Raw genomic sequence first — 56,686 nt, 5'->3', positions numbered from 1 at the left:
GGGTTCCAGCATGACGTCGGTCCCGACCAACGCGAAATTCGCGCTACTCGATTTATAGGCATCCAGCTCCTCGAGGATCAGCGTCTTCAACGAAACGGCTTCCCACCGGCTTTTCGTGAGCAGGCTGTGCGCGCGCGACATTGATCGGATACGGCGGTCAAGCCCTTCGGTGAAGCCTTCCAGCGAGGTGGCGCTGCGACTGGTTTGCGACACGATGGCCTGAATGTTGGCCAGCGTGTTCTTCACGCGATGGTCCAGTTCGGCCATCAGCAATTGTTCCTGCTGCCAGGCCCGCAGCCGTTCGCGCGCTGCTGCATCGATCCGGCGCAACACGATTTCGAGCAGTGACACCCGTAGATCGAAGGCTGCATCATTGTCAGACAGGGACCAGGGGCTTGATCGTCCGGCCACTGTTTCGGTCCAGGCCTCGAACGATTTGCGCGGGGTCAACCTGATGCCGTTCGGGCCGACGGTGACCGGCTTGTCCGGGTCCCCGCCCCAGCGCACGGTCTGGACGACCTCGGGTCGGAACCACAAGATGAAATCGCGCGGTTCGCGTGACACGGACACGGCAAGCAGCCCCGCCGCGACATTGGTATAGGCCTTGGCCGGCGGGAAAATCTCGCTCAGCCGGTCTGTTGCAAAAACGCCTTCGAAATTTTCCATCTTCTGCGTCAACCAGTCGGTCAGCGCGCTGATCTGATCGTCGTCCGGCGTGTCGCCCAGCATGGTGACGCCATGGTTCACGCGGATCGCGATCCCGCCGCGCGATTCCCCGGCTCGCAGCGCCAGGCCGCCCGCCGCGATATAATCGACCAGTGCCTGTCGCTGGGAAATCAACCCGGCTGCGTAATCATCCTCCTGAGCCAGCGATTGCATGATCTTCGCCAGCGCTTCGCGCGACAACAGCCGCATTTCCAGTTGCTCGGCCCGCAGCCGCGCCTCGAGCTGCAACGAGAACATCGATCCGAACAGCTCGCACACCGCCCGCAGATGCCGCGGCAGCCGGCGCGGCGTGCAATGATGGCAGGAAATCAAACCCCACAATTCGCCCGCCACGATGATCGAGATCGACATCGACGCATCGACACCCATGTTGCGCAGATACTCGCGGTGGACCGCAGAAACGTCGCGCAGCGTGGCGAAGCTCATGTCGAGCGGCGATCCCGTGCGGGGATTGACCGGCGGTTGCAACGGTGCCGGCGTATAATCGACTTCGGTGATCAGGCGCAGCCAGCTGTTCAGATAGAGCGCGCGGGCCTGCTTGGGGATATCCGAAGCCGGATAATGCAAATCCAGAAACGGCGTGAGGCGGTCCTGACGGCATTCCGCATATACCCAGCCCGAACCATCCGGCATGAAGCGATAGACCATCACCCGGTCATAGCCGGTCACCGAACGCACCCGTTCGGCGGCAAATTGGCAACAGGCCTGAAGATCGGGGGTATCGCCCAGCCCGTCGATCATGTCCTGCACGCAGGCCAGCGGATCGACGGCATGGCGATTGGCCAGATCGGCATCCTCGACTTCGATCACCAGCACGTCGCCGCTCAGGTGAACGCTGGCATCGATCGGCCGTTCGGCCATCACCCGCATCATGGGATCGAGCAGATGCCGCGGGCGCGACAGGCTGTAATTCTGCATCGACAACTGCAGCCGATTTATCTGCGCGGCGCTGAACAGCGCCGAAAGATGCGCCCCGGCAAGCGCCGCTGCATCCCGGCCCAGCAACCCGGCCGTATCGCCGGCAAGCTGTTCGATCAGCAACGTCGCCGGATTGACCGCGAGCATGGCGCCATGCGGCAGGATCGCGCCGGGAATATGGATCGCCTCGCGGTCGCAATTGGTCGTGTCGATCGCCGCTGCCGATTGCCTACGCATGCCACGCCATCCAATTTTCATAGACGGCAAATATTGCCGCTGCCGCCACGGCCGCGCGGTTTCGCGACGCGGCATCGGGCAAATTTTCGTCGAGACTGGCGGTGAATTGCGCCCAATCATTCTGGCTCAATGCGGTCAGGAACCGCACCGGCAACGCAGGGCCACCATCGCGGCGCGCGGCCAGAGCGCGCGCCATCACCTTGCCGCCCATCGACGCCCCGATCAGCACATAACGTCCGCCAATCACGGCCGGCGCGTCGGCAATGGCCAGGGGCGCGCAGCGCGGCAGATCAGCGATCATGGCCGGACTGAAGCCAAGTTCAGCCAGATCCACGGCCAGGCAGTCGGTCAAGCGGCCAGCCAGGCCCAGGACCGGTTCGGCAATCGCATAAAAGCCAAGACTGCGCGCCAGCACTGCGCGATATTCGGCAGCGGTGATGGTTCCGGCCGCCAGACGCGCCAGTGCCGGGTGCAGATGCATCCGGGTGTGAATTTCGTGCGTGGCATCGCGCAGCGCGATGCGCGCCGCTGGTCTGGCGGGCGACATGGCCGGCGCCAATGGCCGTATGGCGCCAATAATGCCGATCGACTGGACAGTGTCTGCCATGCCGCCGGTAACCGGTGCAACCGGGTACGCCACACGCTCGCCCTTCTCAGGAAGGATGGGCTGGTATCGATTGATGATCTGATGCCGTCCTTCGTGAGAAGACTGGTCATAGTTTCGATGCGCATCCAAAGGAATAATGCTGCCCCGCTCAACTTCGTCACGCGATGAGCGGCGGGCGGATTCGGAACCTTCTTTGCCGCCGTCGGACGATCCTGCCGATCCAACTTCGCATGTTGTCGGCAAGCAGCCGGATTCCTTGTCAAATCCACCATTTCTATCGAGATGGCGGGTGATCAGCCTTGCATGGCCGCCGTCATGCGCCCGAAAAACAGCTCGTCGTCCAGCGTGTCACTCATGGCGATCCAGGCTTCGTCGCTCATGCCGCGGCGCATGGCCAGAAACATGTCGGCATCCTGGCCGCACCGCGTCCGGAAGGCCGTGTTGCGGCCACTGACGATATCGAGCACCGCACCCGCCACCACCGCGGGCGAAGTGGCATTTTTCGCGTCGGCATTCAGCGCGGCCATGCGCCGGCCATGCGGGTAGGCACTGTCGGTGCGCGGCTGCGGCAGATTGGCGACGGCCATATCGGTGGCGATGATCCCCGGTTCGACCAAAGCGACCCGCACGCCGAACGGCGCCACTTCCTGCGCCAGCACCTCGCTTGCCGCTTCCAGCGCAAATTTCGATGGGCCGTAGGCACTGTGCGAAAAGATCGCCAATTGCCCCGCGATCGAGGAAATGTTGATGATCAGGCCGTGACCGCGCGCGCGCATCGCCGGCACCACGGCCTTCATGCACCGGACAGGGCCAAAGAAATTGGTGTTCATCACCGCCTGCATCATGGCGATGCTTTCGTCCTCCATGGCATTGATCGACAGGATACCGGCGTTGTTGATCAACACATCGACTGCGGCCATGCCGGGCTGGGCAAACAGATTGGCAACAGATGCGTCGTCATCGACATCCAGCGTCGCCAGGCTGATCGACAGATGTTCCCGCGCGGCGATGTCGGCAAGGTCGCTGCCGCTGGCGTCGCGCATGGTGGCCACCACGTCATGGCCAGCGCGGGCCAGTGTCAGCGTGATCTCGCGGCCAATGCCGCGCCGCGCGCCAGTCACCACGATGCGTGCCATACCGCTCTCCCTGTCTGCGCCTTGGTAACATGGATCCGGGCGGCTGGCAGCCGAAAGCGCCGTTCAGGTGAATCGGCCGGCCGCCTGCCCAATCGCCAGATAAAGCTTCCCGTATGTGGAAGACAGCAACGTCGCCCCCAGCGCCTCGCCGCCGCGATCCGGCACGATCTCGCTGACCAGCGCTTCGAATTCGTTCAGGAAACGGCTGGCTTCGTTGCGGAATTCGCTGTCGTGACTGAAATGGCGGACGAACTGCCGGCCGGCGCCGTGATCGAGGCCGGCGGCGAGGCGGCGGGCGATGGCGCTGCGGTCACCGGCGGCGTAATCGGTCCACGCCTTGTCGTCGATATCGAAATCCAGAAGCTGCGCCAGATCGACGGCGCTGGCCTGCAGATTGTCGATCAGGCCATTGGCTCTGCGGCCCAGCGCATTGCGAGCGCGGACATCGGCGCGGGTTTCCACCGCGTCCACATGCGCCTCCACCTCGCTGATGGTGCGGGTGAGCGCGGCCAGCCGCTGCGCGACGCGTTCAGCGGCAGCCTGCGCAGCCTCCCCGGCGCGGCCCTGGGCGGCGACCAGTTCATCGATGCGCAGCCGGATCGGCTGCGCAAACGCGGTTTCGGCCTTGTCGATGGCAGCGCGCTCCAGCGCCTGTTCGGCCTCTGCCACCACGCCCTGCAGCGCAGATTTCATGGCGCCGGCGGCGGCCTGGGCGACTTCGCGGACGCGGCCGAAGCTTTCGATCAGGTCGCCCGAGGTGGTCAACGCGAGGCGGCTGGTGCTCTCCTCCATGGCAACCAGCTGGTCCTGCGCGGCGGCAATGGCAGCGGCAAGATCGGCGCTGCTGGCGGCCAGCGTTTCACTGGCCAGGCCAAGGCGGTCGGTGGCGGCATCCATGCTGTTGCCGCTGGCCTCGATCGGCGCGGCCAGCGCCAGCGCTTCGGTTTTCAGCGTGGCCAGGCGTTCGCCGAGCGCGGCCAGCATCGGCGTGCTGGCCGGCAGGCGTTCATCGAGCATCGCCAAGGTCTGGCCGGCCTCAAGGCCCATCGCCTCAAGCTGCGCCTGCACGGCGGCGAGCGCGGCGGCGGCGCTGCCGATCGGGCTGGCCAACCCATCGGCGGTGGCAGCGGCGCGGCCCATGCCATCGTCAAGCGTGCCAAGCGCGGCGCTGTTGCTGGCGATGGCGGCGCCGAGCCGCTGTTCAAGCGCCTCCACGCGGCCGCCCAGATCGGTGACCAGCGCCGTGGCATTCTGCCCGGCGGCAGCGATTTCGCCGGCGACGCGGGTGGCCAGCGCCTGCAATTGGCCGAGCCGCTCATCGAGCGCGCGGGCCGCTTCACCGCCGATATGATCGAGGGTAGTGCGCGCCTGATCGAGGCTGGCAAGCATCGCGCTGGTGTGGGTGTGCACGGCGTCGCGCGCCAGATCGACGGCGCCGGTGGTGCGGGTGAAGGCGCTGTCCAGCGCGGTGTTCAGTTCGGCGAGCGGCGCGGCGACGGCAGCCTGGGCGCGGGTGGCAGCTTCGGCCATCGCATCCAGGCTGTTGCGGCTGGCTTCGGCGGCGTTGCGCGCTTCGACTTCGGCTTCGCTGGCACGGGTGTAGAGGCTGGCGAGCAGGGTTTCGGTTTCGGCAAGTTGCTTGCGCAACTGGTTGTCGGCGCGGGACAGCAGATCGATCAACGCTTCGCCCTGTGCGGTGGCCGCGGGCACGGCGCCGGCAACATCGCTGCTGGCGGCGACCGCGGCGGCGACGGTGGTGGCCAGCCGGCTGTTGGCGCCGTCCAGGCCGGCCGCAGCGGTTTCAATCATGTTGCTGTGGCCGGCGATGGGCGAGGCGAGGCCGGCGAGGCGGGTGGCGGCGGTGTCGAGCTGCGCCTCCAGCGCGGCCAGGGCGGCGGCGCTGCGCTCCACGTCGATGGCGGCCAGGCGGCTGCGGGTTTCGGCGGCTTCGGCACGAATCGCGGCGATGGCGCCAGCGTCGCGCAAATGCAGCATGGCCAGCCAGATCACGGCGAGCGGCGCCAGCAGCGCGAGGCCAGCAATGATCAGCGGAGTGGCGGCGGCATCAAGCACGACCTGCCCGGTGTAGACAGCCCAGCCCATGCCGATACCAGCCGCCCACGCCAGGCTGGCGATGATCGCGATGATCCACGGCCAGCGGCGCGGCGGTGGCGATGTGAAAACCTCGTCCATCCATCAATCCAAACAGGAAAAGGGGCCGCCGTTCAAGCCGGCAGCCCCTTCTTAACGGACCATCTGCAAAGATTCGGCAAATGGCTCAGCCCGCCGTGTCACCCGCGGGCGCTGAGCGGCACATATTCGCGGCGATCGTGGCCGGTGTAGAGCTGGCGCGGGCGGCCGATCTTCTGCTCCGGGTCCTCCATCATTTCCGTCCACTGCGCGATCCAGCCGACGCTGCGCGAAATCGCGAACAGCACGGTGAACATCGAAGTGGGGAAACCAATCGCCGACATCACGACGCCAGAATAGAAATCAACGTTGGGATAGAGTTTCTTGTCGATGAAATAGGGGTCGTTCAGCGCGATCTGTTCGAGTTCGCGGGCGACATCGAAGATCGGATCGCTGATACCCATCCGGTCCAGCACATTCTTGGCGACCTTGGCCATCACCTTGGCACGCGGATCGTAATTCTTGTACACGCGGTGGCCAAAGCCCATCAGGCGGAACGGATCATCCTTGTTCTTGGCGCGGGCAATATACTCCGGAATCCGCTCCGGCCGGCCGATTTCGCGCAGCATGTTCAGGGCGGCTTCGTTGGCGCCGCCGTGCGCCGGGCCCCACAGGCAGGCGATGCCGGCCGAAATGCAGGCAAACGGGTTGGCCCCCGACGAACCGGCCAGACGCACCGTGGAGGTGGAAGCATTCTGTTCGTGATCGGCCTGCAGGATCAGCAACTTCTCCATCGCGTCTTCGACGATCGGATCGATTACATAGGGTTCGGCCGGCACGCCAAAGGTCATGCGCAGGAAATTGCCGGCGAACGACAGGCTGTTGTCCGGATAGAGGAACGGCTGCCCGATCGAATATTTATAGGCCATGGCGGCCAGGGTCGGCATCTTGGCGATGATCCGGTGCGAAGCGATCACGCGCTGCTGGGGATCGTGAATGTCGGTGCTGTCGTGATAGAATGCTGCCATCGCACCGACGATGCCGCACATGATCGCCATCGGGTGGGCATCGCGCCGGAACCCGCGATAAAATTGGGCGAGCTGTTCGTGGATCATCGTGTGGCGGGTGATGTTGCGGGTGAACTCGACGTTTTGCGCGGCATTGGGCAGATCGCCATTCAGCAGGAGATGCGCGACCTCCAGGAAGCTGGATTGTTCAGCCAATTGCTCGATCGGATAGCCGCGATAGAGCAGCACGCCTTCGTCGCCGTCGATATAGGTGATCTTGGATTCGCAACTCGCCGTGCTGGTGAAGCCGGGATCGTAGGTGAAGCGGCCAGTGTTGGCGTACAGCTTGCGGATATCGATGACTTCCGGCCCGATGCTGCCGGTGTGCACCGGATAATCGCCGCTGATGCCTTCGATGCTGATGTTGGCCGTGCTCATCCCAGGATCCTCTTTGGTTGTTCCAGCGCGCCAGAATTTAGCGCATCATCAATCCGCCCCAGCACCTCGTCACGGCCCAGCACCTCCAGGACCTCGAACAGTCCGGGGGATTGGGCCGATCCGGTTACGGCAGCGCGCAACGGCTGGGCGATCTGGCCGAGCTTCAGGCCCTCGCTGTCTGCCATTGCCCGAGCTGCCTGTTCCAGCGCGGCTGCCGTCCAGTCAGGCTGAGCGGCGAATCGTGTCCGGGCACGGTCAAGCAGCCCAGACGCCGCAGAGGCTAGCAGCTTGGCTGCGCTTTCGTCCATGGGAATTGGGCGGCTGCGAAGATAGAAAAGGCTGCCTGCTGCCAAATCATTGAGGTTGCTGGCGCGCTTCTTCAGTTCCGGCATTGTGCGCTGCAACAGATTTATGTCACTTTCGTGAAGGTCGCGGCCCAATGCCGCAGTCATCCGCGGGGTGATCAGCGCAACCAGCCGGGCATCGTCGGCGGCACGCAGATAATGCCCGTTCAGATTTTCCAGCTTCTTCTGATCGAAGCGCGACGGCGAGCGGCCGACGCCAGCCAGATCGAACCATGACACCGCCTGTTCGCGGCTGATGGTCTCGGCATCGCCATGGCCCCAGCCCAGCCGCAGCAGATAATTTTCAACCGCTTCGGGCAGCATGCCCAGTTCGTCGCGATAGGCATCGACGCCGAGCGCGCCATGGCGTTTGGAAAGCTTGGCGCCATCGGTGCCGTGGATCAGCGGAATATGCGCATAAATCGGCTCAGGCCAACCAAGCGCGCGGATCAGCGCCAGTTGGCGGAAGGCGTTGTTGAGATGATCGTCACCACGGATCACGTGGGTGACGCCCATGTCGTGATCATCCACGACCACGGCGAGCATGTAGGTCGGCGTGCCATCGGAACGCAGCAGCACGAAATCATCAAGCTCGGCGTTGTTGACCGTGACGTCGCCTTGCACGAGATCTGCGATGGTAACGGCGCCTTCACGCGGCGCCTTCAGGCGGATCACATAGGGTTGGTCGTTCGGGAAATCGCTGCGGTCCCGCCAGCGGCCATCATATCGCATCGGCTGCTTTGCAGCGCGCTGGGCCGCGCGAAGCGCCTCCAGCTCGGCCGGGGTGGCGTAGCAGCGATAGGCGAGGCCGGCGCTGAGCAATTGGTGCGCGACCGCGGCGTGGCGGGCGGCACGGCTGAATTGATAGACGATCTCGCCATCATGGCTCAGGTTCAGCCAGGCCATGCCGTCCAGGATTGCGGCAATCGCCGGTTCGGTCGAGCGGGCGCGATCCGTATCCTCGATGCGCAGGCGGAATTCCCCGCCATGGTGCCGCGCGAACAACCAGTTGAACAGCGCGGTGCGGGCGCCGCCGATGTGCAGGAAGCCGGTGGGCGATGGCGCGAATCTGGTAACCACCTTGCCCATATCAATGTCGGTTGCGCTCATGCGCGTTTCGTCCAATCTGTGATCCAAGGGTCGTGGCCGGGGAGGGGCACACGGAACGATAAGGTGGTTAGCAGAAGGGCACAGGCCACACAAATCGCCGCCAGGCTTGCCGGGCAGTTGCAGCATGCCTGGAACGACTGGCTGAGCGCGGAACGCGACCGGCTGGCGCTGTGGCTGCCGGTGGCGCTGGCCGCCGGCATCTTGCTGTGGTTCGCGCTGCCCTGGGCGGCGTGGCGGGCAGCAGCAGCCCTGGGCTTGCTGGCGGTGCTGGCGGGCAGCGCTATTTCTGGGCTGCGGCCGCTGGCGCTGGCGGCGGGCTTTGCACTGGCCGGGATGGCGGCGGTGGAGGCGCGGGTGGCCGGCACTGCGCATGCCGTGCTTGCCGAACGCGTCGTGGCGACCTTCGACGCGCAGGTCGCAGCGGTGGAGCCGCTGGCTGGCGGTGGCCAGCGGCTGGTACTGGCGGCCGTGGACGGCGCCTTGCCCGGCGGCGTCGCGCGGGCGCGGCTGACCCTGCGCGGCGCCGCAGCCCCGGTGCCGGTGGGCGCGCGGGTGCGGGTGCGTGGGCTGTTGTCACCACCGGCCGGTGCAGCGGTGCCCGGCGGCCTCGATCTGGCGCGGCGGGCGTGGTTCGATGGCATCGGGGCCACTGGCGTGGTGCTGGGGCCGGTCACGCTGCTCGCGCTGCCGCCGCCGGGTCCCCGGCTGTGGCTGGATGGGGTGCGCGCGCGCTTGCAGGCGATGATCGTGGCGCGGGTGCCTGGCGAGGCCGGCGCAATGGCGGCGGCGTTCGTCACCGGGCAGCAACGCGCCATCCCGATGCCGGCAACCCAGGCGATGCGCGATTCGGGCCTCGCGCATCTGCTCTCCATTTCGGGCCTGCACATCGCAGTGGTGGTGGGCGGCGTGGCGCTGCTGGCGCGGATGTTGCTGGCGCTGTGGCCGTGGCTCGCACTGCGGGTGCCGGTGCCGACCATCGCGCTCGGCATCGGCGCACTGGCGGGTGTCGCTTATACGTTGTTGGCCGGCGCGCAGGTGCCAACCGTGCGCTCCGCGATTGCGGCAAGCATCGTTGTGCTCGGCATGATGCTCGGCCGGCAGGCGATTTCATTGCGACTGCTCGGCGCAGCGGCGCTGGCGATCCTGCTGGTGCGGCCCGAAGTGCTGCTCGGCGCGAGTTTTCAGCTCAGCTTTGCCGCGGTGATCGGCATTGTCGCGCTCTATGAAAGCAATCTGGGCCGCTGGCTGGCAGCGGCGCGTGAAGATGAACCATGGTGGCGTGCCCTGGTGCGCGGGGCCGCGGCGTTGTTGGCCAGCGGACTGGTGGCGGAACTGGCGCTGTCGGGGATCGGGCTTTATCATTTCGGGCGCGGCGGGCTGTACGGCATCGGCGCCAATCTGATCGCGATCCCATTCACCAGTTTTGTGGTGCTGCCGTCGCTGATGCTGGCCTTGTTCGCCGAGGCGCTGGGTTTGGGGCTGCTGTGGCCGCTGGCCGGCTGGGCGATGCAGCAATTGATCAATCTGGCCGATTTCACCGCTGCCCTGCCCGGCGCCGTCATCACCGGGGTCGTGCCGGCGCCGGCCTTTGCCCTGGGCGCCGCCGGCGGGCTGTGGTTGGCGCTGTGGCAGACGCGGATGCGCTGGTGGGGGCTGGTGCCGATCGTGGCGGCGGTGCTGATCGCGCGGACGGCGCCGCTGCCCGACATGCTGGTCAGCGGCGATGGCCGGCATATGGCGCTGCGGATGAGCGATGGCCGGTTGGCGCACAGCCGCGAACGGGTGGGCGATTATCTGCTGAGCATATGGAGCGAGAGCATCGGCGCCGATGCCGATGCGGCGCTATGGCTGGGCCAGACGGGTGTCGCGCGCTGCTCGCCCGATAGCTGTATGGTGGATATCGTTCGGGGGCTGCGGCGCTGGCGGGTGCTGGCCACCACCAGCGCGGCGCTGATCCCGCGCGAAACCATGGCCCCGGCCTGCGCAGCGGCCGATATCGTCGTGTCGGACCGACGCCTGCCGATCTGGTGCCAGCCGCGCTGGCTGAAGCTGGACCGCGCCGGCTTGGGGGCCACGGGCGCAGTGGCAATCCGGCTGAGCGCTGGCGAAGTGGTAACAGCGCGTGACGCGGTGGGTGATCGTGCGTGGCAGGCTGGGCGGCGGCCGCCCGATCAGGCGTTCTGAAGCGCACGTGCCCGGCGCATCGCTGCGCCGGTCAGGCCAAAGCCAGCCAGCAGCATCGCCCAGCTCGCCGGTTCCGGGATGGGATCGTCATAAAGATACTCGATGGTGAAATTGCCCGATACCGTTCCGGATGCCGTACCGGACAGGCTGCCAGACCCGCCGCTTGTCAGGAACACGCTCGACAGGAAATTGCTGATCGAATGTGTGACAGAAATCGTGCCAGTGCCGACATAGGGCGTGAAGCTTGACGGTGTGAAGACGTTGGATGCCGCCGTGTTGACATCGGCGAGGCCAAGACCGCCCTGGGATTGTCGTGGGATGTTGATATCGATCGCGGCATTGCCGGCCTGATCGGTCAGGGTGAACAGCGAACCCGCACTCAGCGTGCTGTCGACTTCGAACTGCAGGGTGCCTGTGCGGGCGTTGCCGGAGCCATTGTCTAAAGTGATGGAGCCGGTCAGGGCGCGATCAACCGAGATGCGAATCCCAGTGAGGGTCAGCGCCTGGCCCTGGCTGCCAACGGCATTGAACCTGTTGAAATTGATGATCGGCGACGGGCCGAGCAGGATCGTGTTGCTGGTGTTCCCCGTATATTGCGACGTGGTGGAAAAGCTCTGGCTGAAGGAAATCGTCTGAGACAGGACCTTGGAATAAACCGTAGCCGAGGCCGGCTGGAGCCAGGCACACGCGATAGCGACCGCGCAAGCGGCTGAACGGATTGACATTCTGGGGACCCTGTTTCGAATGGAGACGCAGGCATGTCGCCTACGACGCTATGGTTTACAATTGTATAAGAAGCATAGCGCTCGGGTCCAAAAGGATAGGGTGCGACTCTTTGGTACTGTTTGGCGGCGCCAGCCCGCAAATGCGCCAGTCGCGATTTCCGCAGTTCCGGTCATCATCGGGACCCGAATGGGGGATCACATGGCCGACATCATCGAACCGCAATTGCCGATCATCGATCCGCACCACCATCTGTGGGATCTGCGCCAGCGGCTGCCGCACATCCCGGCAAGCCATGATTTCGTGCGCGCCATCGCGCTTTCACCGCTCTATCTGCTGCCCGAACTGCTCGGCGATTTCGGCAGCGGTCACAATGTCGTGGCCAGCGTGTTCGTGGAATGCGGCGCCTATTATCGCGCCGATGCACCCGATGCCCTGCGCCCGGTTGGTGAGACGGAGTTCGTCAATGGCGTCGCGGCGATGAGCGCTTCGGGGATGTACGGCCCGGCGCGCGCCTGTGCCGGCATTGTCGCGCACGCCGATCTCACCCTGGGCGCCGGGGTGGCGCCGGTGCTGGTGGCGCACCGGGCAGCGGCACCGGATCGCTTGCGCGGCATCCGCCATTCGGTGTCGTGGGATGCGGATCCAGACGTGCTGGGTTTCTTGCAGGGACCCCGGCTAGGATTGCTCGGCGATGCGCAGTTCCGCGCTGGCCTTGCCGAAGTGGCAGCGGCGGGCCTGAGCTATGATTGCTGGCTGCTGGCGCCGCAATTGCCGGAGCTGGTCGAAATGGCGCAGGCCATGCCGCAGTTGCAGATCGTGTGCGATCATCTCGGCACGCCCCTGGGCATCGCCAGCCATGCCGGGCGGCGCGATGCCGATTTCGCGGCCTGGGAAGCCAATATTCGCGCGCTGGCGGCCTGCCCCAATGTGGTGATGAAGCTGGGCGGGCTGGCGATGCCGTTCGGCGGCTTTGCCAGCTTCATGGCCGAACCGATGGCGACGGCGGCGACGCTGGCCGAGGACTGGCGGCCGTGGATCGAGACAGCCGTGACGGCGTTCGGGGCGGAACGTTGCATGTTCGAAAGCAATTTCCCGGTCGATCGCGGCACCTGCGATTATGCGACGTTGTGGAATGCGCTCAAATTGTTGGCCGCTGGTGCCAGCCCCGATGAAAAAACCGCGCTGTTCAGCGGCACCGCAGCGCGCGTGTACCGATTGGCCGCATGACCGCCTTCACTCTTCCGCCGGCACCGGGCAGACACAGGCCGGCTTGGGCGTGCGCTTGACGGCGGTGGCGGCAAATTCCTGCGGGCTCAGCCGACCATCGCCATTGCGATCGGCGGTTGCGAATTTCTTGGCCGTCGCTGCGGCAAATTCCTCGAAATCCAGCCGGCCATCCCGGTTGCGATCCGCCTTGTCGAACGCCTTGCGCCGGTTGACCAGAAATTCGGCGCGGCTGACCTGGCCATCGGCATCCTTGTCATAGCGCGCCAGGCGCCTGGCCTCGCGATCCAGCGGCGCATCGGGCGCGTCGGGCGCGGCAGGCGGCGGCGCGGATGTGGCCGCCACACCGGCGGCATCGGCAGCCGGCACCGCCAGTGCCACCGCAGGTGCCGTCACCGGCGGCGCGCGCCACAGGATCAGCCCGGCGCCGAGCAGGCCCAATAACGCGACCATAAAGCCCAGGATGCGGCGCATAACGCCTCCTTCATCGCCAGACCCTGTATCGTTCGGATAAGCCGGTTCAGCGCCCGAATGCAACGGCCTTCAACAGCAACCATTGCCGGGCCAGGCTGCCGCGCGCCTCCCGCGGCAATCCCGCCCGGCTGCGCGCCGCATCGCGCGCCGACAGCGCCACCAGCCCAGAGAGCGGCCGCAGCGGGGCCGCGACCCGAACCGCGGGTTCACCGAGCACCCACGCCCGGCCCAAGGCGCGCGCGCCACCCTCATTCCCGCCCTCATCCGCGCTCTCTTCCCCGGCCAGCAACCGTGCCGCCAGGGCAAACAGCAACCCGCCGCCCTCGACATGCGCCGCCGGCACCGCGTCACTGCCGATCAACGCCAGCCAGCGATCTTCCAGCCCGGCCAGTTCGGCACCGCGCAGCACCGGCAGCGCATGATCGCGCAGCGCCAGCAGCAGCGGCTGCGCCGGCGCGCGGCCTTCATCCAGTTCCTCCAGCCGCTCCCGCCACCAGGCTAGGCGGATCTCGCCCAGCATCGGCTCGGTGGTGCTCGCCACCAATTGCGCCAGTTCGCAATCGAGCGCGAACAGCGCGATCAACCCCGCGCGGGCGCTGGCCGGCGCATAAAGGCACGCCAACCAGCGATCACGATCGCGAGCCTGCAATTCGGCGGTAATAATCTCCAGGTCAGTCAAGGTTGCGCAAGTTCGGCCATGATGATGTCTTCCGGGGCAGAGAAAGCGGATTTCAGCTTGGGCGCCTTGAACGGATCGTCGGCACTGCCGGTCAGGGCATAAGCCATGACCCGGCCGCCCTTCGGGTCCACCCACAGGCCGGCCAGCAAGCCATAGGCCTCCCCCAGATGCCCCCACCAGGCCGCGCCTGCAACCGGCTGATCACTGGCGCCAGCCCGGCCCGACAGGCATTGCGGCCCGGCACCGTAACACAGCATCTGGCCCTGATAATCATCGCCGGGCACCGCGCCCCCGGCCTGCCACACCGGCGTGAACATCGCCTTCACCGTCGCCGGCTTCAGCAAGCGCACGCCGCCAATTTCGCCGCCACGCAGCAGCAATTGCCCGATACGCGCCAGATCATTCAGGCTGATGCGCAGCCCGCCTTGCGGCGAAAACATCGTGCCATTCGCCCCCAGCCGATAGGCCGCCAGATCGCAGCCCGCCCCGCCGCTTATCCGGCTGCTGACCGGACACGCGCTGCGCTGGCCATGCAGATCATCGACCTGCGCCACCCATGGCCCGGCCGTGTCCCACGCCTTTTCATCTTGGCCCTTGCGATACAGCACCGCTGCACGCCGCACTGCGTCATCCGATGCGCCCTGCCAGTTATAGCCGGCATCGATCTTCAGCGGCGCCAGCACCAGCCGGGTCATCAGGCGATCAAAGCGCTCGCCGGTGGCCTTTTCCATCACGCTGGCGATGATGCCATAATTCAGATTGGCATATTCGAACCGCCCACCCGGCGCGCCTGGCCCCCAGTGCGCCGCCGTCACCCGGTCCTGCAGCCGGTCCTCCAGCGGGAAACTATACCCCGGCCCGTCGACAATGCCGCTGGTGTGGCTGAGCAGCTGGCGCAGCGTCACCTTGGTGTCAGGGTGCGCCGGATGCCGCAACCGCCAGCCCAGCACGGCCGACACATCGGCATCGGGATCAAGCCTGCCCTGCTCCACCAGCCGCCACACTGCGATGGCGACCACCAGCTTGGAAATCGACGCGACCCGCACGACACTGTCCGGCGTCAACGGCCGGTCGGCGCCGATCTCGGCCATGCCATGGGCCTCGGCGCGCACGATCTTGTCCCTGGTGGCCACCACCGCGATCACGCCCGACAATTGCGGCGAGCGCGCATCGCGGCCCGCCACCAGATCGGCCAGCGGGTTGGCAGCGGCCGGACTGGCCAGCAACAAGGCAGCAAGGATCATGCGCATGGCCGCAACATAAGCCGGTGATACCGCCATGGCCAGCCGCCGCGCAGCACGCTAGGCTAGGTCCATGACGACGAGACTTGCCATCGGCCTGATGTCCGGCACCTCCATGGACGGCATCGATGCCGCACTGATCGAAACCGACGGGGAAGGCGCCGTCACCCCGCGCGCCTTCATGTTCTTCCCCTACGAGCCTGATTTTCGCCACCGCCTGCGCAGCGCCGTCGCCCGCGCGCTGGAATTTCATGCGCCGGGCCGCGATCCGCTGATCGATGCGGTCGAACAGGAATCGACCGGCCTGCATGCAATGGCCGTGCACCGCCTGCTTGCCGCCACCCACACCAGCCGCAATGACGTGGCGGTGATCGGATTCCACGGCCAGACCGTGGCGCACCGGCCCGATCGCAAATGGACCTGGCAGATCGGCGACGGTGCCACGCTGAAAATCGCGACGCATATCCCCGTCGCCTATGATTTCCGCACCGCCGATGTCGCTGCCGGCGGCCAGGGCGCGCCGCTGGCACCGGGCTATCACCGCGCCCGCTCCGAAGACCTGGGTCGGCCACTGGCTGTGCTCAATCTCGGCGGCGTCGGCAATCTCACCTGGTTTGCGCACGATGGCCGTTGGGGCAGCTTCGACACCGGTCCCGGCAACGCCCTGATCGACGATTGGGTGCGCACCCACACCGGCCGCAATTACGATGCAGACGGCGACGTCGCGGCGAGCGGCAGCGTCCACGACAATGTGCTGCACAGCCTTGCCGACAATCCCTGGTTCGACGCCCCGCCGCCCAAATCGCTGGACCGCAATGCCTGGGACATCGGCGCGTGCCGGGGGCTCTCACCCGGCGACGGTGCCGCCACGCTCACCGCTTTCACTGCCGAAACCGTGCGGCTGGCCTTGGGGCATGTGCCGCCGATTGGCCGCCTGCTGATCACCGGCGGCGGGCGGCTCAACCCGGTGCTGATGGCCGAAATCGCCGCCCGCTGCGGCGTCGCCTGCGATCCGGTGGAAGCTGTCGGCTGGAACGGCGACGCGCTGGAGGCCGAAGCCTTCGCCTGGCTGGCCGTGCGGGTGCTGGACGGCAAACCGCTCAGTTGGCCGGAGACGACGGGCGTGCCGGAGCCAACGGTGGGTGGGCGGCTGGCCTGACGCGACCCCTCCGCCTCGCTGCGCTCGGCACCTCCCCTTGAAGGGGAGGATCAATCAGTTCCTCCCCTTCAAGGGGAGGTGGCGCCCGTAGGGCGACGGAGGGGTGCCGCCCGCCGTCACAAATGCCTTTACCGCCCGCCGTTCGCCAGCCGCATGTCCAGATACGCATCCACCTCACCCATCAGCAGGTCCATCTCGTTCTGGAAGAAATGGTTCGCCCCCGGGATCGTCCTGTGATCGATGGTGATGTGGCGCTGGGTCTTCAATTTATCGACCAGCTTCTGCACCGCTGATGTCGGCACCACTTCATCGGCCTCACCGTCCACGATGATCCCGCTCGATGGGCACGGCGCCAGGAAGGTGAAATCATACATGTTCGCCGGCGGCGCGATCGAGATGAAGCCCTTGATTTCCGGGCGGCGCATCAGCAATTGCATGCCGATCCACGCGCCGAACGAGAACCCGCCCACCCAGGTGGTGTGGGCTTCCGGATTGAACTGCTGCAACCAATCCAGCGCGCTTGCGGCATCCGACAATTCGCCGATGCCGTTGTCGAACGTGCCCTGGCTGCGCCCGACCCCACGGAAATTGAACCGCAGCGTCGCAAAGCCGCGCTTCACAAAGGTCTGATACATGGCCAGCACGATCGGGTGGTTCATCGTGCCCTGCGCCGGGTGCGGCTGCAGGATGATGGCTACGGGCGCGCGCGGCGCCGTACCGGGCTGGTAACGGCCTTCCAGGCGGCCTTCCGGGCCAGTGAGGATTACTTCAGGCATATGTTTCCTTGGATAGGCGCAATTTTAACGGCATATCCTATATGGTCCGCCATGGCCTGCATGCAATGAAAAGCCGCATCTATCTCGATCATGCCGCCACCACCCCGGTGTGCGCTGCCGCCGTAGCTGCCATCACCGCGGCGCTCGGCATCGCCGGAAACCCCGCCAGCGTGCACGCCGGCGGCCGCGCTGCGCATGATCTGCTGGAACGCGCGCGTGATGCCGTGGCACGCTTTGCCGGCGTCGCGCCCGAACAGATCATCTTCACCAGCGGCGGCACCGAAGCGCTCGGCACAGCCCTGCACGGTGCGCGCCACCCCGCCCATGCCACGGCGCGCCTGCCGATCCTGGCCAGCGCCACGGAGCATAGCGCCGTGCTGCACGCCTGCCCCGATATCAAGCTGCTGCCCGTCGAGCCGAGCGGCATTCTCGATCTCGCCGCACTGCGGACCGCGCTGAGCGCCGGCCCGGCGCTGGTGGCAGTGCAGGCCGGCAACAACGAAACCGGCGTCATCCAGCCGCTGGCCGAGATTGCGGCGCTCACCCACAGCGCCGGCGGGTTTTTGCTGGCCGATTGCGTGCAGGCTGCCGGCAAGATCCCGCTGCCCGCCGAAGCCGATTTTCTCGCCATCTCGGCCCACAAACTGGGTGGCCCAGCCGGCGTCGGTGCGCTGATCGCCAAGCGGCCGGACAGTCTCAACCCGCTCCTGCGCGGCGGCGGACAGGAGCGCGGCTTTCGCGGCGGCACCCCCAATCTGCCCGGCATCGCCGGCTTTGGCGCTGCGGTGGCGCAGGTGCACCACTGGCCCGATGTGGCGCGGCGCCGCGACGCCATGGAAGCGCAATTGCTGGCCGCCGGCGCGATCATCCACGGCCGCACCGCGCCGCGCCTGCCGCACATCAGCAGCATCGGCCTGCCCGGCGTGGCTGCCGTCACCCAGGTGATGATGCTCGATCTCGAAGGCTTCATGGTCTCCGCCGGCGCCGCCTGTTCGTCGGGCAAGGTCAAGGCGAGCCATGTGCTGGGCGCCATGGGCCTGCGCGAGGGCGCCAGCGAAGCCATTCGCGTCAGCCTGTCAGCAGCCACCACCGATGCCGAAATTGCCGCATTCACCACCGCCTGGCTTGCCATGGCCACACGATTGGGCCGAAAACACCGGGGATGACCCTGCCGCTCTATCTTGATTATGGTGCTACCACCCCGCTCGACCCGGCCGTCGCCGAGGCGATGGCGCCTTGGGGTGTCGGCCAATTTGGCAATCCGCACAGCGCGCACCTGTGGGGCTATCAGGCCAAGGCCGCCGTCGAACTGGCCCGCGATGCCGTCGCCGCATTGATCAACGCCCCGCCCGAAAGCATCGCCTTCACCAGCGGCGCCACCGAAAGCAACAATTGGGCCATCAAGGGCCTGCTGACCGCACCCGGCCAGTCACGCCGCCGCATCGTCACCTTGGCGACCGAGCACAGCAGCGTGCTGGAAACTGCAGCTTATCTGGCCAGCATCGGCGCCCAGCTCACCATCGTACCAGTGCGCAGCGACGGCCTGGTTGATTTGGGCGATCTGGCGCGCGCGCTGGGTGAGGATGTCGCGCTGGTCAGCGTGATGGCCGTCAACAATGAAATCGGCGTGATTCAGGATCTCGCTGCCATCGCCGAACTGGCGCACGGCATCGGCGCCGTCTTCCATGTCGATGCGGCGCAAGGCTTCGGCAAGGTGCCGATCGATGTCGAGGCGATGCGCATCGACCTGATGAGCATCACCGCCCACAAGATTTACGGCCCCAAGGGCGTCGGCGCGCTGTATCGCCGGCCATTCACGATGATCACGCCGCTGCTGCACGGCGGCGGCCAGGAAGACGGCCGCTCCGGCACCCTGCCCACGGCGCTGATCGCCGGGTTGGGCGCCGCGGCCCGCATCGCCAAGGCGCGCATGGCCGACGATCATGCCCACGCGGCCGCGCTGCAAAGCCGCCTGCTCGCCGGCCTCACCGCGCAGACGCAGGTCAACGGCAGCCTCACGCGCCGCTGGCCGGGCAATCTCAATCTCAGCTTCCTCGGCGTCGCCGTGCCGCTGCTCAGCCAGTTGCCCGGCCTCGCCATCTCGTCCGGCTCGGCCTGCGCGGCCGTTACCGGCCGGCCCAGCCATGTGCTGACCGCGCTTGGCCTTTCCGATGTGGCGGCCAAGGCCAGTCTGCGTCTCGGCTTCGGCCGCTTCACCACGCCAGCCGAGATTGATGCGGCCGTGTCACAAATCAATGTTGCAGTGCAGCGCAATCTTGCGGAATAGTGGCGCAGGGAATCGCCAGTCATGATCCGCATCCGCTTCATCTCCGCCGACGGCAGCCATGAAACCATGGTCCAGGCCAATGCCGGCGACCGCCTGCTCGATCTCGCGCAGGCCAATGGTCAGCCGCTGGAAGGCACCTGCGAAGGCGCCATGGCGTGCTCCACCTGCCACGTGCATCTGGTTGGCGGCGATACCGAAAAATTGCCGCCGCCGTGCGATGAAGAAGAAGACATGCTGGATTTCGCCGCCGGCGCCAACCGCCAGAGCCGCCTCGCCTGCCAGATCAAGCTGACCGCCGACATTACCAGCCTGGACGTGAAAATGCCCCGCGGCGTGATGGACAACAGCCGCTGAGCGGCGGCACATGTCGAGACAATTGCGCGGCGCGATAGACAAGCGCGGTAACCCACGGCACAACGGGCGCGGGTCAACCAACGGTAAATAGCGGGAAGCGCAAATGAATTCGAAAATGATCATGGCCATGGCCGTGGCTGGTGCGCTGGCGTTCGTCACCACGGGCGTTGCCGCCCAGGAAATGCTCACCAACGAAGCCGTGCTGAAATTGCTCGATGCCGGGCTGCCGGCCGAAGCCGTCGTCGCCAAGATCAAGGCCTCCCCCAGCCAATTCGATCTGTCCACGGATCAGTTGATTGCGCTGAAGAACAAGGGCGTGCCGGGGCCGGTGCTGGCGGCCATGCTGGAGCCCAAGGCGGCAGCTGCCGCTGAACTGTCGATGGATTCGCCCGATCCCGCGGTGCCGCACTATCCTGGCGTTTACATGTTCGGGCCATCCGATCAGCGCATGTACCGCATGCTGGCGACGGCTTCGAATCAGGCCAAGACCGGTGGTATCATCGGCTATGCCCTCACCGGCGGGATTGCGTCGGCGAGTATCAAGGCGACGATCCCCGGCCAGAATGCCAAGGTGCGATCCGGCAGTGCGCAGCCGATCTTCTATATGTTCTTCGATGAATCCGTGCCGCGCAACCTCGCGGTCGGCTCGTCCAGTGTGTGGACAACCGGCGCCGGATCAGTGACCAGTTCCCCGGCCGAATTGAGCCTGGTGCGATTTACCGAGAAAAAGGGCGCCCGCGAAGCACGGGTGGGCAGCCTGAACATCGCCGGTTCCAAACAGGGGGTGATGGACAAGGATCGCATCGCCTTTGAAACCGAACAGGTGCGGCCCGGCGTGTTCAAGGTGATGCCAAGCCAGGCGTTGCCGCCCGGCGAATATGGCTTCATCCAGGCGCTTACCGGCGGCAATGTCAGCGGCGGCGGCGGCGCGCTGACCGCACGTGTCTATGATTTCAGCATTCCGGGCTGATCAACGCACCACGACGGTTTCATTGCCGCCAGCCACGCTCGCGCTGATCTGCCCGGCCAGTTGATCGATGCACCGGCTCAGCGCCAATCGCGCGCGCTGGCCCGGTGTGCTGAGCAGGCCGAACTTGGCCTGATTGGCGCAACTGGCCGGCGGAAGCGCCGTGCTTTGCCCCGGCTGGTTCGGTTCGCCAGGCAGTTGCAATTCCGCCGTTGCCGAAAGCGTGGCGGTCTGCCCCAGCGCCAGCGTGTTGCCGGGATCGACCGCCGCCACCCGCACCACCAGCCGCAGCAGATCGGGCGATGTGCCGATGGCGACGCCGGATGCCTGCAATTCCCGCACCAATGCCTGGCGCAACATCGCCGGATCGAACGACGCCACCCGCGATTTCACCGCGCCGGGCGCCACCTCCACCGCGACCGCAATCGGCTTCCCTGGCGGCACCAGTGCCGCCAGCAGCAGGAATGTCTGGGCAAGGATCATCGGCGCGCACCCACCACGGCAAAACGAGGACCCGATCGCGGCATGCCACGCCCGGCGCTGCGCTGGCAAGTCGCCGCAACGGCTGAAGCTGATGTATCTTGTTGGGTGGGAGCCGGGAACGACCCAGACCGGAATCGTTACGGCTGCTTCCTTCCGGACCTGACCGGGTTGGCGAGCGCTCTGTCCGCCCAGCTCCCACTGCGCATATGGCGAGAGTCGGCAGGAAGTGCAAGAGACTGGGCAAAGTGCAAGACTGGCGTGACGGGCCTCCACCCCTGCGCTAGTGATACGGCAATGCCCGACGAATCCGCCATCAGCCTGCCCGGTCTGGAAGCACCGCCTGCCGCCGCAGCCTATCGCGTGCTGGCGCGCAAATATCGGCCGGCCAGTTTCGACACGCTGCTGGGGCAGCAGGCGATGGTGCAGACGCTGGCCAACGCCATCGCGCGCGGCCGGCTGGCGCAGGCCTGGCTGCTGACCGGGGTGCGCGGCGTCGGCAAGACCAGCACGGCGCGGATCATCGCCAAGACGCTGAACTGCATCGGCCCCGACGGCCAGGGCGGCCCGACGATCTCACCCTGCGGTGTGTGCGAGCCATGCACAGCGATTGCCGCCGGCCGCCACATGGATGTCGTGGAAATGGACGCGGCGTCCAATACGGGGGTCGATGATGTGCGCGAAATCATCGAGGGCGTGCGCTATGCCGCCGTCTCGGCGCGCTACAAGATCCACATCATCGATGAAGTCCATATGTTGTCGAAGCAGGCGTTCAACGCGCTGCTGAAGACACTGGAGGAACCGCCGCCGGGCGTGAAGTTCATCATGGCCACCACCGAGGTCAACAAGGTGCCGGCCACGATCCTGTCGCGCTGCCAGCGCTTCGATCTGAAGCGGATTCCCGCCGAGATGCTGGCCACGCATTTCGCCGCCATCCTGGAGGCCGAGGGGGTGGCGTTTGAAGCCGATGCCGTCGCGCTGGTCGCCAGCGCCGCGGAAGGCAGCGTGCGCGATGGCCTGTCGATCCTCGATCAGGCGATCGCCCATTCGGGCGAGATGATCACGGCGGCAACCGTGCGTGACATGCTGGGCCTGGCCGATCGCGGTGCCGTGCGTGCGCTGTTCGGGCAGGTGCTGGCCGGCGACGTGCCCGACATGCTGGCCGCGCTCGGCCGGCAATATGATCTGGGCCAGGATCCGGCGCAATTGCTGCGCGAGCTGTTGGGGCTGGTGCACGGCATCACCCGCCAGCGCATGGCGCCGCGCCGCGACCCGGCACTGTCCGCCGAAGAACAGGCGGCACTGGACGGCTGGGCACAGGCGCTGAGCTTCCCGCGCCTGTCGATGCTGTGGCAGCTGCTGCTGAAAGGCCTGGAGGAGGTGAGCCAGGCGCCGGTGCCGCTGCAGGCCGCCGAAATGGCGCTGCTGCGGCTGTGCCATGCCGCCGAATTGCCCGATCCCGGCGCGCTCATCCGCCAAATCCAGGACGCGGCCCCGGCTGGGGAACCAATCGTTGCGGACCGGCCACCGCTGGCCAATGATCGGCCACCAAATGCCACGCTGCCGGCACCGATTCAGGCAAAACCCCCCGAGGCTGGCACCGTGCCCGAAAGTTTCGAGGCGCTGGTGGCCTTGTTCCGCCAGCACGGCGAATCGCGATTGGCACATTTCCTGACCGACGATATCCGCCCCGTGGCCTGGCAGCCGCAGCCGGCCCTGAATGCCCGCGGGGTGCCGCGTGACGCGATCCAGGAGATCGAGCAACGCCTGGCCGAATGGACCGGCAAGGGCTTGCGGATCGATTGGGTCAGCGACGGCGGCGGGCCGACCCTGCGCGAGACCGAACAGGCCGCATTGGCTGAGCTGGAGGCGCGGATGCGCGTGGACCCCACGGTGGCAGCCCTGCTGACCGCCTTTCCAGATGCCGAACTTTCCCCAATCAAAATAAGCGCTTGAGGTAGATATGCCCAGTCTCGAAGAATTGATGGAAGCCGCCCGCAACGTTCAGGAACAGATGGCAAGGGCACAGAGCCAGCTCGACCAGATCGAAGTGGAAGGCGCGTCCGGCGGCGGCCTGGTGAAGGTGACCGCCACGGCCCGGGGTGCAGTGCGCAGGTTGGACATCGATCCATCGCTGCTGACCACCGATTCAAAAGAAATGCTGGAAGATCTGATCGTTGCAGCGTTCAATGATGCCAAGCAAAAGGCTGACCAGGCCGGCAGCGCCGAAATGGGCAAGCTGACCGCCGGCATGCAACTGCCGCCGGGTTTCAAGTTGCCGGATTTTTGAAGGACATATGATGCGCCAGATTCATTCGACCATCACCGCCGACGGTGAACTGATCCTCGCGGTGGCCGAGGTGCCGGAACCGGAAGTGGGTGCCGGCGAGATCAAGCTGCGCATAGAGGCGGCGCCGATCAACCCGTCCGACATCGGGCTGCTGACCGGCGCGGCCGATGTCAGCCAGATGGTCGCCATCGACGGCGGCATTCGCGCACCGGTGCCGGCTGCGGGCATGCGGGCGATGGCAGCGCGCGTCGGCCATGCGATGCCGTGCGGCAATGAAGGCGCCGGCACCGTGGTGGCTGCCGGCGAAGGCGCCGAACATCTGATCGGGCGGCGTGTCGCCATCATCGGCGGCGCCACCTATGCCGATTATCGCGTGGTCAAGGCTGCCGAAGCCCTGCTGCTTCCCGAAGGTGCCACGGCCGAGCAGGGCGCATCCTGCTTCGTCAACCCGTTGACGGCGCTGGGCTTTGTCGAAACCATGCGCCACGAAGGCCATAATGCCATCATCCACACCGCCGCTGCCTCCAACCTTGGCCAGATGCTGGTGAAAATCTGTGCGGCCGATGGTGTGCCTCTGGTCAACATCGTGCGGTCGGCGGAGCAGGTGGCCTTGCTGGAAGCTATCGGTGCGACGCATGTGATCGATTCGTCCGCGCCGGATTTCATGAAGAAATTGATCGCCGCCTGCACCGAAACCGGCGCGACGCTGGCCTTCGATGCCATCGGCGGCGGCGGGCTGGCCGGGCAGATTCTCACCGCGATGGAGGCAGCCATCAACGCCCGCGCCGGTGGCTATAGCCGCTATGGCTCGGAAGTGCTCAAGCAGGTCTATATCTACGGCGGGCTCGACATGGCGCCGACGACCTTCAACCGCGGTTTCGGCATGGCCTGGGCGATGGGCGGCTGGCTGCTGTTCCCGCGCATGAAGATATTCGGCAACGCGAAATTCGCCGAGCTGAAACAGCGGGTGGCCAATGAGCTGACCACGACCTTTGCCAGCCATTACAGCCACCGGGTTTCACTGGCGCAAATGGTCAGCCCGGAAGCCGTGGCTGGCTGGCAGGCTCGGCGGACGGGGCAGAAATATCTGGTGGTGCCGGATTAACGCCACAGGCAGGCGTCAATTCCCCCCTCGGCCACCACCCGCACCCGCTTCTCGATGCGGCGGGCATAGCGCTTGACCTGGCGCGACGGCGCAGTAGCGCTGCGCTTCAGCGGTTGTGGCACGATCGCGGCCAGCCGCGCCGCCTGGCGGTTGCTCAATTTGTCCACGGTGGTGCCGAAATAATGCTCGGCCGCGGCCTCCATGCCATAGATGCCGGGGCCCATTTCGATAATGTTCAGATAGACTTCCATGATGCGCGGCTTGCCCCACACCAGCTCGATCAGCAGGGTGAACCACGCCTCCAGCCCCTTGCGCACATAGGATCGGCCCGGCCACAGAAACGCGTTTTTCGCGGTTTGCTGGCTGATCGTCGAGCCACCACGAAGGGCTTTGCCGGCCATGTTGGCACTCGCCGCTGCTTCGATCGCATCCAGATCAAAGCCATTATGCTCGCAGAATTTCGCGTCCTCTGCGCCGATCACTGCGCGCGGCAGCGCCTTGGTCATCGCGGTGAGCGGCGCCCATTCGCGTTCCACATGTTTGCCGGCGATGGCATCGCGCGCCTGCAGCCAGGTGATCGGCGGCGGCAGATAACGGTACACCGCCACCCATGCAAAGCTGAGCAGCACAAAGCCGATCACCAGCCGAATCGCGAGGGCAGTCAGTGCCGAGAAGAAGCCTGCGATCATCGCCACCCTCTCACCCGCGCGAGGGGTATGCGTCAATGCGCGGTGCTTATACCTGCTCCAGCAACAGCCGCTGTTCAACGGCGGCGGTCTGCATCGCCTTGGCCAGTTTCTCGAACGCCCGCACCTCGATCTGGCGCACGCGTTCGCGGCTGATGCCATAGCGCTGCGACAACAGCTCAAGCGTTTCCGGCTCATCGATCAGGCGGCGCTGGGTGAGGATATCGCGCTCGCGCTCGTTCAGCCCGCTCATCGCTGCCACCAGCAGGCCGTGGCGCTGGTCACGCTCCTCGCTTTCGGCGAGCAATTCATCGGCCAGCGGGCCATCATCGGCCAGCCAATCCTGCCATTCGCCTTCGCCTTCCTCGCGCAGCGGGCTGTTCAAGCTGGCATCGCCGCCAAAGCCCATGCGCCGGTTCATCGACACGACTTCTTCCTGCGCAACACCCAGGGTGGTCGCGATGGTCTCGACGTCGGCTGGCTTCAGATCGCCATCCTCGACAGCACCGATCTTGCCCTTCAGCCGGCGCAGATTGAAGAACAGCTTCTTCTGGGCCGCGGTCGTGCCGATCTTCACCAGCGACCACGACCGCAGAATATATTCCTGGATCGCCGCCTTGATCCACCACATCGCATAGGTGGCCAAACGAAAGCCCTTTTCGGGATCGAACTTGCGCACACCCTGCATCAGGCCGATATTCCCCTCGGCGATCAGCTCGTTCACCGGTAAGCCATAGCCGCGATAGCCCATGGCGATGCGCGCCACCAGGCGCAGGTGGCTGGTCACCAGCTTGGTCGCGGCGGCCGGGTCCTGATGCTCCTGCCAGCGCTTGGCCATCATATATTCCAGCTCCGGCGAGAGCAGCGGAAACTTCCGGATTTCCGCCAGATAACGGTTGAGCCCGGCTTCCGATCCCAGCACCGGAATGCTGCTCTGTTTCACGGCAGGCAGGTTCGCACTCATCGTTTCACTCCTCGATGGTGCCGGCAAGGGCACCAATAAGCGCCAGCATATCGGCTGGCAGGGGGCTTTCGAAAGACAGTTTTTCTTTGGTCACCGGATGCACAAACCCGAGTGTCGCCGCGTGCAACGCCTGGCGGGCAAAGCCCAATGCTTGCAACAACGGCGCCAGCTTGCCCGGGGTCCTTCCATAACTTGCATCCCCCAATAACGGGTGGCCAATGGATGCCATGTGAACACGGATCTGGTGGGTGCGCCCCGTCTCCAGCCGGCACTCGACCTGGGCCGCGCCGGTGAAGGGCAAAACGGTTCGATAATGGGTGATGGCATGCTTGCCGCGGCCGTCCTTCACGATGGCCATTTTCTGGCGATCGGCACTGCTGCGCGCCAGTGCGCCTTCGATGCGCCCGGCCGGCGGCACCGGCACACCCGCCACCACCGCGGCATAGCGCCGATCGACGCTATGTTTGGCAAATTGCGCCGCCAAGCCTTCGTGGGTGGGGTCGTTCTTGGCCACCACCAACAGGCCGGATGTGTCCTTGTCGATGCGGTGCACGATCCCCGGCCGCGCGACACCACCAATGCCGGACAGACCGCCGGCACAATGGTGCAGCAGGGCATTGACCAGCGTGCCATCATAATTGCCGGCGGCCGGATGCACCACCAGCCCGGCCGGCTTGTCGAGCACCAGCAGATGTTCATCCTCGAACACGATACTGAGCGGAATGTCCTGCGCCACATTATGGGCCGGGCGCGGCACCGGTATCACCAGGGTAAGCGCTTCGCCGCCCTTCATCTTGGTGGCGGGGTCCCATACCACGCCCGCTGCCGCCGCCAGGCGGCCGCCCTGCACCAGCGTCTTCAATCGCTCCCGGCTATACTGCGGCAATGCCTCGGCCAGCGCCTTGTCCAGGCGCTGGCCGGCCGCCGTGGCCGGCAAGGTCAGAATGATCGACTCTTCGCTCCCCATGGGTTAGCGATGTCGGGATGAAGTTGCAGATATCAAGCGGACACCGGCAATTTCTGCTGGATACTGCCGCTGCCAGTCCGGACGATGAGATTTGCGGGCTCTTGCTGGGCCAACCGAGCCGTGTCGAGGCATTGGTACCGGCACAAAATGTGGCCGCCAATCCTTCCCGCAGCTTCGAAATTGCGCCATCGACCTTGCTTGCCACCCACCGCAATGCGCGCGGCGCCGGGCAACGGGTGATCGGCCATTGGCACAGCCACCCCAATGGCCGCCGCGCGCCGTCCACGCGCGACGCCGCCCGCGCCACCGACAATGGCCAGATCTGGCTGATCATCGCCGCCGGGGACATTGGCGCCTGGGTGGCGCACACAAGCGGGGTCGGCCCGGCAAGCTTTCAGCCCGTCACGCTGGAGGTGACATGATGGCGAGCGGCGTGGTGAAATGGTTCGATGGCAAGAAAGGCTATGGCTTCATCACGCCCGATCTTGGCCCGCGCGATGTCTTCGTGCACATCAGTGCCATTGTCGACGCCGGGCTGGAACGCTTGAAACCCGGCGAGCGGCTGGATTTCGAATTGGCGCAGGATGGCGATGGCCGCCTGATCGCGCTTGGCCTGAAATTGCGCAGCGACGGGATCGAGGCAGCAGCATGAGCGATCTTCCCCATTATCTGGTGCGCTGGCTGTGCCACGACATGGCCACGCCGATCGCCAGCGTGATGACCGCCAGCGAACTGCTCGACGACACGCCGGACGCGGAAATCAACGAGCTGATCCAGTTTGGTGCCAAGCGGCTTTCGGGCCGTTTGCGGCTGCTGCGCCTGGCGCTGGGCGCGGCCGATGGGGCCATGAGTGCAGGCGCCCTGGAACGGCTGATCCGCGAAGGGCTGGAGGGCACCCATATCGATTGGGCATTTGTTGGCGATGCCACCGATGGCATGCCGGCGGTGGTAACCGGCTGCGCGATGCTGATCGCCGATCTCAACCGCACCCGCGCGCTCACCATCACGCCCACGGCCGTGATCGTCGCGCAGGGCTGCACCTGGCCGGATTCGGTGGCTGCGGTGTTTGCCGGTGCCGAAGCACAATGCAATCGCAGTGCCGTTGCCGCCATGGTTGTCGCCGCCGCACACCGGGCCGGGCGGGAATTATCATGTTCCGCAAACGGTTTGGCATGGGGCTGATCATCCAGTGCCAGGTTTTTGTTGCAGTGCAGCATTTACCCCTTGAACGGGCGCCGACTCCCTATTATGTTGCATTGCAGCAAAGCCGGAGATGATGATGACCGCCAAGCGCACGCCCACCCCTGCCGACACCCCGGCCAAGGCCAAGCGCGCCGTCAAGCGGCCGGCATCGAAGGCTGCGCCTGTGACTGCTGTGTCCAAGGTGGATGCGGTGGTTTCGGAACCGGTGACGAAAACGCCGGCCCCCGAACCGGTTGCGAAAGCGCCGGTCCCTGTACCGGTGGCAACAGCCGCAAAACCGGTACCCGCGGCTGTAGCCCCGGCGCCCGTTTTGGCGGCGGCGGCTCCGGCCAGCCCGCCGGTGGCACCCGTCCCGGCTGCCCCACAACCCGCGTCCTCCACTTCCACGCCGAAAAAGGAACCGATCATGGCCACTGCATTTGAAACCACCAGCGAAGCCGTCCGCACCACCACCGCTACGCTGAACGCGCAGACCGAAACCGCCATCAACAGCGGCAAGGCTGCGATGGAACAGGTTGCTGCCAAGTCCAAGGAAGCTGTCGAAGCCAGCATGAAGAGCCTGGACGAAATGAACGACATGGCCCGCGCCAATGTCGATGCCTTGATCGCCTCGGCCCGCGTCGCCACCGCCGGTGTCGAGCAGGTTGTCGCCCATCTGACCGAAGTGTCGAAGAAGAGCTTCGAAGAGTCGACGGCGATGATGAAGAACCTGGCCGCTGCCAAGACCCCGAACGACCTGATGCAGCTGCAAACCGAATATGCCAAGGCGCAGTTCGACACCGCCGTGTCGGAATACAGCAAGCTGACCGAGATGATGGTCAAGCTGGCTGGCGAAATCATGGAGCCGGTGCAGAACCAGGTCGCTCTGGCCAGCGACAAGATGAAGTCCACCTGGACCAAATAAGGTTTTGACCCCCTGCCGCGGCGCGACGGCGCCAAAGCATGGGCGATGACCTGGAACCGGGCGGGTGGCCAGCAGGCCCCCGCCCGTTTTCTTGGGCGCTGCGGTCGCCATTGCCGCGACCCGGTCTCGGGCCTTTTTTCCGGCGCCGATTTTGCTATACAGGGGCAATTCAATCCCCTTTTGCCCCCTCCCTTTGCCACCGGGTCTTGTTGATGAACAATGGTGCCAGCCTGATCCCGTCGTTGACCGATGATGACCGTGACGTCGATGGCGGCCGCGGCAATACCGGTATCGGCCTTGCGACCAAGCCCGAATCGAAAACGGCCAAGCCGGCGCTGTACAAGGTGCTGATGCTGAACGACGATTACACGCCGATGGAATTTGTCGTGCTGACGTTGCAGCGCTTTTTCAAGATGAGCATCGAGGATGCAACGCGGGTGATGCTGCACGTTCACCAGCGCGGCGTCGGCGTCTGCGGCATTTTCACCTACGAAGTGGCCGAGACCAAGGTGAACCAGGTCATCGATTTCGCACGGCGCCACAACCATCCGCTGCAATGCACGATGGAGAAGGAATAGGGGCGCGGTTCGGCTGCTTGAGGCTGGCGCTGCCGTTCCCCACCCCCAACCCCTCCCCTGAAGGGGAGGGGAGCCGGTCGGCCCATGCACTTCATGCGCCCCTCCCCTTCAGGGGAGGGGTTGGGGGTGGGGAAGTGCAGGAGTGCGCCCCACGCGACCAATCGCCCTGCTCCCCGCCGCCACATCCCCCGCTACAGCAGCCGCATGTCGCTTCTCCCCAGCTTCCGGCCCGACCTGCACGCATTGATCGTCGGCGCCACCGGCGGCATCGGCAGCGCCTTCGCTGCTCTCCTCGAACAAGACGGTGCGCAGGTCACGCGCTGGAGCCGCAGCAGCGGTGTTGATCTGACCGATCCAGCCAGCATCACCGTGGCCGCTGCAGCGCTCGGCACGCCGCCCGATCTCGTGTTCATCGCCACAGGCGTTCTGCACGGCGCTGGCCTGTCGCCGGAAAAGGCCAACAACCAATTGTCGGCCGAGGCGCTTGCCACCGCCTTCGCCATCAACACCATCGGCCCCGCCATGGTCGCCCGCGCGCTGCTGCCGCTGATGCCCAAGGGCCGCAAGACGGTGCTGGCGGCGCTGTCGGCTCGCGTCGGTTCGATCAGCGACAACCGGCTCGGTGGCTGGCACAGCTATCGCGCTTCCAAGGCGGCGCTGAACCAGTTGATCCGCACCATGGCCATCGAGCAGGCGCGCCGAAACCCGGATCAGGTCGTGCTGGCCCTGCACCCCGGCACGGTCGATTCCGGCCTGTCCAAGCCGTTCCAGAAAGGCGTGCCGACCCTGTTCACGCCGGAGACCAGCGCCCGCCACCTGCTCGGCGTGATCGATGGCGCCACGCCGGCCCAATCCGGCCAGTTGCTCGATTGGCAGGGACTGGCCATTCCGTTCTAGTTCCCCTGTCCTACACGGCCCAATCCTGTCATCATGGCGCTGTCCTGCGGTGTGGCCGGGAGAGCTTTCAGGCGAACGGCCGGCCGGAATCCCGCCTTTTACGGAAAAAGTGGAAAAACTGCCGACCGGACGTCCAGCAGAGATGGCGCTACCACGAACATATTCATGCATGCGGTCGCGGCATGGCTGCTGCGACCCATTCGCATCTGGCAACATGGCCGACAGCCCCCATATCGGCATCATCCACTCCAACGGGAGACACGACATGCCCACCTATCTGCATCGCAAATCCGGCGCCCGCGGCCAGGCCGATCACGGCTGGCTGAAGGCGAAACACAGCTTCTCGTTTGGCCAATATCATGATCCCAATATCATGGGCTTCCGGAGCTTGCGGGTCATCAACGAGGATCGCATCGCCGGCGGCGGCGGTTTTCCCACCCACGCCCATGACAATATGGAGATCGTCACCTACATCCTCGATGGCGCGCTGGAGCATCGCGACAGCATCGGCAGCGGCGAAGTGATCCGCCCCGGCGAAGCCCAGCGCATGAGCGCCGGCACTGGCATCCGTCACAGCGAATTCAACGCCAGTGCCACCGATCCGGTGCATCTGCTGCAGATCTGGCTGTTGCCGAGCCAGCGCGGCATTGCGCCGGGCTATGAACAGAAGTCGCTGCCAGCCGTGGCCGACGGCGAATCGCGGCTGGATGTGGTCGCTGCCCCGGAAGCGCCGGACAGCGCCGTGACCATCCACAGCGACGCCAGCATCGCCCGCGCCGTGCTGGCACCCGGCGGCACCCTGACCGCGCCGATCACCCGCGGCCACGCCTGGGTGCAGGTCGCCAAGGGGTCGCTGGTGGTCGATGGCCATGAACTGGCCCAAGGCGATGGCCTGGCGGTGAAGGACGCTGCCGAGCTGACGCTGACGTCGGAAGAAGGCGCCGAAGTGCTGGTGTTCGATCTGGCGTAAAGCGCTCGCAAAGGCCCACCCCCACCCTGCCGCAAGCGGGAGAGGCTGGGGGTGGGTCCTTACCCCTTCACACGCGCCCACGCCGCCAACGCCCGCGCCCGCCCCTCCTCATGCCCCACCACGGGGTGCGGATAATCCCGCCCCAGTTTCACCCCGGCCCTGATCAACCCCACGCCGGCCTGCCATGGTGCATGGATCATCGCATCGGGCAGCCCGGCCAGTTCCGGCACCCAGCGTCGGATATAGTCCGCTGCGCCGAACTTCTCGCTCTGCCCCACCGGCGCAAACACCCGATTGAACGGCGAGCTATCGACCCCCGATCCCATCACCCACTGCCAACCCAGGCTGTTGCTGCCATAATCCGCATCGACCAGACAGTCCCAGAAGAAGCGCTCGCCAGCCCGCCAGTCGATCAACTGATGCTTCACCAGGAAGCTGGCGGTGATCATCCGTACCCGGTTGTGCATCCAGCCGGTCGCCCACATCTGCCGCATGCCGGCATCGACGATCGGATAGCCGGTCTGCCCGCGCTGCCACGCCCGCCAGCCCGCCGGATCATCGCGGAACGGGAAGCGATTGAACACGTCGCGGCCCGGTGCGTCGCCATGATCGGGGAATTGATCGATGATGTTGGCGCCGAAATCCCGCCAGCCCAGTTCGCGCAGATAGGGCTCGGCCACCGCCTCCCCAACTGCATCGGCAATCACATGCCAGGCGGTGTTGGGCGACACCTCGGCCAGCGCCAGATGCGGCGACAGACGCGATGTGCCCTCCAACGCTGGCAGGTTGCGCGTGTCGTCGTAACGCGCCGCCCGCTTGGCGAAATCCGCCAGCCGTGCCGCCGCGCCGGCCTCACCCGGCTGCCAGTCACGAAATCCGCCCGCCCAATCCGGGCTGGCCGGCAGCAGGCCCCAGGCCTCCAGATCATCGCTGGCCACATGTCCCACATCGGCCCAGCGCAATTCCGGCACGGCAAGCGGGCGGGGCGGCGGCATCTGCTCCAGCAGCTTCTTCCACCACGGCGTGAAGATCCTATAGCGCCCACCGGTGCCGCTGCGCACACTATCCGGCGTCGCCAGGGTCACGCCGAGATGGCGCGTGACCGTGCCAGCCTCATCGCCCTGGGTGTGCGCCCACGGCTCATGATGCACCAGCGTGTGCACCTGTGCCCCCAGATCCATCGCCAATCCCTGCACGATCGGCCCCGCCCGGCCGCGACGCAGGATCAGCCGCCCGCCCCGCGCCGCAATGTCGCGCGCCAGGCTGGCCAGGCTGTGGTGCAGCCACCAGCGCTGCGCCGCGCCCATCGCCCAGCCCGAACCGAACGCACCGGGCGTCTCATCATCCAGCACATAGAGTGCCGCCACCGGGCCACGCGCCGCCGCGGCAATCAGGGCCGGATGATCGGCCAGGCGCAGATCGTTGCGAAACCAGACGAGCTGGGGAGTCATTGGCGCAGCCTCTCGACAGACGGGAGCGCCAGCCGCTAGGGCCTCATCCCATTCAAGTCACGATCCTTGTCTCGGAGAAGCTTCATCATGCCGCAACTGGCCTATGTGAACGGGCAAATCCTGCCGCTGGCCAGCGCGACCCTGCATGTCGAGGATCGCGGCACCCAGTTCGGCGATGCCATCTACGAAGTGTGCGCCGTGCTGAACGGCCAGATTCTGGATTGGCAGCCGCATCTGGTTCGCCTGCGCCGCAATCTGGCCGAACTGGGGATCACGCTTGCCACGGCCGATGGCCCGCTTGGCCTGCAGGCCCGCCGGCTGATCGCCCGCAATGGCCATCGCGAATGTCTGCTCTATATCCAGATCTCGCGCGGCACCGCGCGCCGCGACCACGCCTTTCCGCAGGGCGCGCCGGCCAATCTGGTGATGACGGTGCGCCGTTTCGATTTCGCGCAGCGTGTGCGCCAGCTTGGCAGCGGCATCAAGGTAATCACGCGAGCCGATGATCGCTGGGGCCGGGTCGATATCAAGACCACCGGTCTGCTGCCCAACGTGCTCGCCAAACAGGCGGCACGCGAGGCCGGCGCTTTCGAAGCCTGGCTGGTCGCTGGCAGTGAGGTGCGCGAAGGCAGCAGCACCAATGCGTGGATCGTCAAGGATGGCCGCATCATCACCCACCCCACCGGCACCCACATCCTGCCCGGCATCGCCCGCGACAGCCTCATCCGGATGGCGCGCGAGGCGCAGATGGTGGTGGAGGAACGCGCCTTCACGCTGGCCGAAGCGCGCGACGCTGATGAAGCTTTCCTCACGTCCACCACCGCGCTGATCCTGCCGGTGGTGGCCATAAATGGCGAAGCTGTGGCCGGTGGCAAACCAGGGCCGGTCACGCACCGGCTGGCCGAGCTGGTCTGGAACGAAGTGGCCCGCCAGACGGGCTGGCGGGCCTGAGTATCGGCTGCGGATATCGGCAGCTTTAGAATGCATTGTCCATGGTCGGCGGCGCGGGCGGGGCCGGCGGCGCACCACGACGCTCCTGCATGCGATCCCGCCAGCCTTGCATGCGCTGCTGCATCCGGGTCTTCACGGCACGGCTGTCGGCAACGAACGCCTTGCGATCGGCCACGCTCAGCTTGCCAAATGCCGCCAGCATCGCCGCCTGGCGGTCCTGCTTGGTGGCTTCGGCCAGAGCACGCTCTTCGTCCATGGCACGCTTGACCGCGCCGGCATCGAAGCGATCGGCATCGAGTGCAGCCAGCATCTTTTCGCGGGCGGCTTCGATCTTGGCGCGCTCTGCCCGGCGGTCGCCGCCGGCCATCATGGCTTCACGCATGGTGGCGCGGCCGGCTTCGCTCATGGATGGGAACATGCGATCACCGCGGCCATGGTGGCGGCCGGCCATGCCGGCGTGACCGCCGCCATATTGTCCGGCGGCGGGGGCGGCCGGCGATGGGGGCGGCGCCGGCTGGGCCAACGCCGGAGCAGCGGCGAGCAAAGCCGCCAGTACCAGCAACTTGGGGGTCATATCAGGTCTTCCTCGGCAGCCGTCGGCGTGAACACATAGGCAAAGACCAGATCGGCCTCGCCTGCCACCACGCCGGCCGACGGCGGCGCAGCAATGACAATCCGGGTTTGCGGTTGCGCCGTGAACTGATCGGCAAAACCAAGCCAGCCGCCCACGGCCACCACCAGCGCAAGGCTGGCGGCGAGCAGCGCCGGGCGCCAGCCCGTGGCACGTTGCGGCGGCGCCGGGCGCTGCTGCGGCAGGGCGGCGATGGCGGCCGCATCGATGCCGGCCAGCGGCGCCGGCGCAGCGGCCCAATCCGCCAGCATGGCGTCCAGCCTCTGCGCTTCGACCAGAGCCGCGGCCACGGCAGCATCGCTGGCAGCCAGCGCCAACAGCGCGGCGCGATGCTCGGCCGGCCAGCGCACCGGATCGGCGCCATGGCTGGCCAAGATGGCGCTTGCGGTTTCGGGGGTCAGGGCCGTCACGGCTTCAGGCTTTCGTTCATCATGGTTCGCAATTCATTACGGGCGCGGCCGAGCAATCCCTCGACAGCCTTGGCGGTGGTATCCATTTGCTCGGCGATCTCGGCCATGGAATGGCCCTCGCCATGAAACAGGCTGAGCGCCAGGCGCTGGCGCGGATTGAGCCGGGCCATGGCCACAGCGAGCCGTAGCTGCTGATCGTTGGCAATCGCCTGGGCTTCCGGGTCGGGCGCGGGATCGGCCAGATCATAAACCGTGTCGATCGACTGCACCGGCCGGATGGCGCGGCGCCGATCGAGGCACAGATTGACGAGGATGCGCCGAAACCAGGCTTCGACATTGCCGCGCGCCGGATCAAAGCGCGCCGCCTCCGTCCACAGCCGCGAGAATGCCTGCTGGCAGGCATCTTCGGCCTCGGTGCGATCATTCAGCGTGCGCCAGGCCAGGCCCAGCGCCATCCGTTCCAGCAGGCGCACCAGTTGCGTGAAGGCTGCGGCATCGCCTTGCGCCACGCGCAGCATCAGCGCTGTCGCCAGAGTCTGGGCGACGGAGCCAGAGGCACTGCTTGAGCCAGGAGCGGGCACGTCCATCTTCATCTGCCCCTGTTACGTCGGTGTACGCCCCAATCCCTCACGCAGCGGCCAGCCAGGCCCGCCAGCTTGCCGCCAGCACGGCGGCGTGGCGCGCCGCAGCCACGGGGGGATCAGCATAGCCCCCGCCCAGAGTCACCGCCAGCGCCGCCCCGGCCTGCCGGCACGCCCGCACCACCAACGCCTCGCGCGCCGCCAACCCGGCATCGCTCAGCGCCAGCCGCCCCAACCGATCATCGCGGTGGGGATCAACGCCGGCCTGATACAGCACCAATTGCGGGCGATGGCGGGCGAGCAGCGCCAGCAGCACTGGCTCCAGCGCGGCGAGATAGTCGGCATCGCCGGTGCCATCGGACAATTCGATATCCTGATGCGACTGCGCCTTGCGCACCGGGAAATTCTTCGCGGCGTGGATGGACAGCGTGATGATATCCTCCCGCCCGGCCATGATGCGCGCAGTGCCATCGCCCTGGTGCACGTCGCAATCGACGATCAGGATGCGCGTCACCGCGCCTTCCGCAACGAGCCGATTTGCCGCGATGGCGAGATCGTTGGTCACGCAATAGCCGGCGCCGCCTTCAGGCCCGGCATGGTGGCTGCCGCCGGCGCCGTTGGCCGCCCAACCATGCGCCAGCGCATGCCAGGCGGCAGCATGGGTGCCACCAGCCACCAGCCGCGTGCGATGGGCCACCGCCGCCGTGACCGGAATGCCGATCCGTCGTTCGATGTCGGGCGGCACGGCGGCAGCCAGCACGGCCTCGACATAGGCGGGGTCATGCACGGCGCTCAGCCACTCGGGCGCCATCAAGAGCGGGTCGAGCCGCTCAACCGCCTGCCCCAAATCAGCCAGCGCGCCAGGCAGCAGCGCATATTTCGACATCGGGAAGCGATGGCCCGGCGGCAGTGGCGGCGCGTAATCGGGGTGGAAGAAGAGCGGCAGCGCCTCCCCGCTCACGCCAGAGCCCGCGACGCCATTTCCAGCACATCCTTGGACATGCCCGCCGTTCCCAGGATCCGCTCCAGTTCGGCGCGCATCTGCCCGGCGCGGCCCTGATCAAACCGCCGCCAGCGGCCCAGCGGCACCGCCAGCCGCGCGGCGCTCTGCGGGTTGATGCGATCCACCGCAATCAACTGATCGGCCAGCAGGCGATAGCCTTCGCCATCGGCCGCGTGGAACCAGCGCTGGTTGGCAGCAAACGCACCGACCAGGCTGCGCAGCCGGTTGGGATTGGTGATGGTGAAATCCGGATGCTTCAACAGGCGTTCGACCGCCACCAGCACATCCGGGCGGTTGGCCAGCGCCTGCACGCCGAACCACTTGTCGATCACATCATTGTTGCCGGCAAAGCGGCGATGGAAATCCGCCAGCACCACCTCGCGTTCGGATGATGTGCTGTTCACCAGCGCCGTCAGCGCACCCATGCGATCGGTCATCGTGACGGCCGTATCATATTGGCGGCGGGCGGCCGCCAGCGCGGCATCCGATCCGGCCGTCACCAGATAGGCCAGCGCGACATTGGCCAGCCTACGGGCACCCTTGGCCTCGGGCGTCTGTGCCGTGCCGGCGCCGGTATGTGCTTCATAAGTTTGCCACCACAGCGCTTCCAGCCCCTGAGCGATGGCCAAGCGGGCGGCTTCACGGCGGCGATGGATATCCTCCACCGCGACCAGCGTGGCGGCGTCGCCGATGAAACTTTCGGTCGGCAGCAGCACAGCTTCGCCCTTGAACGCCGCATCGAGCGTCGGGTCCTCCAGCGTGCCGCGCACCGCAGCCACCAATTCGGCCGGGTCATCATCGGTGGCCAACACCGACAGTGCCAGTTGCTGGAACGCCTCCCAGCGCGCGAACGGATCGTCATCATGGGCGGCCAGGAACGCCAGATCGGTGCGCGCCAGTTGCGCCTCCACCACCACTGGCGCCGAAAAACCGCGGTTCAGGCTGGGCAGCACCGCCTCGCCGATGCCCTCGAAGGTCAGATGCGTCACCGCCTCGCGGAGTTGCACCACCTGCTCGTCACCGAGCCGCGCGCCGCTGTCGCGACCGATCAACGCCAGCCGGAACGGCATGTGCATCGGCAATTTGTCGGGCTGGCCTGGCGTTGCCGGCACTGATTGGCGCAGCAACACCTCCACGGACGCGCCCGACTGGCGGGTTTCAACCGATACGCGCGGCGTGCCGGCCTGGTCATACCAGCGGCGGAACTGCGTCAGATCGATGCCATTGGCGGCCTCCATCGCCTGCAACCAATCCTCGCAGGTCACCGCCTGGCCATCGTGGCGCTGGAAATAAAGATCGGTGCCGCGCCGGAAGCCGTCCACTCCCAGCATGCTGTGCAGCATGCGGATCACCTCGGCCCCCTTGTTGTAGATGGTCGCGGTGTAGAAATTGGCGATTTCGACATAATGATCGGGGCGGATCGGGTGCGCCAGCGGGCCGGCATCTTCCGGAAACTGCACGGCGCGCAGGGCCCGCACATCATCGATGCGCCGCACCGCGGCGCTGCCCTGATCGGCCGAGAATTGCTGATCGCGAAACACGGTCAACCCTTCCTTCAGGGACAGTTGGAACCAGTCGCGGCAGGTGACGCGATTGCCGGTCCAGTTATGGAAATATTCATGCGCCACCACGCCGGCAACCGCATCGAAATCCATGTCGGTCGCCGTCTCGCTGTCGGCAAGAATATATTTCGAGTTGAAGATGTTGAGGCCCTTGTTCTCCATCGCGCCGGCGTTGAAATCAGCAACCGCAACGATGTTGAACTCGTCCAGATCATATTCGCAGCCATAGACGCGTTCATCCCATGCCATGCTGGCCTTCAATGCGGCCATGGCATGGGCGCAGCGCGGCACGTCGGCTGCGGCCGTCCAGATGGCCAGCTTCACCTGCCGGCCGCTCATGGTGGTGAAGTCGTCCTCCAATGCGCTCAACTGTCCGGCGACCAGTGCGAACAAATAGCTCGGCTTGGGCCAGGGATCGGTCCAGCCTATTTCATGGCGGCCACCCGGCAGATCGGCTGCATCCCCCCGGTCACCGTTCGACAGCAGCACCGGATACAGTGCCTTGTCCGCCTCCAGCCGGACGGTGTAGCGCGACAATAGATCGGGGCGATCGGGGAACCAGGTGATCGACCGGAAGCCTTCCGCCTCACACTGCGTGACCAGCCGGCCTTCGCTGGCATAAAGCCCCATCAGGCGGGTGTTGCGCGACGGGTGGAGCACCACTTCGGAGTCGATCACGGCGCTATCGCCGCTGATCTCGATGCGCAGCACATCATTGTTGGGCACCGCCGAAATGGCCTCGCCATTCAGGGCGATGCGGCGGGTTTCGAGGCCATGGCCGTCCAGCATCAGCGGCCGATCATGCGTGCCATTGCGCACGACGGTCATGCGCGCGGTCACCACCGTGCGCGTCGCGTCCAGCCGGAAATCCAGCGCGATGTCTGGCACCAGCCAGTCTGGCGGGCTGTAATCGGCGAGCCGGACGGCGGTGAGCATCGGATTGGTGCGGGCATCTTGCATGGCCATGATGTTGCGTCAGTCCGCGGCCAAGGGAAAGCGGATTTTCGGCGTGGCCTCAGCCCCGGACCTGCGCCGTCATGCTGGCCAGCATTTCAGCATCGTTGAACCCGGTCAGGCCATCGCCGGTCCCCAGCACCCATTGGGGACTGACGACTTCGGGCCCCTGCCCCGGCGGCAGCGGCGGCGTGAAATAACCGAGCGCATAGCTGCCCATCGCATAACCAAGCACCGCCTGCAGCGCCGGATCGAGGCTGCGCGCGATTGCCGGCGGGCAGGACAGATATTGGTTTTCCTCCTGCCGCAACCAGCCCAGCGTGTAGGTGAGGTTGAGGCCGATGCGATCATGCGCCGACCGGTTTTCGCCGCCGCCATGGAAAACCCCGCCGCTGTACACCAGCACCGAGCCGCGCTTCATCACGGCCGGCACGATCTCATGCGGTTGCACCACCCGGTCATCGGGCCAATCCAGTGATCCCGGCACCAATTGCGTGGCGCCATTTTCGGCGGTGAAATCAGTGACGGCCCAGATGGTGTTCAACTGCGGCTCGACATGTGCGAGATGTGTCCCCCACGCCCAGCGGTCGCGGTGGATGACCTGCGCCTTCTGGCCGGGCCGGATGCGGATGGCCTGCGTGAGATGCAATTGCCAGCGTTCGCAATAGGGTTTCAGCAGATCATTGCACAAGGTGTGGACCAGGGGATGCATCACAAGATCCCGAACGCGGGGGCTGCGCGCCACCAGCGCACCGGTGCGGGTGGTCTGGTGACCGGTGAAATCATCGCGACCATCGGGCGTGGCGGCCAGCCAGGGCGCAATCTCGTCGGCCAGGGCTGCCATCTCGGCATCAGGCAGCAGGCCATCGATGATGATGGCACCATCGCGGCGCAAGGCCGCCATGATCGCCGCCGGGTCAGCATCGGCCGCGAAATGTTCAACCATTGGCATGGGTCAGGTCCTTTCAGGTAAAAATGGGCAGCGCCGCCGCCAGGGTGGCGAGCACCCGGTCGCGCGGCCAATCATCGGGTTCGAGCAAGATGCGGATGGCGAGACCATCGATGATCGCGACCAGCAGATCGGCCTGCACCGCACCGCCCAGTTCGGCTGCAATCGTCGCCAGAACCCCCGCATAATGCGCCCGGTGGCGGGCCGCGAGCGCCGGATCAACCAGCGCCTCGGCCGAAAACGCCAGCCACACCCGCCATTCGGCCTGGGTTTCGGCATCATGCGGCAGAAACTGCGCCAGCATGCCGGCCAAGGCCGCCGTGTCCCGCAAATCCGGATGTTCCGGGCCATCCAGCCGCTCGGCCAACTTGCCCATCACCTGGTCATATGCCGCGGCGATCAACGCGGTGCGGCCGGGAAAATAATGGGTGACAGCGCCCGTGGTCACGCCGCCGGCGGCCGCCACATCGCGCATGGACGCCCCAGCCAATCCGCTGCGCGCAATCACCCCGGCGGCGGTGGCGGCCAGATGCTGGCGGCGGCGGTCATGATCAGCGATTCGCGGCATAACAAGTGTTACATAACGAGCGTTATGTTCGCTTGCAAGCCCCTCTTGCTCCACTGTGTTGCCTGTGCAATACAGAAGCGACGGGAGGCTTCCATGACATTTGACGCAGAACTCGCAACGCAGGCCTATATGGCCACCCTCAGCGGCGCAGCGCGCGCCAAGTCGGACGCCTATTTCGAAGGCGGTTACTGGCTGATCCTGTGGGATTTTCTGGTCACCGTGATCGCCAATTTGATCGTGCTGCGCCTGGGTTGGGCGGCGCGGCTATCGCGTTGGGCGCGCAGCAAGGCCGGCCCTGCATTGGCTGCCTTATTGTTTGCCGTGCCCTATCTGCTGCTGGTCACGGTGCTGACCCTGCCGTTCGGCATCTACACCGATTTCGTGCGCGAACATGATTATGGCCTGTCCAATCAGGATTTTGGTGCGTGGGCCGGCGAGGCTGCGATTGCCATCGCCATCAACACGATCATCGCCGGGCTGTTATGGATGGGCGTGCATGCTGTCATCCGCCGATTCCCGCGCAGTTGGTGGGTGGGCGGTACCGGTCTGGTCATCACCGGCATGGTCATCGCGATCACCCTGGCGCCGATCTATATCGAGCCCTTGTTCAACGATTACAAACCGCTGCCCGATGGCCCGGTGAAGGCCGAAGTGCTGAAAATGGCCCGCGCCAATGGCGTGCCGGCCACCAACGTCTATCTGGTCGATGCCAGCCGCCAATCGGATCGCATCTCGGCCAATGTCGCCGGCCTGTTCGGCACCACGCGCATCGCCTTGAACGACAATCTGATGAAGCAGGACCTTCACGAAATCCGCGCGGTGATGGCGCATGAACTCGGCCATTATGTGCTCAATCATATCTGGAAAATCATCATCACCTTCACGCTGATCATCGCGATCAGTTTCGGCCTGGTTGCGCTCGGCACACCGTGGTTGCTGGCGCGTTTCGGCACCCGCTGGGGCATCGACGGCATGGCCGATCCCGGCGTGCTGCCGGCGCTGATGATCATGTTGTCGGCGGTATTCTTCGTGGCAACGCCGGCCACCAACACGCTGATCCGCGTGCAGGAGCAAGAAGCTGACATGTTCGGGCTCAATGTCGCCCGCGCGCCGGATGGCTTTGCCCGCATCGCCATGAAGCTCTCGCAATATCGCAAGATCGAGCCCGGACCGTGGGAGGAAACTCTCTTCTTCGACCACCCCAGCGGCCACACCCGCGTGCTGACCGCCATGCGCTGGAAGGCGGAGTATGCCGGCGAGGCAGACGTGCGCTAGGCACCTGCGGCCGGAGCGGCTACACACGGGCCATGCACCTGCTCATCCTCGGTCTCGGCTACAGTGCCGGTTATATCGCCGATGCTGCGCGCGCAGCCGGCTTTGCCATCACCGCAGTCCGCTCGCGCCCCGGCCCGGATGTGCTGACCCTCGACAGCCCTGATCTGCCCGGCGTCATCGCTGGTGCCACGCATATCCTCTCATCCGTCCCGCCCGCCGTTGACGGCAGCGACCCGGTGCTGGCGGCGCACGGCGATGCCCTGGCCCGCGCGCCGGCGCGCTGGATTGGCTATCTCTCCTCCACCGGCGTTTATGGCGATGCCGGCGGCGCCTGGGTCGACGAAGCCTCCCCGCGTCAGGGCCGCCGCGCCGGGCGCAACCTGGCGGATGAGCAATGGGAGGCGCTGCACCCGCAATCGCGCGTGTTCCGCCTGCCCGGCATTTATGGCCCCGGCCGCAGCGCCCTCGATCGGCTGCGCGCCGGACCCGTCGCGCGCATCGACAAACCAGGCCATGTCTTCAGTCGCATCCATGTCGATGATATTGCAGCCGCCGTGCGCGCCAGCATGCATGGCGGTGCACCCGGCCTGTATAACATTGCCGACGATCTGCCCGCGCCCGGCGAAGCGGTCACCGCCGCTGCTGCACGGATGCTAGGGCAGGAACCCGCGCCGCTGCAATCATTGGCCGAAGCCACGCTCTCGCCCATGGGCCGCGCCTTTTACGCCGAATGTCGGCGTGTGGCCAACGGCCGCATGAAAAGGCAGCTTGGCGTATCACTGCTTTACCCCGATTATCATGCCGGTTTGCAGGCTTGTCTGAAGGAAATGCGCTCATGAAGTTCGGCACCGGTCAATCCACGCTCCGCGTCGAGGATGCGCGCCTGCTCACCGGCTTGGGGACCTACACCGATGATCTCGCCCGGCCCGGCATGCTCTATGGCGTCACGCTGCGCAGCCCTTATGCCCATGCCGAGATCAAGAGCATCGACATATCGGCCGCGCTCGACGTGCCCGGCGTGCTCGCCGTCTATACCCACGCCGATGTCGCCGAATATGGCCCGATCCCCTGCCTCGTGCCGTTGTCGGGCGATGTGAAAACCCCGCGCGTTCTGCTGGCGGATGATCGGGTGCGGTTCGTTGGCGATGGCGTTGCCTTCATCGTCGCCGAAACCCGCGAAGCCGCGCGTGCCGGCGCCGAGGCCGTGTGGGTCGATTATGAAGAACTGCCGGTTGTCGCCAGCATGGACGATGCGATTGCGCCGGGCGCACCAAAGATCTGGTCCGATGCCGCCTCCAACAGCCTGTTCGACTGGCAGGTCGGCGATGGCGACGCTGCTGCCGCCGCGGCCGCCGGCGCTGCTCATGTCACCCGCCTGCGCATCGTGCAGAATCGTGTCGCCCCAGCGTCCATGGAGGTGCGCGCCGCGCTCGGTGAATATGAAGACGGCGCCGGCTTCACCCTGACCACCGGCAGCCAGGGCGTCGTGTCGATGCGGCGCGAACTGGCCAAGGCCATCCTGAAAGTGCCCACCGAACAGGTGCGCGTCGTCACTCATGACGTCGGCGGCGGCTTCGGCATGAAGAGCTTCCTCTATCCGGAATATGCGCTGGTGCTGCACGCTGCCCGCGCGCTCGGCCGTCCGGTGAAATGGACCGGTGAGCGCTCCGATGCGTTCCAGACCGACACCCATGGCCGCGCTATGGTCAGCGACGCGGCGCTGGCGCTGGATGCCGATGGCAAGATCCTCGCCCTGCAGGTGGAAACCTGGTCCGATCTTGGCGCCTATCAGGCGCAGTTCGGCCCGGCCATCCAGACCATGGCCGGCGGCCGCATCATGGGCGGCGTGTATCGCATCCCGCATATCCACAATCTGGTGCACGGCGTCGTCACCAACACGGCGCCGGTTGATGCCTATCGCGGCGCCGGTCGCCCGGAATCGGCCTATATCATGGAGCGGCTGATCGAGGCCGCCGCCCGCGACATCGGCATTGGCGTGGACGAAATACGCGCACGGAACCTGCTGACGCCAGCCGAACTGCCGCACGCCAATGGCCTTGGCCTTACCTATGATGTCGGCAATTTCCCGGCGGTGCTGGAACGCGCCAAGGTCGTGGCCGATTGGGACGGCTTCGCCGCCCGCCAGACCGAAGCGCTGCGCCGCGGCATGCGTCTGGGCCGCGGCATGGCCTATTATGTGGAGATCGCTGGCGGCGGTGGCACCGAGGAACATGCCGATGTGCGCGTGGCCGCCGACGGCCTGATCGAAATGGCGGTGGGCACCCAATCCAACGGCCAGGGCCACGAAACCGTGTACGCGCAGGTGCTGGCCGCGCGGCTGGGCATCGAAATGGACCAGATCCGCATCGTTCAGGGTGACAGCGATCGCATGGATGTCGGCGGCGGCACCGGCGGTTCGCGATCGATGGCATTTGGTGGCGGCGCCGTGCTGCAATGCGCCGACGACATGATCGCGCGCGGCGCCGATCTGGCCAGCGCCGATCTGGGCAGCGAGGTCGATTATGCCGATGGCCTGTTCCGCGCCCGCGCCAGCAATGCGACGGCTTCGTGGGCCGAACTCGCCGCCCGCCATCCGGGCGCTCTGGATGGCCGCAGCCGCTACCAGACCAAGGAGGGCAAGCCTGCCCCCACCTTCCCCAACGGCTGTCACATCGCCGAAGTGGAGCTGGACCCCGACACCGGCATGGTCGCCGTCACCCGCTACAGCATCGTCGATGATTTCGGCGTGCTGGTGAATCCAATGCTGGTCGAAGGCCAGATCCACGGCGGCATCGCGCAAGGGCTGGGCCAGGCCGTGCTGGAAAATATCGTCTATGACGATGCCGGCCAGCTCATCACCGGCAGCTTCATGGACTATGGCATTCCGCGCGCCGACGTGATGCCATCGGCAGTCGCTTTCGAAACGCTCAACACGCCATCCCCCACTAACCCGCTGGGCGTGAAGGGCTGCGGAGAGGCTGGCACCATCGGCGCCATGCCTTCGGTGATGAACGCCATCATCGATGCCTTGGACGGCCAGCAGGTGGAAATGCCCGCCACGCCCGAAAAATTGTGGCGGCTGGCGCAGAATTTCGGGCTGGACCGGGCTGCGTAAGAGATTAATGCCCCATCAGGATCGGCACCGGCGCGTCGGCCAGCAGCCCGCGCGTCACGCCGCCAAACAGCATCTGGCGCATGCGGCTGTGGCCATAGGCACCCTGCACGATCCACGCCACCTCGCGTTCGGCCGCCACGCTGCGGATCACCTGTTCGACACTGGCGCCATCGCCGCTACGCTCGACGACTTCGGCATGCACCCCGTGCCGTGACAGGAAGGCGGCCGCGGCCCGCGCCGTGTAAGGCGTGTCCTTCTCCGCCACGGTCAGCAGCGTCACATTCTGCGCCAACCGCAGCAGGGGCAACGCCCAACGCATTGCATTTGCGGCCTCCTGCCCGCCATCCCAGCACACCAGCGCCGGCCCGGCCACATTCACACCCGCAGCGCCGGCTGGTACCGCCAACACCGGCGCCGGCGCCCGGATGGCGACGTCACCGGTCACACCCAATTGCATGGCCCCCTGCCGCGCAAACGGCCCGGCGCTCATCACCACCACGTCGGCCAGCCGCGCTTGTTCGACCAACCGGTCACTGGCATCGCCATCGGCTGCGGCCCATTCCCAGCTTACGCCTTCGCGCACCAGCCGGGCTTCGACGGCAACCCGCTCTTCCTTGCGGCGCGCTTCGACGGCATCGATCAGCGTGGTGATCGGAAACGCGCCCATGCCCGGATCACCCAACGCATAGGCCGCATAAGGCATCACCGACAGGCAAAGCAGATGGCCGCCGGTGGCGCGTGCCAGATCGAACGCCGCGTTCAACCGGGACTCCTGCCCGTCGTCGCCTTCAATATGCACCAGGATCGTCTTCATCGCGTCTCTCCCCAAACTGGACGCCATCTTTATCACAAAATGCGCAGCCAGGGGGTATCGGGGCCTTCCCCTAAGGAAGGTTACGCGTTTCGCGCCTTGGCGGTCAGCGCGATGGCGAGGCCGAACAGCGCCAGCGCAACGCCGGACACCGCCGTGCCGGTCCACTGCCAGTCCTCAAGGAATGTCGAAAGCGTCATCGCCACCACCGGCACCACCACGCCGTTCCACGCGGCCGGGCCCGGCCCCACGGTGCGGATCAGCACATAATAAAGGCTGAACGCCACCGCCGAAGCGACAATGCCCAGATAGGCCAGCCCCGCCAGATAGATGGGATCAAGCGAGATCACCGGCGGCCCTTCCAGCGTCCAGGCCAACACGCCGTCCATCAGCGCACCCCACGCCATCGCCCAGGCGATCCCCGCCTCCAGCGGCATGGCCCGGCCAAAATTGGTTGCCTGCAACACATTGGCGATGCTGGCCGCCAGCACGCCGCCAAAGGCCAGTGCCAGACCCAGCCCCATCTGGCTGCTGTCCGGCCGGGCAAGGTCCGGCGCAAACAACAGCCCGACGCCGGCCAGGCCGATGCCGCTGCCCAGCAGGAAGCGCCCCGTCACCCGCGCACCCAGAAACACCGCCGCCAGCAACGTGTTGCTGACCAGCAGGAAGGCAAAGGTCAGGCTGACCAACCCGGAGGTGAGATATTGTTCGGCGCGATAGACCAGATTGAAATTTAGCACGAACTGGCTGACCGCTACCAGCAACGCAAAGCCATGCTGCCGCGCCGTCAACCGCAGCGATTTGCGCCGCACGATGCACAGCCCGAACATCACCAGCGCGCCCAGCACGAACCGCCAGGTGACTGACCAGCTCGCTGGCACGTCACCCAATTGCGTGCGGATGACGAACCATGTGCACCCCCAGATCAAGGTGCAGCCAATGAAGGCGCCCCACGCCTGCGGTGTGAAACGGCCGGCTGGTGCCGGCACCGCGCTGCTGGCCATCAACCGGCCGCCAACGCCGCCGCCAGGCGCTCGACCGCTGCGGCCGGCGTATCCCAACTCACCACCAGACGGGCTTCATTTGATCCGGCCGCGCCCCAATCATAAAACAGGAAACCCTGCGCGCGCAGCCGGTCCGCTTCGCCCGGCGCCAGTTGCACAAACACTTCATTGGCTTCCACCGGGTACAATAGGCGATCGGCAGCAGCAGCAGCCAGCACCTGCGCGCCGGCATTGGCGGCGGCGGCATTGCGCAGCCACACGCCGTCTTCCACCATCGCGATGATCTGTGCTGCGTTGAAGCGGCCTTTCGAAGGCATTTGCCCGGCCCGCTTGCGCCGCCAGCGCAACTGATCCGCAAGGCTGGTATCGAACAGCACGATGGCTTCGGCAGACAGGCCGCCATTCTTGATGCAGCCAAAGCTGAGCGCATCGACATCGGCGACCAGCGCCGCAGCATCGCCGCCCAGATAGGCCACGGCATTGGCAAAGCGCGCGCCGTCCATATGAAGGCGCCAGCCCTGCGCGCGGGCGTGCGCGGCCAGGGCGGCCACCTCATTGGGGCGATAGACGGTGCCGCACTCGGTCGCCTGGGTGATCGACAGCGCCGCCATCTGCACCTGGTGCACATCGCCGCGATGGCTGGCCAACGCTGCATTGATGCCGGGCGGCGTCAGCTTGCCATGATCGCCAGGGCACAGCAGCAACTTGGCGCCGCCGGTGAAGAATTCCGGTGCGCCGCATTCATCGACCTGGATATGCGCCTCGGTATGGCAGGCAACCGCGCCCCAGGGCGGCACCAGGCAGGCCAGCGCCAGCGCATTGGCTGCTGTTCCGGTCGCCACCGGCAACACGGCGCAGGGTCGCCCGAACAGGCCGGCAAACAGCAAATCCAGCCGGCTGGACCAATCATCGCTGTCATAACCAGCGGTTTGCGCCGGCGCCGCTGCAGCCATCGCTGCCAATAGCTCCGGGCAGGGCGCGGCGGCATTGTCGGACATGAAATTGGCGAGCTGCTTCATGACGCCTCGATAGGGATGGCGATGCTGCCTGGTCAATGCCGCCAACGCATTGTGCGGTGTCGCAGCCTGCGAGCGCAACCCAATTCAGGCCGTCAAAATGGCAGCGGCGGCCTCCCGAGAGAGGCCGCCGCTGTCCGTGGTTTGCCCTGCTGGCTTCGCGATCAGAAAGCGAAGTTGAGGGTGGCGCGGCCGCCATGATCATTGTTGCGTTTGCCGATCAGACCCGAATAGCCAAGGCTGAAGCGGACCGTGTCCGACAGGTTCATACCGGCATCAGCCTGCAGCGATAGCGCATCGCGATCGATCTGCACCGAGCGAATGAGGCCGTTCTGGCCAACCGCCGCAATGCCGATCACCGTTGCCGCATCGCGGTCACCACCCGTATTCTGCCACGACGCCGCGGCATTCAGGGCTAGCTTGCCGTCAGCCACCCGGCCACCGATGCGGGCACCCAGGTTGGTAATCGTGATGTCATAGCGCTGCTTGCCAGCAGCCAGTGCGGCCACGCCGCCGGTTTCGGCCAGCGCACCCATATCAGCCTTCACATGCGTGATGCGGGCGAACGGCTCGATCCGCGTGTCGGCCGACTTGGCCAGATCGAAGCCGATTTCACCAAAGGTCTGGAAGGTGGTGCCGTTGCTGCGGCCCGCCAGCGTTTGCGCAAAGCTCGGCTGGCTGATGATGCGGCTGCCGTTGGTGCGGGCACTGGCGATGCTGACACCAGCGTTCACCACCACACCGCCATCCTGACGATAACCGGCATAGACCGTGCCGCCGACCGTTTCGACGTTCGACGTGCCGCCCAGCACCCGATGTTCGATCTCGGTGCTGGTATAATGGAACATGCTGCCCACCGTCAGGCCGCCCTTGGCCCAATCGATCCCGGAGATCACGCCGCGCTGTTCGGTGGTGAACCTGGTTGCGGCCCCGCTCGTGCGGCCATTGCCCCACGAGCCGGCCCCACGCAACCAGAAGGTCAGCGTGCGGTCACCATCGTTGGTGCTCACTTGCTGGCCACCCAGCGAAGCCAGGCCCCCGTTCAGACGATCAAGCGCCGACTCCCGGAAGACGCGGTTGGTGTCCAGTACCACTCGACGTTCGGTCGCACGCTGTTCACCCGACATCTGGCGCAAGGTCTGCGGCAGAGCCGTGCCACCCGCATAGACATTGAAGAACGCCTGCGGATTATAGCCCGACGCCACGGCCCGGTCGAAAGCCTGCGCGACCTCCAGCTGGTTGCCGGAAATGCCGCCGGAGCGGTTGCCCAGGGTAATCAGGCTCTGCGGCGCCAGGCGGACGCTCGCTGCAGTGGCGCTGTAATCCACCACTGCATTGAACGCGGCCCCAAACTGATCCAGGCCGGTAACGGTCCCGAAGGTGCCAACCCGCGAAGCGCCACTGGCGACAGTGAAGCTCTGGTTGAACTGGGTGAAGTTGCCCGACGGCGTCACCGCCAGCGTGCCACCCAGGGTCAACGTACCACCAGCCGTGATGCGATCGCTGCCAGCCGGCGTGATGTTCACCGCATACACACCCGTCAGGCTCAGATTGCCTGGCACATTGATAATGCCGGTGCCGGGGGCGCCCGGCGCACCCGGCGAAATGATGCCGCCCGGCAATATGTTCAGGCCGCCAACCGCGAAGTTACCCGCGAGGGTTGCACCACTGTTGACCGTCACTACCGATGCCAGCGAACCGGTCAGGTTCAGCGTGCCGGCCGCCACGGTGGTGCCACCGGTGTAGGTGCTCGCTCCGCTGAGGATCAGCGTACCGGTGCCCAGCTTGGTGAAGCCGCCAGGACCGCTGATCACGCCGCCCAGGGTCAACACGGATGGCATGTCGCCGGCATTGATGTTGGCATTGCCCAGCGTGACGATGTTGTTGCCAACCGTCAGGCCCGTTGTGCCAGCCGCCAGCGTGGTACCGCCGGCCATGGTCAGCGTGCCGGTACCCAAGGCGGCATTGTTGCCGATCGTGATCCGGCCGGCATCAAGGTTGGTGCCGCCGGTGTAGGTGCCAGCCGCGTTCAGCGCCAGCGTCCCGGCCCCGGTCTTGGTCAGCGTCGTGCCACTGATCCCGCCGGTCGAACCCAGCGTGGTGCCTGCAGCCGTTTCGATGGTGCCACCGCCTGTGGCGAGGCCAATGGCCCGCGCACTGTTGAAGCTTGCCATCGTGCGCAGCGTGCCGCCGCCGGCCAGAGTGATGCCACCCGCGCTGTTGCCCAGATTGACATCGGACCCGACCTGCACCGTGGTGCCGGTGACGATCGTGCCGCCGGCGTAGCTGTTGCTGCCGCTGAGCACCAGCGCGGCGCCCGGCGCCGACTGGCTGCCGATCACCGACAATGCGCCAGCACCCGAGATCACACCGCCCAGGCCAAACATCTGGCCGTTCACGTCAACCGTGCCGCCATTGGCAATGGCGATGCTGTTGCCCACCTGCAGATTGGCTGCGCCAGCCTGCAAGGTGGTGCCGCCCGCCATCGTGAGTCCGGCCATACCCAGAGCGCTGTTGTTGCCGACAACGATGGTACCAGCCTCAAGCGCTGTGCCACCGGTGAAGAGATTGGCCCCGTTCAGCACCAGGGTGCCGCTGTCAACCTTGGTCAACTCACCGGCCCCAGCCACCACGCCGCTCAACGTGAAGATGTTGGCGCCGGTGGCAACGGTGGTGTTGCCGATGCTGAAGTTGTTGGCGACCACCAGATTGTTGGCGCTGTTGCCCAGCGTCGTGCCATTGGCCATCGTGACCAAGCCCGAGCCGAAGGCGGTGTTGGCGCCCGCAGTGATCTGGCCGACGTTGACAAACGTGCCGCCGGTGAAGCTGTTGCCACCATTCAGCACCAGATTGCCCGAGTTCTTGGTGATCGAACCTTCGCCCGAGATGGTGCCGTTCAAGGTGAAGTTGTTCACGCCGGTGCTGATCAAGGCTGCGCCATTCACCACGATGTTGTTGGCCAGCACCAGATTGTTGGCGCCAGCCGCCAGGGTGGTGCCGCCCGCCATCGTGAAGGTGCCGGTGCCCAACGCCGTGTTGGTGGTCACCGTGATGGTGCCCGCGGTCAGCGACGTGCCGCCGGTGTAGCCATTGTTGCCGGACAGCACGAGATTGCCGCTGCCGGTCTTGGTCAGCAGGCCGGCACCGTTCACGACACCCGACAGGGTGAAGTTGTTGCTGCCCGTGGCCACCGTCACATTGCCGATGCTGAAGCCGTTACCGACCACCAGATTATTGGCATTGTTGGCGAGCGTGGTGCCGCTGGCCATCGTCACCAGGCCGCTGCCCAGCGCCGTGTTGCTGCCCACCGTCACCGTGCCGGCGTTGATGAAGCTGCCGCCGGCGAAGCTGTTGGCGCCGTTCAGCACCAGATTGCCGCTGCCGATCTTGGTGATCGAACCGGCGCCATTGACCACACCGCCAAGCGTGAAGGTGAAGCCCTGCGTGTCAATGGAGCCGAGACCCAGCGTGGTGATGTTGTTGGCGACAACCAACGCATCGGCAGCCGCCACCAGCGACGCGCCGTCACCGATCGTCATCTGCCCGGCACCCAGCGCGCCATTGCTGTTCACCGTCAGCGCACCGGCGGCGAGGACAGTACCGCCGGTGAAGCTGTTGGCACCGTTCAGTGCCAGGGTGCCGCTGCCGGTCTTGGTCAACTGGCCAGCGCCAGAGATCGCACCGGTGACCGTGAAGTTGTTGGCACCGGTGGCGAAGGTGACATTGCCGATGTTGAAGGCGTTGGCCAGGATCAGATTGTTGATCGTGGTGGCCAGCGTCGTGCCATCCAGCATCGACACCAGACCGGTGCCGAACGCGAGATTGTTGCCCACCGTCACCGTCCCGGCGTTGATGAAGCTGCCGCCCGTAAAGGAATTGGCGCCGCTCAGCAGCAGGTTGCCGCCGCCGATCTTGATCACCGAACCAGCGCCGCCAATCAGACCATCAAGCGCGAAGCTGAAGCCCTGGGTGTCGAAGATGCTCTGACCCACCACCGTGATGGCATTGGCCAGCGCAAGACCATCAACGCCGGCCTGCAGCGACGTGGCGTCGGCCATGGTCAGCAGGTTCGTACCCAGCGCCAGGCTGTTGCCGAGCTGGATGGTGCCGGCGTTCAGCGCGGTGCCGCCGGTATAGCCATTGGCGCCATTGAGCACGAGCAGGCCGCTGCCGCTCTTGGTCAACAGGCCGGTGCCGTTCACCGTCCCGCCCAGCGCGAACGTGCTGGTGGCGGTATTGAAGGTGACGTTGCCGATATTGAACGCATTGTTCAGCAGCAGGCTGGCGAGCGAACTGGACACCGACGTGCCATTGCCCAGCGTGACCAAGCCGGAACCGAACGCCAGGTTGTTGCCCACCGTGACCGAGCCGGCATTGATGAAGCTGCCGCCGGTGAACAGGTTGGCGCCGTTCAGCACCAAATTGCCCGCGCCGATCTTGGTAAAGCCACCCGCGCCAGCGATCACACCATTATAGTTGATGGTGAAGCCCTGGGTGTTGAATATGCTCTGGCCAAGCGTGCTGATATTGTTGTTGATTGTCAGGTTGTTCGCACCTGCCACCAGGGAGGTGGAGTCGAGCAGCGTCAACTGGCCGGTGCCCAATGCACCGCTGTTGCCAAGGGACAATGTGCCAGAGGTCAGCACCGTGCCGCCGCTATAGGTGTTGGCGCCGTTCAGGAAGATGCTGCCGCCACCCGTCATGGTCAACAGGCCCGTGCCGCCGACGATGCCGTTCAACGAGACGTCGAAACCACCAGTGTTAAGCGTCACATTGCCGATGTTGAAGCTGTTGGTCAGCGTCAGGCCGGCGACGTTCGGCGTCAGCGTGGTACCGCTGGCCAGCGTCACCAGGCCGGAACCGAAGGCGCTGCTGGTGCCGATCGACACCGTGCCGAGGTTGATGAAGCTGCCGCCAGTGTAGCTGTTGCTGCCATTCAGCACCAGCGTGCCGCCACCGATCTTGGTGACCGAGCCGGCGCCGCCAATCACGCCGCCCAGCGTGAAGTTGACGCCTTGCGTGTTGATGGTGCCGACGCCCGCCGTGGTGATGTTGTTCACCACCGTCAGGCCGCCCGCGCCCGCCAGCAACGTGGTCGCATCCGCCATCACCAAGCCGCCAAGGCCAAGCGCCGTGTTGCTGCCAATCTGGATCGTGCCGACGTTCAGCGTGGTGCCACCGATGTAGGTGTTGCTGCCGCTCAGCACCAACGTACCGCCGCCGATCTTGTTGATCGAGCCATCGCCACCGATCACGCCATCCAGCGTGAGGTTGAAGCCCAGCGTGTCGACGCTGCCCACGCCAACCGTGGTGATGTTGTTCGCCAGCGTCAGGCCACTCGCGCCAGCCTGCAACGTGGTCACATCCGCCATCACCAAGCCGCCAAGGCCAAGCGCCGTGTTGCTGCCAACCTGGATCGTGCCGACGTTCAGCGCCGTGCCACCCGTGAAGCCATTGGCGCCGTTCAGCACCAGCGTGCCGCTGCCGGTCTTGGTCAGCAGGCCAGCGCCGTTCACCACGCCGCCCAGCGTGAAGCTGTTGCCGCCAGTCGCAACCGTCACATTGCCGATGCTGAACGCGTTACCGATCACCAGATCGTTGGCGTTGTTGGCCAGCGTGGTGCCGTTGGCCATCGTCACCAGGCCGGTGCCGAAGGCGGTGTTGTTGCCAACCGTCACCGTGCCGGCAGTGATGTTGCTGCCGCCCGTGAAGCCATTGGCGCCATTCAGCACCAGATTGCCGCCACCGGTCTTGGTCAGCAGGCCAGCGCCATTGACCACACCGCCCAGCGTGAAGCTGTTGCCGCCAGTTGCAACCGTCACATTGCCGATGCTGAACGCGTTGCCGACCACCAGATCGTTGGCGTTGTTGGCCAGCGTGGTGCCATCGGCCATCGTCGCCAGGCCGGTGCCGAAGGCGGTGTTGTTGCCAACCGTTACCGTGCCGGCAGTGATGTTGCTGCCGCCAGTGAAGCCATTGGCGCCATTCAGCACCAGATTGCCGCCGCCGGTCTTGCTGATCGAGCCGGCACCACCGATCACGCCGTTCAGCGTGAAGGTGAAGCCCTGCGTATCGATGGTGCCGACACCCGCGGTGGTGACGGCATTGGCCAGCGCCAGATCCGCCGCGCCAGAGCGCAGCGTCGTGCCGCCGGCCATCGCCAGCGTGCCAGTGCCCAGCGCCGTGTTGCTGCCGACCTGGATGGTGCCGACATTCAGCGCCGTGCCGCCGGTGAAGCTGCTGTTGCCGTTGAGGATCAACGTGCCGTCCTGGGCCTTGGTCAGCGCGCCATCGCCGCTGATCACGCCAGCCAGCGTGAGATTGCCCGCGCCGCTTTCGACAATCAGGTTGCTCGCGGCATCCAGCGTCACATTGTTGGCCAGCACCAAGCCATTCGTCCCGGCCGCCAAGGTGGTGGCAAGGCCGGTGTTGAACACCCGCAGATCGCCGGTGCCCATCGCCGTATTGGTGCCCGCCGTGATCCGGCCGGCCCGCAGCTGCGTCGTGCCAGTGTAGCTGTTGGCGCCATTCAAGGTCAGCGTCTCGCTGCCGGCCTTGATGATGAAGCCAGCGCCGCTGATGGCGCCGTTCAGCACCAGAGCGTTGGTGCCGCCCAGCCAGCTGCCGCCGTTCAGCACGAAGCTGTTGGCCAGCGTGCGCGTGTCGCCGCTGATGTTGTAAAGGCCCGTCGCGCCGCCCATCGTCACCGTGCCAGTGCCGACCGCGGTGTCCGAGCCGACATAGACCACACTGCGCGTGTTGATCAGCGTGCCGCCCGCATAGCTGTTGTTGCCATTCAACGTCAGCGTGCCGAAGCTGCCGGTCGCCAGCGCGCCGTCGCCGCTCACAAAACCGTTCAGGGTCAGCGCTGCGCCGTCCGTGACAATCGAGGCATCGTTGTTGAAGATCAGCGACATGCCCTGCAGGTTGACCGACGTCGTCCCCGCACCCAGCGACACCGCATTGGCCAGCGTCACCGCCGTGTTCACGCCCGTCGCCGCGCCGACGATCAGCGTCGTGCCACCCGTCGTGGTCAACGCGCCGGTGCCGATCGAGGCGTTGTTGGTGACCGTCAGCGACCCAGCCGTCAGGTTGGTGCCGCCAGTGTAGCTGTTCACACCCGACAGGATCAGATTGCCGTCGCCGGTCTTGGTCAGCAGGCCACCGCCGTTGACCACACCGGTCAGGGTAAAGGTGTTGCCGCCGGTGGCGATCTCGACATTGCCGATCTCGAACGTGTTGGCGACCACCAGATTGTCGGTGTTGTTGGCCAGCACCGTTCCGTCGGACATGGTCACCAGGCCGCTGCCCAGCGCCGTGTTGCTGCCCACCGTCACCGTACCCGCGGTGATGAAGCTGCCGCCGCCGAAGCCATTGGCGGCATTCAGCACCAGATTGCCGCCGCCGATCTTGATGATCGAACCGCCGCCATCGATGGAGCCGTTCAGCGTGAAGGTGAAATCCTGGGTGTCGATGGTGCCGTCACCCAGCGTGGTGATGCCGTTGCCGACCGTCAGGCCATCCACGCCCGCCACCAGGAATGTGGCTGCCGACATGGTGAGCTGGCCCGCACCCAGCGCGCCGCTGTTGCCGATCTGGATCGTGCCATCGGTGAGCGCCGTGCCGCCGCCATAACCGTTGGCGCCGTTGAGGATCAGCGTGCCGCTGCCGGTCTTGGTCAGCAGGCCGCCGCCGTTGATGGTGCCGTTAATCGTGAAGACGTTGCCGCCGGTGGCGACCTCGACATTGCCGATGTTGAAGCTGTTGCCGATCACCAGATTGTTGGTGTTGTTGGACAGCACCGTGCCGCTGGCCATCGTGACGAGGCCGCTGCCAAAGGCATTGTCATTGCCCACCGTCACCGTGCCGGCGTTGATGAAGCTGCCGCCGCCGACGCTGTTGCCGCCGTTCAGCACCAGATCGCCCGAGCCGATCTTGGTGATCGAACCGCCACCACCGATCACGCCGTTCAGCGTGAAGGTGAAGCCCTGCGTGTCGAACGTGCCCGCACCCAGCGTGGTGATGCCGTTGGCGAGCGAAAGACCGTTCGCACCGGCCACCAGGAAGGTGCCGCCGGTCATCGTCAACTGGCCGCCGCCCAGTGCCGTGCTGGTGCCGACCTGGATGGTACCACTGGTCAGCGCGGTGCCGCCGCCGTAGCTGTTGTTGCCGTTCAGCATCAGGGTACCGCCGCCGATCTTGCTGATCGAACCGGGCCCGCTGATCGGGCCATCCAGCGTGAAGGTGAAGGCCTGCGTGTCGATGGTGCCGACACCCGCTGTGGTGATGGCATTGGCCAGCGCCAGATTGGCCGCACCGGAACGCAACGTCGTGGCATCCGCCATCGCCAGCGTACCAGTGCCCAACGCGGTGTTGGTACCAACCTGAATAGTGCCGAAATTCAGCGCCGTGCCGCCGGTGAAGCTGCTGGCGCCGTTGAGGATCAGCGTGCCGTCCTGGATCTTGGTCAGGCCGCCACCGTCGCTGATCACGCCGGCCAGCGTGAAGCTGCCTGGACCACTTTCGACGATAAGGTTGCTGTCCGGGAATAAACGCACATCGTTGTTTAGTACAAGGCCGTTTGTACCCGCCGCCAACATCGTCGCTTGGCCCACGTTGGCAACAGTCAGTCTACCG

At 65.9% G+C, this 56,686-nt stretch carries 49 protein-coding genes and 1 other RNA gene (1 of these 50 cut by a window edge); 21 read left to right on the top strand and 29 right to left on the bottom strand.

All coding sequences use genetic code 11. The features are described from left to right. The 6 genes from ACTIEZ_RS07345 to gltX form a co-directional block, all read right to left on the bottom strand. Positions 1 to 1,881, bottom strand: the 5' portion of a protein-coding gene (locus tag ACTIEZ_RS07345; protein ID WP_439546014.1) for an HWE histidine kinase domain-containing protein. 723 nt of this gene lie to the left of the window's left edge; only the first 1,881 of its 2,604 coding nucleotides appear in the window; it begins with the start codon at positions 1,879 to 1,881; the stop codon falls past the left edge of the window. Next, the gene (locus ACTIEZ_RS07340) at positions 1,874 to 2,488 is read right to left on the bottom strand and encodes a biliverdin-producing heme oxygenase (RefSeq protein ID WP_439546013.1); all 615 of its coding nucleotides are present in this window, start codon (positions 2,486 to 2,488) and stop codon (positions 1,874 to 1,876) included. Before ACTIEZ_RS07340 ends, ACTIEZ_RS07345 begins: the two co-directional genes overlap by 8 nt. Positions 2,489 to 2,781: 293 nt before the next feature. Next, a complete protein-coding gene (locus ACTIEZ_RS07335) occupies positions 2,782 to 3,624 on the bottom strand; it encodes an SDR family NAD(P)-dependent oxidoreductase (RefSeq protein ID WP_439546012.1) in 843 nt (280 codons plus the stop codon). A gap of 63 nt (positions 3,625 to 3,687) precedes the next feature. Further along, positions 3,688 to 5,817, bottom strand: a complete 2,130-nt coding sequence (locus ACTIEZ_RS07330; RefSeq protein WP_439546011.1) for a hypothetical protein — start codon at positions 5,815 to 5,817, stop codon at positions 3,688 to 3,690. Between the two features lie 98 nt (positions 5,818 to 5,915). Beyond that, complete coding sequence (gene gltA, locus ACTIEZ_RS07325; protein WP_439546010.1) at positions 5,916 to 7,199, bottom strand: citrate synthase; 1,284 nt, start codon at positions 7,197 to 7,199, stop codon at positions 5,916 to 5,918. Continuing rightward, a complete protein-coding gene (gene gltX / locus ACTIEZ_RS07320; protein ID WP_439546009.1) occupies positions 7,196 to 8,653 on the bottom strand; it encodes a glutamate--tRNA ligase in 1,458 nt (485 codons plus the stop codon). The genes gltA and gltX overlap by 4 nt, the downstream gene beginning before the upstream one ends. A gap of 63 nt (positions 8,654 to 8,716) precedes the next feature. Between gltX and ACTIEZ_RS07315 the strand changes: the two genes are divergently transcribed. After that, entirely contained in the window at positions 8,717 to 10,837 is a 2,121-nt protein-coding gene (locus tag ACTIEZ_RS07315) for a ComEC/Rec2 family competence protein (protein ID WP_439546008.1), read from the top strand. Here the strand turns inward: ACTIEZ_RS07315 and ACTIEZ_RS07310 are convergent. Beyond that, entirely contained in the window at positions 10,825 to 11,562 is a 738-nt protein-coding gene (locus ACTIEZ_RS07310) for a PEPxxWA-CTERM sorting domain-containing protein (RefSeq protein WP_439546007.1), read from the bottom strand. The genes ACTIEZ_RS07315 and ACTIEZ_RS07310 overlap by 13 nt on opposite strands. Before the next feature lie 199 nt (positions 11,563 to 11,761). Between ACTIEZ_RS07310 and ACTIEZ_RS07305 the strand changes: the two genes are divergently transcribed. After that, on the top strand, positions 11,762 to 12,790 hold the full coding sequence (locus ACTIEZ_RS07305) for an amidohydrolase family protein (protein WP_439546006.1): 1,029 nt from the start codon (positions 11,762 to 11,764) through the stop codon (positions 12,788 to 12,790). A 6-nt stretch (positions 12,791 to 12,796) separates the two neighbouring features. On the opposite strand, the gene ACTIEZ_RS07300 is transcribed toward ACTIEZ_RS07305, so the two are convergent. The 3 genes from ACTIEZ_RS07300 to ACTIEZ_RS07290 are packed head-to-tail and all read right to left on the bottom strand — an operon-like array spanning position 12,797 to position 15,190. Next, positions 12,797 to 13,261: a hypothetical protein gene (locus tag ACTIEZ_RS07300; RefSeq protein ID WP_439546005.1), complete on the bottom strand. Its 465-nt coding sequence runs from the start codon at positions 13,259 to 13,261 to the stop codon at positions 12,797 to 12,799. A 46-nt stretch (positions 13,262 to 13,307) separates the two neighbouring features. Next, on the bottom strand, positions 13,308 to 13,940 hold the full coding sequence (locus tag ACTIEZ_RS07295) for a squalene/phytoene synthase family protein (protein ID WP_439546004.1): 633 nt from the start codon (positions 13,938 to 13,940) through the stop codon (positions 13,308 to 13,310). After that, positions 13,937 to 15,190, bottom strand: a complete 1,254-nt coding sequence (locus tag ACTIEZ_RS07290; RefSeq protein WP_439546003.1) for a serine hydrolase domain-containing protein — start codon at positions 15,188 to 15,190, stop codon at positions 13,937 to 13,939. Before ACTIEZ_RS07290 ends, ACTIEZ_RS07295 begins: the two co-directional genes overlap by 4 nt. Before the next feature lie 64 nt (positions 15,191 to 15,254). Here ACTIEZ_RS07290 and ACTIEZ_RS07285 point away from each other — a divergent pair, with 64 nt between their 5' ends. Beyond that, entirely contained in the window at positions 15,255 to 16,340 is a 1,086-nt protein-coding gene (locus ACTIEZ_RS07285) for an anhydro-N-acetylmuramic acid kinase (RefSeq protein ID WP_439546002.1), read from the top strand. A gap of 128 nt (positions 16,341 to 16,468) precedes the next feature. Here ACTIEZ_RS07285 and ACTIEZ_RS07280 read toward each other — a convergent pair whose 3' ends face one another. Continuing rightward, complete coding sequence (locus ACTIEZ_RS07280; RefSeq protein WP_439546001.1) at positions 16,469 to 17,116, bottom strand: alpha/beta hydrolase; 648 nt, start codon at positions 17,114 to 17,116, stop codon at positions 16,469 to 16,471. 65 nt (positions 17,117 to 17,181) lie between these two features. On the opposite strand from ACTIEZ_RS07280, the gene ACTIEZ_RS07275 reads away from it, so the two are divergent. From ACTIEZ_RS07275 to ACTIEZ_RS07260, 4 genes are all read left to right on the top strand, one after another. Next, the gene (locus ACTIEZ_RS07275) at positions 17,182 to 18,282 is read left to right on the top strand and encodes a cysteine desulfurase family protein (RefSeq protein ID WP_439546000.1); all 1,101 of its coding nucleotides are present in this window, start codon (positions 17,182 to 17,184) and stop codon (positions 18,280 to 18,282) included. Next, a complete protein-coding gene (locus tag ACTIEZ_RS07270; protein ID WP_439545999.1) occupies positions 18,279 to 19,403 on the top strand; it encodes a cysteine desulfurase family protein in 1,125 nt (374 codons plus the stop codon). The genes ACTIEZ_RS07275 and ACTIEZ_RS07270 overlap by 4 nt, the downstream gene beginning before the upstream one ends. A gap of 21 nt (positions 19,404 to 19,424) precedes the next feature. Continuing rightward, positions 19,425 to 19,757: a 2Fe-2S iron-sulfur cluster-binding protein gene (locus tag ACTIEZ_RS07265; protein ID WP_439545998.1), complete on the top strand. Its 333-nt coding sequence runs from the start codon at positions 19,425 to 19,427 to the stop codon at positions 19,755 to 19,757. A 103-nt stretch (positions 19,758 to 19,860) separates the two neighbouring features. Further along, a complete protein-coding gene (locus ACTIEZ_RS07260) occupies positions 19,861 to 20,727 on the top strand; it encodes a hypothetical protein (protein ID WP_439545997.1) in 867 nt (288 codons plus the stop codon). Here the strand turns inward: ACTIEZ_RS07260 and ACTIEZ_RS07255 are convergent, their stop codons facing one another. Continuing rightward, positions 20,728 to 21,207, bottom strand: a complete 480-nt coding sequence (locus ACTIEZ_RS07255) for a hypothetical protein (RefSeq protein ID WP_439545996.1) — start codon at positions 21,205 to 21,207, stop codon at positions 20,728 to 20,730. Between the two features lie 108 nt (positions 21,208 to 21,315). Beyond that, an RNA gene (ffs, locus tag ACTIEZ_RS07250) (signal recognition particle sRNA small type) lies at positions 21,316 to 21,406 on the bottom strand. A gap of 95 nt (positions 21,407 to 21,501) precedes the next feature. On the opposite strand from ffs, the gene ACTIEZ_RS07245 reads away from it, so the two are divergent. Genes ACTIEZ_RS07245 through ACTIEZ_RS07235 form a run of 3 tightly spaced genes read left to right on the top strand, consistent with a single transcriptional unit; the run spans position 21,502 to position 24,599 of the window. Beyond that, complete coding sequence (locus ACTIEZ_RS07245; protein WP_439545995.1) at positions 21,502 to 23,160, top strand: DNA polymerase III subunit gamma/tau; 1,659 nt, start codon at positions 21,502 to 21,504, stop codon at positions 23,158 to 23,160. 7 nt (positions 23,161 to 23,167) lie between these two features. Then, positions 23,168 to 23,494, top strand: coding sequence for a YbaB/EbfC family nucleoid-associated protein (locus ACTIEZ_RS07240; protein WP_439545994.1), 327 nt, complete (start codon positions 23,168 to 23,170; stop codon positions 23,492 to 23,494). Positions 23,495 to 23,504: 10 nt separating this feature from the next. Then, the gene (locus ACTIEZ_RS07235; protein WP_439546126.1) at positions 23,505 to 24,599 is read left to right on the top strand and encodes a zinc-binding dehydrogenase; all 1,095 of its coding nucleotides are present in this window, start codon (positions 23,505 to 23,507) and stop codon (positions 24,597 to 24,599) included. Here the strand turns inward: ACTIEZ_RS07235 and mtgA are convergent. From mtgA to ACTIEZ_RS07220, 3 genes are read right to left on the bottom strand one after another with little or no spacing between them, the layout of a single operon-like run. Then, on the bottom strand, positions 24,596 to 25,288 hold the full coding sequence (gene mtgA, locus ACTIEZ_RS07230; RefSeq protein ID WP_439545993.1) for a monofunctional biosynthetic peptidoglycan transglycosylase: 693 nt from the start codon (positions 25,286 to 25,288) through the stop codon (positions 24,596 to 24,598). The genes ACTIEZ_RS07235 and mtgA overlap by 4 nt on opposite strands. A gap of 46 nt (positions 25,289 to 25,334) precedes the next feature. Beyond that, the gene (gene rpoH / locus ACTIEZ_RS07225) at positions 25,335 to 26,249 is read right to left on the bottom strand and encodes an RNA polymerase sigma factor RpoH (protein WP_439545992.1); all 915 of its coding nucleotides are present in this window, start codon (positions 26,247 to 26,249) and stop codon (positions 25,335 to 25,337) included. 4 nt (positions 26,250 to 26,253) lie between these two features. After that, a complete protein-coding gene (locus tag ACTIEZ_RS07220) occupies positions 26,254 to 27,216 on the bottom strand; it encodes an RluA family pseudouridine synthase (protein ID WP_439545991.1) in 963 nt (320 codons plus the stop codon). Positions 27,217 to 27,233: 17 nt separating this feature from the next. Here ACTIEZ_RS07220 and ACTIEZ_RS07215 point away from each other — a divergent pair, with 17 nt between their 5' ends. From ACTIEZ_RS07215 to ACTIEZ_RS07205, 3 genes are read left to right on the top strand one after another with little or no spacing between them, the layout of a single operon-like run. Beyond that, the gene (locus ACTIEZ_RS07215) at positions 27,234 to 27,638 is read left to right on the top strand and encodes a Mov34/MPN/PAD-1 family protein (RefSeq protein WP_439545990.1); all 405 of its coding nucleotides are present in this window, start codon (positions 27,234 to 27,236) and stop codon (positions 27,636 to 27,638) included. Further along, entirely contained in the window at positions 27,635 to 27,868 is a 234-nt protein-coding gene (locus tag ACTIEZ_RS07210) for a cold-shock protein (RefSeq protein ID WP_439545989.1), read from the top strand. Before ACTIEZ_RS07215 ends, ACTIEZ_RS07210 begins: the two co-directional genes overlap by 4 nt. Beyond that, positions 27,865 to 28,398: a hypothetical protein gene (locus tag ACTIEZ_RS07205; RefSeq protein WP_439545988.1), complete on the top strand. Its 534-nt coding sequence runs from the start codon at positions 27,865 to 27,867 to the stop codon at positions 28,396 to 28,398. Before ACTIEZ_RS07210 ends, ACTIEZ_RS07205 begins: the two co-directional genes overlap by 4 nt. Here ACTIEZ_RS07205 and ACTIEZ_RS07200 read toward each other — a convergent pair whose 3' ends face one another. Beyond that, complete coding sequence (locus tag ACTIEZ_RS07200; protein ID WP_439545987.1) at positions 28,399 to 28,827, bottom strand: hypothetical protein; 429 nt, start codon at positions 28,825 to 28,827, stop codon at positions 28,399 to 28,401. It abuts the gene before it with no gap. On the opposite strand from ACTIEZ_RS07200, the gene ACTIEZ_RS07195 reads away from it, so the two are divergent. The 4 genes from ACTIEZ_RS07195 to ACTIEZ_RS07180 all read left to right on the top strand — a co-directional run bounded on the left by ACTIEZ_RS07195 (position 28,826) and on the right by ACTIEZ_RS07180 (position 31,768). Beyond that, complete coding sequence (locus ACTIEZ_RS07195) at positions 28,826 to 29,323, top strand: phasin family protein (RefSeq protein ID WP_439545986.1); 498 nt, start codon at positions 28,826 to 28,828, stop codon at positions 29,321 to 29,323. The genes ACTIEZ_RS07200 and ACTIEZ_RS07195 overlap by 2 nt on opposite strands. Before the next feature lie 212 nt (positions 29,324 to 29,535). Next, complete coding sequence (gene clpS, locus ACTIEZ_RS07190; RefSeq protein ID WP_439545985.1) at positions 29,536 to 29,901, top strand: ATP-dependent Clp protease adapter ClpS; 366 nt, start codon at positions 29,536 to 29,538, stop codon at positions 29,899 to 29,901. A 204-nt stretch (positions 29,902 to 30,105) separates the two neighbouring features. Continuing rightward, positions 30,106 to 30,798: an SDR family NAD(P)-dependent oxidoreductase gene (locus ACTIEZ_RS07185; RefSeq protein ID WP_439545984.1), complete on the top strand. Its 693-nt coding sequence runs from the start codon at positions 30,106 to 30,108 to the stop codon at positions 30,796 to 30,798. A 214-nt stretch (positions 30,799 to 31,012) separates the two neighbouring features. Then, positions 31,013 to 31,768, top strand: coding sequence for a pirin family protein (locus ACTIEZ_RS07180; protein WP_439545983.1), 756 nt, complete (start codon positions 31,013 to 31,015; stop codon positions 31,766 to 31,768). Between the two features lie 59 nt (positions 31,769 to 31,827). Here ACTIEZ_RS07180 and ACTIEZ_RS07175 read toward each other — a convergent pair whose 3' ends face one another. Then, a complete protein-coding gene (locus tag ACTIEZ_RS07175) occupies positions 31,828 to 33,219 on the bottom strand; it encodes a cryptochrome/photolyase family protein (protein WP_439545982.1) in 1,392 nt (463 codons plus the stop codon). An 87-nt stretch (positions 33,220 to 33,306) separates the two neighbouring features. Here ACTIEZ_RS07175 and ACTIEZ_RS07170 point away from each other — a divergent pair, with 87 nt between their 5' ends. After that, complete coding sequence (locus ACTIEZ_RS07170) at positions 33,307 to 34,170, top strand: D-amino-acid transaminase (protein ID WP_439545981.1); 864 nt, start codon at positions 33,307 to 33,309, stop codon at positions 34,168 to 34,170. 25 nt (positions 34,171 to 34,195) lie between these two features. On the opposite strand, the gene ACTIEZ_RS07165 is transcribed toward ACTIEZ_RS07170, so the two are convergent. From ACTIEZ_RS07165 to ACTIEZ_RS07135, 7 genes are read right to left on the bottom strand one after another with little or no spacing between them, the layout of a single operon-like run. After that, entirely contained in the window at positions 34,196 to 34,744 is a 549-nt protein-coding gene (locus tag ACTIEZ_RS07165; RefSeq protein ID WP_439545980.1) for a periplasmic heavy metal sensor, read from the bottom strand. Next, positions 34,741 to 35,211 (bottom strand): hypothetical protein, encoded by a 471-nt coding sequence (locus tag ACTIEZ_RS07160; protein WP_439545979.1) that lies wholly within the window; start codon positions 35,209 to 35,211, stop codon positions 34,741 to 34,743. Before ACTIEZ_RS07160 ends, ACTIEZ_RS07165 begins: the two co-directional genes overlap by 4 nt. Beyond that, positions 35,208 to 35,798 (bottom strand): RNA polymerase sigma factor, encoded by a 591-nt coding sequence (locus ACTIEZ_RS07155; RefSeq protein WP_439545978.1) that lies wholly within the window; start codon positions 35,796 to 35,798, stop codon positions 35,208 to 35,210. Before ACTIEZ_RS07155 ends, ACTIEZ_RS07160 begins: the two co-directional genes overlap by 4 nt. A 40-nt stretch (positions 35,799 to 35,838) precedes the next feature. Continuing rightward, positions 35,839 to 36,753 (bottom strand): histone deacetylase family protein, encoded by a 915-nt coding sequence (locus tag ACTIEZ_RS07150; RefSeq protein ID WP_439545977.1) that lies wholly within the window; start codon positions 36,751 to 36,753, stop codon positions 35,839 to 35,841. Then, positions 36,750 to 39,317: an aminopeptidase N gene (gene pepN, locus ACTIEZ_RS07145; RefSeq protein ID WP_439546125.1), complete on the bottom strand. Its 2,568-nt coding sequence runs from the start codon at positions 39,315 to 39,317 to the stop codon at positions 36,750 to 36,752. The genes ACTIEZ_RS07150 and pepN overlap by 4 nt, the downstream gene beginning before the upstream one ends. A gap of 55 nt (positions 39,318 to 39,372) precedes the next feature. Beyond that, complete coding sequence (locus ACTIEZ_RS07140; RefSeq protein WP_439545976.1) at positions 39,373 to 40,263, bottom strand: phytanoyl-CoA dioxygenase family protein; 891 nt, start codon at positions 40,261 to 40,263, stop codon at positions 39,373 to 39,375. Positions 40,264 to 40,276: 13 nt separating this feature from the next. Beyond that, a complete protein-coding gene (locus ACTIEZ_RS07135; protein ID WP_439545975.1) occupies positions 40,277 to 40,828 on the bottom strand; it encodes a TetR/AcrR family transcriptional regulator in 552 nt (183 codons plus the stop codon). A gap of 93 nt (positions 40,829 to 40,921) precedes the next feature. Between ACTIEZ_RS07135 and ACTIEZ_RS07130 the strand changes: the two genes are divergently transcribed. The 3 genes from ACTIEZ_RS07130 to ACTIEZ_RS07120 are packed head-to-tail and all read left to right on the top strand — an operon-like array spanning position 40,922 to position 45,218. Further along, a complete protein-coding gene (locus ACTIEZ_RS07130; protein ID WP_439545974.1) occupies positions 40,922 to 42,103 on the top strand; it encodes a M48 family metalloprotease in 1,182 nt (393 codons plus the stop codon). Positions 42,104 to 42,135: 32 nt separating this feature from the next. Continuing rightward, the gene (locus ACTIEZ_RS07125) at positions 42,136 to 42,942 is read left to right on the top strand and encodes an SDR family NAD(P)-dependent oxidoreductase (RefSeq protein WP_439545973.1); all 807 of its coding nucleotides are present in this window, start codon (positions 42,136 to 42,138) and stop codon (positions 42,940 to 42,942) included. After that, positions 42,939 to 45,218, top strand: coding sequence for a xanthine dehydrogenase family protein molybdopterin-binding subunit (locus ACTIEZ_RS07120; protein WP_439545972.1), 2,280 nt, complete (start codon positions 42,939 to 42,941; stop codon positions 45,216 to 45,218). Before ACTIEZ_RS07125 ends, ACTIEZ_RS07120 begins: the two co-directional genes overlap by 4 nt. A 4-nt stretch (positions 45,219 to 45,222) precedes the next feature. Here the strand turns inward: ACTIEZ_RS07120 and ACTIEZ_RS07115 are convergent, their stop codons facing one another. From ACTIEZ_RS07115 to ACTIEZ_RS07100, 4 genes are all read right to left on the bottom strand, one after another. Next, positions 45,223 to 46,032, bottom strand: a complete 810-nt coding sequence (locus ACTIEZ_RS07115; protein WP_439545971.1) for a universal stress protein — start codon at positions 46,030 to 46,032, stop codon at positions 45,223 to 45,225. A gap of 80 nt (positions 46,033 to 46,112) precedes the next feature. Continuing rightward, positions 46,113 to 47,033 (bottom strand): DMT family transporter, encoded by a 921-nt coding sequence (locus ACTIEZ_RS07110; RefSeq protein WP_439545970.1) that lies wholly within the window; start codon positions 47,031 to 47,033, stop codon positions 46,113 to 46,115. After that, the gene (locus ACTIEZ_RS07105; protein WP_439545969.1) at positions 47,033 to 48,052 is read right to left on the bottom strand and encodes a threonine aldolase family protein; all 1,020 of its coding nucleotides are present in this window, start codon (positions 48,050 to 48,052) and stop codon (positions 47,033 to 47,035) included. The genes ACTIEZ_RS07110 and ACTIEZ_RS07105 overlap by 1 nt, the downstream gene beginning before the upstream one ends. Positions 48,053 to 48,213: 161 nt before the next feature. Next, positions 48,214 to 56,607, bottom strand: coding sequence for an autotransporter-associated beta strand repeat-containing protein (locus tag ACTIEZ_RS07100; protein WP_439545968.1), 8,394 nt, complete (start codon positions 56,605 to 56,607; stop codon positions 48,214 to 48,216). Positions 56,608 to 56,686: the final 79 nt, after the last annotated feature.

The organism is Sandarakinorhabdus sp. (assembly GCF_051860625.1).
Lineage (GTDB): Bacteria > Pseudomonadota > Alphaproteobacteria > Sphingomonadales > Sphingomonadaceae > Sandarakinorhabdus.
The sequence above is the reverse complement of the archived record's forward strand: the minus strand, read 5'-3'. Positions and strand labels throughout refer to the sequence as shown.

Excerpts from the sequence above, each read along its gene's own strand:
- ACTIEZ_RS07340 (WP_439546013.1), bottom strand. The coding sequence starts at position 2,488 with ATGGCAGACACTGTCCAGTCGATCGGCATTATTGGCGCCATACGGCCA.
- ACTIEZ_RS07335 (WP_439546012.1), bottom strand. The coding sequence starts at position 3,624 with ATGGCACGCATCGTGGTGACTGGCGCGCGGCGCGGCATTGGCCGCGAG.
- ACTIEZ_RS07330 (WP_439546011.1), bottom strand. The coding sequence starts at position 5,817 with ATGGACGAGGTTTTCACATCGCCACCGCCGCGCCGCTGGCCGTGGATC.
- gltA (WP_439546010.1), bottom strand. The coding sequence starts at position 7,199 with ATGAGCACGGCCAACATCAGCATCGAAGGCATCAGCGGCGATTATCCG.
- gltX (WP_439546009.1), bottom strand. The coding sequence starts at position 8,653 with ATGAGCGCAACCGACATTGATATGGGCAAGGTGGTTACCAGATTCGCG.
- ACTIEZ_RS07310 (WP_439546007.1), bottom strand. The coding sequence starts at position 11,562 with ATGTCAATCCGTTCAGCCGCTTGCGCGGTCGCTATCGCGTGTGCCTGG.
- ACTIEZ_RS07305 (WP_439546006.1), top strand. The coding sequence starts at position 11,762 with ATGGCCGACATCATCGAACCGCAATTGCCGATCATCGATCCGCACCAC.
- ACTIEZ_RS07300 (WP_439546005.1), bottom strand. The coding sequence starts at position 13,261 with ATGCGCCGCATCCTGGGCTTTATGGTCGCGTTATTGGGCCTGCTCGGC.
- ACTIEZ_RS07290 (WP_439546003.1), bottom strand. The coding sequence starts at position 15,190 with ATGCGCATGATCCTTGCTGCCTTGTTGCTGGCCAGTCCGGCCGCTGCC.
- ACTIEZ_RS07285 (WP_439546002.1), top strand. The coding sequence starts at position 15,255 with ATGACGACGAGACTTGCCATCGGCCTGATGTCCGGCACCTCCATGGAC.
- ACTIEZ_RS07280 (WP_439546001.1), bottom strand. The coding sequence starts at position 17,116 with ATGCCTGAAGTAATCCTCACTGGCCCGGAAGGCCGCCTGGAAGGCCGT.
- ACTIEZ_RS07275 (WP_439546000.1), top strand. The coding sequence starts at position 17,182 with ATGAAAAGCCGCATCTATCTCGATCATGCCGCCACCACCCCGGTGTGC.
- ACTIEZ_RS07270 (WP_439545999.1), top strand. The coding sequence starts at position 18,279 with ATGACCCTGCCGCTCTATCTTGATTATGGTGCTACCACCCCGCTCGAC.
- ACTIEZ_RS07265 (WP_439545998.1), top strand. The coding sequence starts at position 19,425 with ATGATCCGCATCCGCTTCATCTCCGCCGACGGCAGCCATGAAACCATG.
- ACTIEZ_RS07260 (WP_439545997.1), top strand. The coding sequence starts at position 19,861 with ATGAATTCGAAAATGATCATGGCCATGGCCGTGGCTGGTGCGCTGGCG.
- ACTIEZ_RS07255 (WP_439545996.1), bottom strand. The coding sequence starts at position 21,207 with ATGATCCTTGCCCAGACATTCCTGCTGCTGGCGGCACTGGTGCCGCCA.
- ACTIEZ_RS07245 (WP_439545995.1), top strand. The coding sequence starts at position 21,502 with ATGCCCGACGAATCCGCCATCAGCCTGCCCGGTCTGGAAGCACCGCCT.
- ACTIEZ_RS07240 (WP_439545994.1), top strand. The coding sequence starts at position 23,168 with ATGCCCAGTCTCGAAGAATTGATGGAAGCCGCCCGCAACGTTCAGGAA.
- ACTIEZ_RS07235 (WP_439546126.1), top strand. The coding sequence starts at position 23,505 with ATGCGCCAGATTCATTCGACCATCACCGCCGACGGTGAACTGATCCTC.
- mtgA (WP_439545993.1), bottom strand. The coding sequence starts at position 25,288 with ATGATCGCAGGCTTCTTCTCGGCACTGACTGCCCTCGCGATTCGGCTG.
- rpoH (WP_439545992.1), bottom strand. The coding sequence starts at position 26,249 with ATGAGTGCGAACCTGCCTGCCGTGAAACAGAGCAGCATTCCGGTGCTG.
- ACTIEZ_RS07220 (WP_439545991.1), bottom strand. The coding sequence starts at position 27,216 with ATGGGGAGCGAAGAGTCGATCATTCTGACCTTGCCGGCCACGGCGGCC.
- ACTIEZ_RS07215 (WP_439545990.1), top strand. The coding sequence starts at position 27,234 with ATGAAGTTGCAGATATCAAGCGGACACCGGCAATTTCTGCTGGATACT.
- ACTIEZ_RS07210 (WP_439545989.1), top strand. The coding sequence starts at position 27,635 with ATGATGGCGAGCGGCGTGGTGAAATGGTTCGATGGCAAGAAAGGCTAT.
- ACTIEZ_RS07205 (WP_439545988.1), top strand. The coding sequence starts at position 27,865 with ATGAGCGATCTTCCCCATTATCTGGTGCGCTGGCTGTGCCACGACATG.
- ACTIEZ_RS07195 (WP_439545986.1), top strand. The coding sequence starts at position 28,826 with ATGGCCACTGCATTTGAAACCACCAGCGAAGCCGTCCGCACCACCACC.
- ACTIEZ_RS07200 (WP_439545987.1), bottom strand. The coding sequence starts at position 28,827 with ATGATCGGTTCCTTTTTCGGCGTGGAAGTGGAGGACGCGGGTTGTGGG.
- clpS (WP_439545985.1), top strand. The coding sequence starts at position 29,536 with ATGAACAATGGTGCCAGCCTGATCCCGTCGTTGACCGATGATGACCGT.
- ACTIEZ_RS07185 (WP_439545984.1), top strand. The coding sequence starts at position 30,106 with ATGTCGCTTCTCCCCAGCTTCCGGCCCGACCTGCACGCATTGATCGTC.
- ACTIEZ_RS07180 (WP_439545983.1), top strand. The coding sequence starts at position 31,013 with ATGGCCGACAGCCCCCATATCGGCATCATCCACTCCAACGGGAGACAC.
- ACTIEZ_RS07175 (WP_439545982.1), bottom strand. The coding sequence starts at position 33,219 with ATGACTCCCCAGCTCGTCTGGTTTCGCAACGATCTGCGCCTGGCCGAT.
- ACTIEZ_RS07170 (WP_439545981.1), top strand. The coding sequence starts at position 33,307 with ATGCCGCAACTGGCCTATGTGAACGGGCAAATCCTGCCGCTGGCCAGC.
- ACTIEZ_RS07165 (WP_439545980.1), bottom strand. The coding sequence starts at position 34,744 with ATGACCCCCAAGTTGCTGGTACTGGCGGCTTTGCTCGCCGCTGCTCCG.
- ACTIEZ_RS07155 (WP_439545978.1), bottom strand. The coding sequence starts at position 35,798 with ATGGACGTGCCCGCTCCTGGCTCAAGCAGTGCCTCTGGCTCCGTCGCC.
- pepN (WP_439546125.1), bottom strand. The coding sequence starts at position 39,317 with ATGCAAGATGCCCGCACCAATCCGATGCTCACCGCCGTCCGGCTCGCC.
- ACTIEZ_RS07140 (WP_439545976.1), bottom strand. The coding sequence starts at position 40,263 with ATGCCAATGGTTGAACATTTCGCGGCCGATGCTGACCCGGCGGCGATC.
- ACTIEZ_RS07135 (WP_439545975.1), bottom strand. The coding sequence starts at position 40,828 with ATGCCGCGAATCGCTGATCATGACCGCCGCCGCCAGCATCTGGCCGCC.
- ACTIEZ_RS07130 (WP_439545974.1), top strand. The coding sequence starts at position 40,922 with ATGACATTTGACGCAGAACTCGCAACGCAGGCCTATATGGCCACCCTC.
- ACTIEZ_RS07125 (WP_439545973.1), top strand. The coding sequence starts at position 42,136 with ATGCACCTGCTCATCCTCGGTCTCGGCTACAGTGCCGGTTATATCGCC.
- ACTIEZ_RS07120 (WP_439545972.1), top strand. The coding sequence starts at position 42,939 with ATGAAGTTCGGCACCGGTCAATCCACGCTCCGCGTCGAGGATGCGCGC.
- ACTIEZ_RS07115 (WP_439545971.1), bottom strand. The coding sequence starts at position 46,032 with ATGAAGACGATCCTGGTGCATATTGAAGGCGACGACGGGCAGGAGTCC.
- ACTIEZ_RS07110 (WP_439545970.1), bottom strand. The coding sequence starts at position 47,033 with ATGGCCAGCAGCGCGGTGCCGGCACCAGCCGGCCGTTTCACACCGCAG.
- ACTIEZ_RS07105 (WP_439545969.1), bottom strand. The coding sequence starts at position 48,052 with ATGAAGCAGCTCGCCAATTTCATGTCCGACAATGCCGCCGCGCCCTGC.